The sequence below is a fragment of the Rhizobium sp. BK181 genome, assembly GCF_014193305.1.
Classification (GTDB): domain Bacteria; phylum Pseudomonadota; class Alphaproteobacteria; order Rhizobiales; family Rhizobiaceae; genus Rhizobium.
In genome coordinates, this window is record NZ_JACHZA010000016.1 from 57672 (window position 1) to 114142 (window position 56471).

At 58.0% G+C, this 56471-nt stretch carries 52 protein-coding genes, 1 tRNA gene and 7 pseudogenes (1 of these 60 only partly in view); 29 read left to right on the forward strand and 31 right to left on the reverse strand.

Features of this window, described 5'->3' with window-relative positions:
• Positions 1-794: the 5' portion of a hypothetical protein gene (locus FHT77_RS25240; protein ID WP_183757560.1), read on the reverse strand. 1696 nt of this gene lie to the left of the window's left edge; 794 of the gene's 2490 nt are visible here — the first part of the coding sequence; it begins with the start codon at positions 792-794; its stop codon lies off the left edge, out of view.
• 263 nt (positions 795-1057) lie between these two features.
• Here FHT77_RS25240 and FHT77_RS25245 point away from each other — a divergent pair, with 263 nt between their 5' ends.
• The 3 genes from FHT77_RS25245 to FHT77_RS25255 all read left to right on the forward strand — a co-directional run bounded on the left by FHT77_RS25245 (position 1058) and on the right by FHT77_RS25255 (position 2946).
• A complete protein-coding gene (locus FHT77_RS25245; protein ID WP_183757561.1) occupies positions 1058-1744 on the forward strand; it encodes a RibD family protein in 687 nt (228 codons plus the stop codon).
• A gap of 121 nt (positions 1745-1865) precedes the next feature.
• A complete protein-coding gene (locus FHT77_RS25250) occupies positions 1866-2021 on the forward strand; it encodes a hypothetical protein (protein WP_183757562.1) in 156 nt (51 codons plus the stop codon).
• 91 nt (positions 2022-2112) lie between these two features.
• Positions 2113-2946 carry a cyclopropane-fatty-acyl-phospholipid synthase family protein gene (locus tag FHT77_RS25255; RefSeq protein ID WP_183757563.1) on the forward strand — a complete coding sequence of 278 codons (834 nt, stop codon included), beginning with the start codon at positions 2113-2115 and terminating at the stop codon, positions 2944-2946.
• A 283-nt stretch (positions 2947-3229) separates the two neighbouring features.
• Here the strand turns inward: FHT77_RS25255 and doeB are convergent, their stop codons facing one another.
• The 10 genes from doeB to FHT77_RS25305 all read right to left on the reverse strand — a co-directional run bounded on the left by doeB (position 3230) and on the right by FHT77_RS25305 (position 12790).
• Positions 3230-4228 carry a N(2)-acetyl-L-2,4-diaminobutanoate deacetylase DoeB gene (gene doeB / locus FHT77_RS25260; protein ID WP_183757564.1) on the reverse strand — a complete coding sequence of 333 codons (999 nt, stop codon included), beginning with the start codon at positions 4226-4228 and terminating at the stop codon, positions 3230-3232.
• 6 nt (positions 4229-4234) lie between these two features.
• Positions 4235-5416, reverse strand: a complete 1182-nt coding sequence (doeA, locus tag FHT77_RS25265; RefSeq protein WP_183757565.1) for an ectoine hydrolase DoeA — start codon at positions 5414-5416, stop codon at positions 4235-4237.
• A gap of 32 nt (positions 5417-5448) precedes the next feature.
• Complete coding sequence (gene eutC, locus FHT77_RS25270; protein WP_183757566.1) at positions 5449-6441, reverse strand: ectoine utilization protein EutC; 993 nt, start codon at positions 6439-6441, stop codon at positions 5449-5451.
• Positions 6438-7439, reverse strand: coding sequence for a hydroxyectoine utilization dehydratase EutB (gene eutB, locus FHT77_RS25275; RefSeq protein WP_183757567.1), 1002 nt, complete (start codon positions 7437-7439; stop codon positions 6438-6440). Before eutB ends, eutC begins: the two co-directional genes overlap by 4 nt.
• 4 nt (positions 7440-7443) lie before the next feature.
• Entirely contained in the window at positions 7444-8223 is a 780-nt protein-coding gene (gene eutA / locus FHT77_RS25280) for an ectoine utilization protein EutA (RefSeq protein ID WP_183757568.1), read from the reverse strand.
• Position 8224: 1 nt separating this feature from the next.
• Positions 8225-8884, reverse strand: coding sequence for an ectoine/hydroxyectoine ABC transporter permease subunit EhuD (ehuD, locus tag FHT77_RS25285; protein ID WP_183757569.1), 660 nt, complete (start codon positions 8882-8884; stop codon positions 8225-8227).
• A gap of 2 nt (positions 8885-8886) precedes the next feature.
• Positions 8887-9546, reverse strand: a complete 660-nt coding sequence (gene ehuC, locus FHT77_RS25290; RefSeq protein WP_183757570.1) for an ectoine/hydroxyectoine ABC transporter permease subunit EhuC — start codon at positions 9544-9546, stop codon at positions 8887-8889.
• Between the two features lie 66 nt (positions 9547-9612).
• On the reverse strand, positions 9613-10452 hold the full coding sequence (ehuB, locus tag FHT77_RS25295; RefSeq protein WP_183757571.1) for an ectoine/hydroxyectoine ABC transporter substrate-binding protein EhuB: 840 nt from the start codon (positions 10450-10452) through the stop codon (positions 9613-9615).
• A gap of 45 nt (positions 10453-10497) precedes the next feature.
• On the reverse strand, positions 10498-11283 hold the full coding sequence (gene ehuA / locus FHT77_RS25300) for an ectoine/hydroxyectoine ABC transporter ATP-binding protein EhuA (RefSeq protein WP_183757572.1): 786 nt from the start codon (positions 11281-11283) through the stop codon (positions 10498-10500).
• A 121-nt stretch (positions 11284-11404) separates the two neighbouring features.
• Positions 11405-12790: a PLP-dependent aminotransferase family protein gene (locus tag FHT77_RS25305; protein ID WP_183757573.1), complete on the reverse strand. Its 1386-nt coding sequence runs from the start codon at positions 12788-12790 to the stop codon at positions 11405-11407.
• 100 nt (positions 12791-12890) lie between these two features.
• On the opposite strand from FHT77_RS25305, the gene FHT77_RS25310 reads away from it, so the two are divergent.
• The 14 genes and pseudogenes from FHT77_RS25310 to FHT77_RS25375 all read left to right on the forward strand — a co-directional run bounded on the left by FHT77_RS25310 (position 12891) and on the right by FHT77_RS25375 (position 23586).
• Positions 12891-13388: an Lrp/AsnC family transcriptional regulator gene (locus FHT77_RS25310; protein ID WP_183757574.1), complete on the forward strand. Its 498-nt coding sequence runs from the start codon at positions 12891-12893 to the stop codon at positions 13386-13388.
• A 120-nt stretch (positions 13389-13508) separates the two neighbouring features.
• Positions 13509-15005 (forward strand): NAD-dependent succinate-semialdehyde dehydrogenase, encoded by a 1497-nt coding sequence (locus tag FHT77_RS25315; RefSeq protein ID WP_183757575.1) that lies wholly within the window; start codon positions 13509-13511, stop codon positions 15003-15005.
• Positions 15006-15051: 46 nt separating this feature from the next.
• A complete protein-coding gene (locus FHT77_RS25320) occupies positions 15052-16431 on the forward strand; it encodes an aspartate aminotransferase family protein (protein ID WP_183757576.1) in 1380 nt (459 codons plus the stop codon).
• A 9-nt stretch (positions 16432-16440) separates the two neighbouring features.
• Positions 16441-17538 carry an alcohol dehydrogenase family protein gene (locus FHT77_RS25325; protein WP_183757577.1) on the forward strand — a complete coding sequence of 366 codons (1098 nt, stop codon included), beginning with the start codon at positions 16441-16443 and terminating at the stop codon, positions 17536-17538.
• Positions 17539-17545: 7 nt separating this feature from the next.
• A pseudogene (locus FHT77_RS32315) lies at positions 17546-18129 on the forward strand (STAS domain-containing protein); the annotation flags it as partial.
• 181 nt (positions 18130-18310) lie between these two features.
• A pseudogene (locus FHT77_RS25335) lies at positions 18311-18534 on the forward strand (hypothetical protein).
• 183 nt (positions 18535-18717) lie between these two features.
• Positions 18718-19224: a hypothetical protein gene (locus FHT77_RS25340; protein ID WP_183757578.1), complete on the forward strand. Its 507-nt coding sequence runs from the start codon at positions 18718-18720 to the stop codon at positions 19222-19224.
• Positions 19225-19323: 99 nt separating this feature from the next.
• Positions 19324-20238, forward strand: coding sequence for a DnaJ C-terminal domain-containing protein (locus tag FHT77_RS25345; RefSeq protein WP_183757579.1), 915 nt, complete (start codon positions 19324-19326; stop codon positions 20236-20238).
• Positions 20239-20240: 2 nt separating this feature from the next.
• A complete protein-coding gene (locus FHT77_RS25350; protein WP_183757580.1) occupies positions 20241-20573 on the forward strand; it encodes a chaperone modulator CbpM in 333 nt (110 codons plus the stop codon).
• A gap of 855 nt (positions 20574-21428) precedes the next feature.
• The gene (locus tag FHT77_RS25355) at positions 21429-21761 is read left to right on the forward strand and encodes a helix-turn-helix transcriptional regulator (protein WP_183757582.1); all 333 of its coding nucleotides are present in this window, start codon (positions 21429-21431) and stop codon (positions 21759-21761) included.
• A complete protein-coding gene (locus tag FHT77_RS25360; protein WP_183757583.1) occupies positions 21754-22233 on the forward strand; it encodes an SRPBCC domain-containing protein in 480 nt (159 codons plus the stop codon). The genes FHT77_RS25355 and FHT77_RS25360 overlap by 8 nt, the downstream gene beginning before the upstream one ends.
• Before the next feature lie 15 nt (positions 22234-22248).
• Positions 22249-22662 carry a GFA family protein gene (locus tag FHT77_RS25365; RefSeq protein WP_183757585.1) on the forward strand — a complete coding sequence of 138 codons (414 nt, stop codon included), beginning with the start codon at positions 22249-22251 and terminating at the stop codon, positions 22660-22662.
• Positions 22663-22988: 326 nt separating this feature from the next.
• Positions 22989-23064, forward strand: a tRNA-Val gene (locus FHT77_RS25370).
• Positions 23065-23358: 294 nt separating this feature from the next.
• Positions 23359-23586, forward strand: a complete 228-nt coding sequence (locus FHT77_RS25375) for a hypothetical protein (RefSeq protein WP_028828150.1) — start codon at positions 23359-23361, stop codon at positions 23584-23586.
• A gap of 513 nt (positions 23587-24099) precedes the next feature.
• Here the strand turns inward: FHT77_RS25375 and tkt are convergent.
• On the reverse strand, positions 24100-26130 hold the full coding sequence (tkt, locus tag FHT77_RS25380; RefSeq protein ID WP_183757587.1) for a transketolase: 2031 nt from the start codon (positions 26128-26130) through the stop codon (positions 24100-24102).
• A gap of 549 nt (positions 26131-26679) precedes the next feature.
• On the opposite strand from tkt, the gene FHT77_RS25385 reads away from it, so the two are divergent.
• Positions 26680-26880, forward strand: a complete 201-nt coding sequence (locus tag FHT77_RS25385; RefSeq protein ID WP_183757589.1) for a hypothetical protein — start codon at positions 26680-26682, stop codon at positions 26878-26880.
• Between the two features lie 307 nt (positions 26881-27187).
• On the opposite strand, the gene FHT77_RS25390 is transcribed toward FHT77_RS25385, so the two are convergent.
• Positions 27188-28042, reverse strand: a complete 855-nt coding sequence (locus tag FHT77_RS25390; protein WP_183757590.1) for an LssY C-terminal domain-containing protein — start codon at positions 28040-28042, stop codon at positions 27188-27190.
• Positions 28043-28441: 399 nt separating this feature from the next.
• On the opposite strand from FHT77_RS25390, the gene FHT77_RS25395 reads away from it, so the two are divergent.
• A complete protein-coding gene (locus tag FHT77_RS25395) occupies positions 28442-28669 on the forward strand; it encodes a hypothetical protein (protein WP_183757591.1) in 228 nt (75 codons plus the stop codon).
• Positions 28670-28768: 99 nt separating this feature from the next.
• Here FHT77_RS25395 and FHT77_RS25400 read toward each other — a convergent pair whose 3' ends face one another.
• Positions 28769-29614 carry a hypothetical protein gene (locus FHT77_RS25400; RefSeq protein ID WP_246720173.1) on the reverse strand — a complete coding sequence of 282 codons (846 nt, stop codon included), beginning with the start codon at positions 29612-29614 and terminating at the stop codon, positions 28769-28771.
• A gap of 92 nt (positions 29615-29706) precedes the next feature.
• On the opposite strand from FHT77_RS25400, the gene FHT77_RS32095 reads away from it, so the two are divergent.
• The gene (locus FHT77_RS32095; RefSeq protein WP_259186242.1) at positions 29707-30741 is read left to right on the forward strand and encodes a sigma-70 family RNA polymerase sigma factor; all 1035 of its coding nucleotides are present in this window, start codon (positions 29707-29709) and stop codon (positions 30739-30741) included.
• Between the two features lie 85 nt (positions 30742-30826).
• Positions 30827-31331 (forward strand): annotated as a pseudogene (gene folE / locus FHT77_RS25410) (GTP cyclohydrolase I).
• Positions 31332-32149: 818 nt separating this feature from the next.
• Here the strand turns inward: folE and FHT77_RS25415 are convergent.
• The 5 genes and pseudogenes from FHT77_RS25415 to FHT77_RS31975 form a co-directional block, all read right to left on the reverse strand.
• Positions 32150-32389 carry a hypothetical protein gene (locus FHT77_RS25415; RefSeq protein ID WP_183757593.1) on the reverse strand — a complete coding sequence of 80 codons (240 nt, stop codon included), beginning with the start codon at positions 32387-32389 and terminating at the stop codon, positions 32150-32152.
• A 424-nt stretch (positions 32390-32813) separates the two neighbouring features.
• A pseudogene (locus tag FHT77_RS25420) lies at positions 32814-33308 on the reverse strand (ATP-binding protein); the annotation flags it as partial.
• 204 nt (positions 33309-33512) lie between these two features.
• Positions 33513-33836: pseudogene (locus FHT77_RS25425) on the reverse strand (helix-turn-helix domain-containing protein); the annotation flags it as partial.
• A gap of 373 nt (positions 33837-34209) precedes the next feature.
• Positions 34210-36198, reverse strand: a complete 1989-nt coding sequence (locus tag FHT77_RS25430) for a peptidoglycan-binding domain-containing protein (protein ID WP_183757594.1) — start codon at positions 36196-36198, stop codon at positions 34210-34212.
• Between the two features lie 299 nt (positions 36199-36497).
• A complete protein-coding gene (locus tag FHT77_RS31975; RefSeq protein WP_183757595.1) occupies positions 36498-36989 on the reverse strand; it encodes a hypothetical protein in 492 nt (163 codons plus the stop codon).
• Between the two features lie 205 nt (positions 36990-37194).
• Between FHT77_RS31975 and FHT77_RS25440 the strand changes: the two genes are divergently transcribed.
• A complete protein-coding gene (locus FHT77_RS25440; RefSeq protein WP_183757596.1) occupies positions 37195-38847 on the forward strand; it encodes a hypothetical protein in 1653 nt (550 codons plus the stop codon).
• Positions 38848-39687: 840 nt separating this feature from the next.
• Here FHT77_RS25440 and FHT77_RS25445 read toward each other — a convergent pair.
• The gene (locus tag FHT77_RS25445; RefSeq protein WP_183757597.1) at positions 39688-39903 is read right to left on the reverse strand and encodes a hypothetical protein; all 216 of its coding nucleotides are present in this window, start codon (positions 39901-39903) and stop codon (positions 39688-39690) included.
• A gap of 291 nt (positions 39904-40194) precedes the next feature.
• Between FHT77_RS25445 and FHT77_RS25450 the strand changes: the two genes are divergently transcribed.
• The 3 genes and pseudogenes from FHT77_RS25450 (at position 40195) to FHT77_RS25460 (ending at position 45582) form a co-directional block, all read left to right on the forward strand.
• On the forward strand, positions 40195-41376 hold the full coding sequence (locus FHT77_RS25450; protein ID WP_183757598.1) for an alpha/beta hydrolase: 1182 nt from the start codon (positions 40195-40197) through the stop codon (positions 41374-41376).
• Between the two features lie 13 nt (positions 41377-41389).
• Positions 41390-43333 carry a mechanosensitive ion channel family protein gene (locus FHT77_RS25455; RefSeq protein WP_183757600.1) on the forward strand — a complete coding sequence of 648 codons (1944 nt, stop codon included), beginning with the start codon at positions 41390-41392 and terminating at the stop codon, positions 43331-43333.
• A 1093-nt stretch (positions 43334-44426) separates the two neighbouring features.
• Positions 44427-45582, forward strand: a pseudogene (locus FHT77_RS25460) (DUF3422 domain-containing protein).
• 186 nt (positions 45583-45768) lie between these two features.
• Here the strand turns inward: FHT77_RS25460 and FHT77_RS25465 are convergent.
• The 3 genes from FHT77_RS25465 to FHT77_RS31575 are packed head-to-tail and all read right to left on the reverse strand — an operon-like array spanning position 45769 to position 47258.
• Positions 45769-46815: a GlxA family transcriptional regulator gene (locus FHT77_RS25465; protein ID WP_183757602.1), complete on the reverse strand. Its 1047-nt coding sequence runs from the start codon at positions 46813-46815 to the stop codon at positions 45769-45771.
• Positions 46816-46852: 37 nt separating this feature from the next.
• Complete coding sequence (locus FHT77_RS25470; RefSeq protein WP_183757603.1) at positions 46853-47017, reverse strand: hypothetical protein; 165 nt, start codon at positions 47015-47017, stop codon at positions 46853-46855.
• Positions 47001-47258 carry a hypothetical protein gene (locus FHT77_RS31575; RefSeq protein ID WP_310503294.1) on the reverse strand — a complete coding sequence of 86 codons (258 nt, stop codon included), beginning with the start codon at positions 47256-47258 and terminating at the stop codon, positions 47001-47003. The genes FHT77_RS25470 and FHT77_RS31575 overlap by 17 nt, the downstream gene beginning before the upstream one ends.
• A gap of 232 nt (positions 47259-47490) precedes the next feature.
• On the opposite strand from FHT77_RS31575, the gene FHT77_RS25475 reads away from it, so the two are divergent.
• The 3 genes from FHT77_RS25475 to FHT77_RS25485 all read left to right on the forward strand — a co-directional run bounded on the left by FHT77_RS25475 (position 47491) and on the right by FHT77_RS25485 (position 49047).
• Positions 47491-48192, forward strand: a complete 702-nt coding sequence (locus FHT77_RS25475) for a GntR family transcriptional regulator (protein WP_183757605.1) — start codon at positions 47491-47493, stop codon at positions 48190-48192.
• Between the two features lie 147 nt (positions 48193-48339).
• Positions 48340-48723 (forward strand): flavin reductase family protein, encoded by a 384-nt coding sequence (locus FHT77_RS25480; RefSeq protein ID WP_246712666.1) that lies wholly within the window; start codon positions 48340-48342, stop codon positions 48721-48723.
• An 81-nt stretch (positions 48724-48804) separates the two neighbouring features.
• Positions 48805-49047, forward strand: a complete 243-nt coding sequence (locus FHT77_RS25485) for a hypothetical protein (RefSeq protein ID WP_183757607.1) — start codon at positions 48805-48807, stop codon at positions 49045-49047.
• A 262-nt stretch (positions 49048-49309) separates the two neighbouring features.
• Here FHT77_RS25485 and FHT77_RS25490 read toward each other — a convergent pair whose 3' ends face one another.
• The 8 genes and pseudogenes from FHT77_RS25490 to FHT77_RS25525 all read right to left on the reverse strand — a co-directional run bounded on the left by FHT77_RS25490 (position 49310) and on the right by FHT77_RS25525 (position 53938).
• Positions 49310-49603 carry a hypothetical protein gene (locus FHT77_RS25490; RefSeq protein WP_183757609.1) on the reverse strand — a complete coding sequence of 98 codons (294 nt, stop codon included), beginning with the start codon at positions 49601-49603 and terminating at the stop codon, positions 49310-49312.
• A 368-nt stretch (positions 49604-49971) separates the two neighbouring features.
• Positions 49972-50562, reverse strand: coding sequence for a BA14K family protein (locus tag FHT77_RS25495; RefSeq protein ID WP_183757610.1), 591 nt, complete (start codon positions 50560-50562; stop codon positions 49972-49974).
• 66 nt (positions 50563-50628) lie between these two features.
• Complete coding sequence (locus FHT77_RS25500) at positions 50629-51027, reverse strand: DUF1236 domain-containing protein (RefSeq protein ID WP_183757612.1); 399 nt, start codon at positions 51025-51027, stop codon at positions 50629-50631.
• Between the two features lie 445 nt (positions 51028-51472).
• A complete protein-coding gene (locus FHT77_RS25505) occupies positions 51473-51835 on the reverse strand; it encodes a PfkB family carbohydrate kinase (RefSeq protein WP_246712665.1) in 363 nt (120 codons plus the stop codon).
• Between the two features lie 330 nt (positions 51836-52165).
• A complete protein-coding gene (locus tag FHT77_RS32100; protein WP_183757616.1) occupies positions 52166-52504 on the reverse strand; it encodes a hypothetical protein in 339 nt (112 codons plus the stop codon).
• Between the two features lie 11 nt (positions 52505-52515).
• On the reverse strand, positions 52516-52977 hold the full coding sequence (locus tag FHT77_RS32105) for a hypothetical protein (RefSeq protein WP_183757617.1): 462 nt from the start codon (positions 52975-52977) through the stop codon (positions 52516-52518).
• A 200-nt stretch (positions 52978-53177) separates the two neighbouring features.
• A pseudogene (locus FHT77_RS25520) lies at positions 53178-53702 on the reverse strand (flavin reductase).
• A 5-nt stretch (positions 53703-53707) separates the two neighbouring features.
• Positions 53708-53938 carry a hypothetical protein gene (locus FHT77_RS25525; protein WP_183757619.1) on the reverse strand — a complete coding sequence of 77 codons (231 nt, stop codon included), beginning with the start codon at positions 53936-53938 and terminating at the stop codon, positions 53708-53710.
• Positions 53939-54463: 525 nt separating this feature from the next.
• On the opposite strand from FHT77_RS25525, the gene FHT77_RS25530 reads away from it, so the two are divergent.
• On the forward strand, positions 54464-56404 hold the full coding sequence (locus FHT77_RS25530; RefSeq protein WP_183757621.1) for a DNA/RNA non-specific endonuclease: 1941 nt from the start codon (positions 54464-54466) through the stop codon (positions 56402-56404).
• Positions 56405-56471 lie beyond the last annotated feature (67 nt).

The window sequence follows — 56471 nt, forward strand, 5'->3', positions numbered from 1 at the left end:
CACATGTACTGGGCACCAACCGTCGAGCTCAGGTCCGCCCATTGCGGATGTTCTGGATCTGCCGGAGGGTGAACCGGGCTTGGCCCGATATGGCAGAAGCCGCAGGACATGCCGACCCGATACGGACGCACGAGGTTCTTGTCGTTATAGTAGGTGGGGTCGTTGTAATAACGATTTCCGTCCCATCGCTCCGCTGCGGCCTTGTCGAATTCGGGATTGGGAAACAGTCGCAGGCCAACGATGCCGGACGGCTCTCCATAGAACGAACCAAGTGGGACGGTGTTTCCGCGCGCGCCGATCGCAACACCCGGATACTTCTCGGCGTTGGCGAACGGATCGGGCGGACAATCGGATCGGCGCACATCGAGCCGCAGCCCGTATTTCGGATCTGGCGCCGTGGCCTTGTCGAAACATGGTTCGTTCAGGAGGCCAAGAACCTTCCATCGCGTGTCGCGATCAGAGCTGACGATCTTGAGGAGATCGAAGCTTCCGAAGGTGGCCTTGGTCATGCCATCCCAGAAGCGGTCGTTGCCACCGGACCAGACGATCCAGGCATTACGCCCTTTGATCTCGTCTCCTGTCAGGGCAACGCCACGGTCCATGTCATGAAAATAATCCTCATCCGCAGCTGGGAACGAAGCCGCATTGCGACCGGCAGCCTTCGCCTCGTCGGCAACATTGCCGGAGCGAAACGGCGGATACCACCAGTCATGGATGACCGGATAGAAAATGAGCGCGACCGACAGGAGAACGATGACACCCACGCCAACAAGGATGCGAAAAAGCCACTTCACGTCACGCCCCCCGGTATCAGGCGCGTGGTGTAGGGTCTACCCCCTTAATGCGCCCGCGCTTTCATCTGCTTCATTCCGGTCCGCATTCGCATCGACTTCTCTCCAATGTAACGAAGTTCGCCATGAAGTAGAAGAAAATTTATCGCGACACTTGAAGAACCCCCCATGCCAGCGTGCGCCACCGCCCCAGGTCCCTCAGGCGACTGCCCTCGTCCCGCTCGTTCGACTGGCACTCGCTCCTGGCTTTCGCTCGTGCTTTGGGCATGTTGACCTCGCCGGACGGGAGCCTTCATCCAAGCCGCTGGACGAAGAGCCCCGATGGAAGCAAGGCTGATTGGTCGTCTCTCTATGAGAAGGTTCAGAAGGAACTCGGCGGAAACGCCTGGATGGTTGGGCGCGTAACGATGGCCGAAATCTCGAAAGCGACGGCTCATCCCCCAGCCGTCCCAGCAAGCGCCAGGCGGCCCACACATTTTGCCAGGCCGGATGCAGAAAGCTTCGCAATCGCGCTCGACCCTTCCGGAAAATTGCATTTTGCCGCCGGCGAACTCTACGGCGACCATGTCGTCGTGCTGCTCGGCTCCGACGTATCGGATAGTCACCTGGCGGAACTGGCCGCTTACGGTGTTTCCTATGTCGTTTCCGATGGACCTGATATTGATGTGGGCGAAATGCTCGATGTGCTCGGTGAAGAACTTGGTGTTGACCGCATCGTTCTTGAAGGCGGGGCGCGGATCAACGGTTCGCTGATGACGTCGGGTCTTGTCGATGAACTGAGCTTGATCGTCGCCCCGGCACTGGAATCAAGGCGGGGAAGCGACAGGGTCATCGAGTTTGGCGAGGAAGGTCTGGCGGGTAAGGTCGAGCTGTCGCTGATTGAATGCACTCCCCTCGGGAACGGTGCGCTTCATCTTCGCTATGCGGTTCTGAAGCAGAGCGGCGCAACCTAGTCGATCAGCGAGCCATTGGGTCAATTCAGGCAAGCGCCCCTGTTGCCTTGATAGAGGAAGCCTGACAATTGTCGGGCTCCCGTCGGTCCGGCATGATAGAGACAGCGAGATCCCCTCAACATTGGCAAGCCAGTTCCCGCATCGCGTCGCGCGCCACGTGAAAGCTGCCAGCAGCGTCAGCGATATCGTGAAGGCCTCCGTACCGGAAGAACTGGAATCCTACGGCGTGCGTGCAGCAACCGGTAGGGGACTGACCGCGACACGCGAACCGCGCTGAGGGACGCGACAATCGACCGGATTGACCTCACCCAGTCTGCCGGCTGTATATTAGCTGCATTGAATGTTGTCATGACGCATTCGGGGCTGCCATGAGCGAACAGGACGCCAGTCAGACAAGCGATGGAAGCGGATTCTATGGTCCGCAATATTCCCGTACAGACGGCCACCTTGCAGCGGAAATACGCCGGGAGGTCTTCGGCGACGACATCGGCCAGGAGAGTTGGCGGTCCAGCGCCGAGCAACACGAAATTGGCAATTTCCTGGCCCTTAATGGTGAAAGCCGTGTGCTCGATGTTGCATGTGGTGCCGGCGGTCCATCCTTGGCGCTTGTCGAGCATTTGACCTGCAGCCTGGTCGGACTCGACCTCGAAGCCGAAGGCGTCGCGCACGGCAACGCGCTTGCCCAGCAGCGTGGCCTCGCCGACCGGGTTACCTTTGCGGTATGTGATTGCAGCGCCAAGCTGCCGTTCGAAGACAGCAGCTTTGACGCTATTCTCTGCATCGACGCGCTCTGTCATCTGCCGAACCGTTTTGAGGCGATCTCCGATTGGGCCCGCCTGCTTTGCGCCGCCGGACGCCTTGTCTTTACCGACCCGTTCGTGGTTACCGGTGCGCTTTCCAAGGGTGATGTCGACGGGCGTTCGGCATTGGGGGCAAACCTTTTCTTCGTTCCGCCGGGGCTGAACGAGGAGGCGATAGCCGCAGCCGGATTAAACCTCCTCAACAGGCTCGATCGCGCCGATGCAGTCGCAGTGATCGGCTCCCGCTGGCATGACGCTCGACATCGCCGGGCCGATGTTCTCCGCCGCGAAGAAGGCGACGCGTTTTTCGAGCGACGCCAGTTGATGCTGGCGACAGCTGCAAGGCTCGCCAAGGACAAGCGCCTGTCGCGCTTCCTTTACGTCGCCGAAAAGCCGCTATGACGTTCCGGAAGGAACGCAAATTCCGGCGAATGACGACAGCAACAAAATGCACGCCGGCCGCCACCGATGCGCTAAAGCTTCATATTTGCGCCGGAGGCACCGCGCCAGCATATGGCTTGCAGTGCCAGGCAATGGCCTTCATGCGGTCGGCGATGCATGGCGCGTCTGCCGCCAGCATGTCATCATGGGCGCACTGGTCGTGTACCATTGCCAGATTGTCATCAGGCGTTCGCGGCCATTGCGACCGTGCCCGGTCAAGCCTCGCACGAGATCAGGCTCCGGCCTACTGCGCGATAACCGCCGCGCAGTCTCCCTGCTTGATCAAGCCTGGAAAATGGCGAGCGGCGAGAATGCCATCCATCTTTGCCACCAGCCCAACCGGCGGCTCGCCTGTCCTTCCGACAGGATGAATCTTGACGACGACGTCGCCTTTCCTGACGCGCTCACCGAGGTCAACGGAGAACTCGGCAAGGCCCGCGCTCTCGCTGAAAATGAAACAGTCGCTATCCGGCATATCGAGCCATTGTGTCGGTTTATGATCAATTTCGCCGCTCACGACGCCCGCCCGTTTGAGCACGTTCATGACGCCGCGCTTGGCGATCGCTGCGCTCAGCGCCGTTGCCGTACCGCCACCCCCGAGCTCGGTCGTAACGAAGATCTTGCCCATCTCCTCGGCCGCAGTGTCGTACATGCCGACCGCGTCGATCTCCAGCATCTTCATCGAGTATGGAGCGCCGAAAGCTTCCACGAATTCGAAGCCCTTCCTCTCCTGATCCTTGTCCTGAAGGATGTGGGCAGCGCAGAACGGCAGAAAGTCAAGCGTCTTCCCGCCGGAGTGAAAGTCAAGAACGATGTCGGCAAGCGGCAAGAGCGTGCGCTGGAAGTAATCGGCAATCTTTTGCGTAACCGTGCCGTCCGGTCTGCCCGGAAAGCTGCGGTTCATGTTGCCCTTGTCGATTGGAGATGTCCTCGTTTCGGCGGCAAACGCCGGATAGTTCATCGCCGGAACGATTATGACGCGACCGCTGACGACCTCAGCCTGCAAAGTCCTTGCGAGATCGAAGAGCGCAATCGGCCCTTCGTATTCATCACCGTGATTGCCGCCCGTCAGAAGAACCGTCGGCCCTTCCCCGTTCTTTATGACGGAAATCGGAATCATGACCGACCCCCATGCCGAGTCATCGCGACTGTAGGGCAGCCTGAGGAAGCCGTGCTGGATGCCCGCGGCATTGAAATCGACCGTCGCGCTGATCGACGACGGACGCAAATTCGTCTCACTCATCGCCGATCAATCCTTGACCATCAACTTGCGCGGAACATTGGCGAGGCACTCCACACCACTATCGGTGATCAGGATGCTTTCCGTCGTCTCGAAACCCATGTCCTCGAGCCACAGGCCGGTCATGAAATGGAACGTCATGCCGGGCTTCAGCTCGGTGCGGTCGCCGGGACGAAGGCTCATCGTGCGCTCGCCCCAATCCGGCGGATAGGACAGACCGATCGGGTAACCAGTGCGGTTATCCTTGACAATGCCGTACTTCTTCAGAACCGCGAAGAAAGCGTTGGCAATGTCCTCGCAGGTGTTACCAGGCCTGGCGACCGAAAGACCGGCTTCCATTCCCTCAAGCGTTGCCTTCTCGGCGTCGATGAAGGCCTGCGTTGGCTTGCCGAGGAAGACCGTGCGAGAGAGCGGCAGGTGGTAGCGATTGTAGCAGCCGGCAATCTCGAAGAAGGTGCCCTCGCCACTCTTCATGGGCCGGTCGTCCCAGGTGAGATGCGGGGCCGAGGCTTCGACGCCTGAGGGCAGCAGCGGCACGATCGCCGGATAGTCCCCGCCAATACCATCGACACCACGCGTGCCGGCATCGTAGATCTCGGCGACCAGATCGCACTTGCGCATCCCGACCTCGATCTTGTCGAAGATGCGCGCATGCATGGCTTCGACAATGCGGGCGGCATTGCGCATGTACTTGATCTCGGTCGGGCTCTTGACCGCTCGCTGCCAGTTGACGAGTGCCGTGGCATCCACAAAGCGGGCGTTTGGGAGATGCTTTTGCAATGAGGCAAATGCAGCTGCCGAGAACCAGTAGTTATCCATCTCGACGCCGATCGAAAGCTTTGCGAAGCCACGATCAGCGAGGATGCCCGAGAGGTAATCCATCGGATGTCGCTCGGTCGATTGCACGTAGTGGTCAGGATAACCGATGATGTTCTCATGGCTGAGATAGGCGGTCAGCTTGGCGCCGTTGGCATCTTGTCCGCGGCCGAACCAGATTGGCTCGCCTGACGGCGGAACAATCACGGCCTGATGGACGTAAAAGGACCACCCGTCGTAACCCGTCAGCCAGGCCATGTTCGAGGGGTCGCTGACAATCAGCAGCTCGACGCCCTTTGCTTCCATTGCCTTGCGGGTCTTTTCCAGCCGAAGGCTGTATTCGTCGCGCGAAAATTTAAGATTCGGTTCACTCATGCTCGTCCCTCCTTGTCCGGTGCAGCACCGGATCAGCTTTCGAATGTCATGCCGGCCCGGGCGGCTGCAGCCCGCGAAAAGGCGAGCGTGGCGATGGCGGTATCCTGGATCCCGGTCCCGGTCAGGTCTGCAATGGTGATGCCTGAAGCGTCGGTCCGACCGGCCACCCGACCGGCAATAATCTGTCCGAGCTCCGGGAATTCGGCATACTCGCCGACCAGACCGATCGAGATTGCGTGATGCAACTCTCCAAGCCGACGGGTCTGCTTCAGGCTGTCGGCAACATAGGGTGACGCCATCGCAATCGCCGCAGGTTCGACTTCGTTCTTATGTTCGGCATCCGACCCCATGGCCGTCAGATGCTGGCCCCGCTCTAGCCATTCAGACTGGATGATCGGCCGTTGCGCAGGAGTGGTCGTCACGATAATGTCGGCGCCGCGAACCGCGGTCCTCGCATCGACGATCGCCTCGACCCCAATTCCGAGCTTTGCCGAACACTCGGCCGCAACCGCCTGTGCCTTTTCGTGATCGCGCGCCCAGATGCGCGCATTGGTGATGGGGCGGACGAGCGTCAGCGCCTCGAGCTGCAGTTTTGCCTGCATGCCGGCACCAAAGATGGCCGCGACCGTTGAATCCTCGCGCGACAGATGTCGCGCCGCCACTGCGCCCGCAGCAGCCGTTCTCACATCCGTCAGATACCCATTATCGAGCAGCAGAGCTTGTACGAGCCCCGTCCGGCTCGAAAGCAACACCATCATTCCGTTCGTGCTCGCCAGGCCGATCTTTGGATTGTCAAAAAATCCCGGGCTGATCTTGATCGCGAAGCCGTCGACACCAGGGACATAAGCCGTCTTCACATCGACCTCGCCCCGATGCTCGGGAATATCGAGCCTCAGGATCGGTGGCATCGACACGGCCTTCGTGGCAAGCGCCCTGAACGCGTCCTCGACGCAACCGACGGCCTCCAGGTCCAGACTGATGATCTTTCTGAGATCAGCTTCGCTAAGAATCACCATCGAGCTCATGCGGCGCACCTCCCCGAAAGAGCCGTTGCACCGTTGATCACGCGGCGATGCAGGTCCATGTCAACGTTCCTGCCAGAGAGAATGACGACGATCGGCCCGGATGGAGTGATCTTGCCCGCCAGGAGAGCGGCGATCCCGACAGCGCCGGCGCCCTCCACTATCTCGCGCTCAGCATCGTAGGCGTGAAGCATGCCCTTTGCGATTTCGCTCTCGGACAGCAGAACGACATCGTCGAGCAGATCGCGGCACATGGCAAAGGTCAGCCGGTTCGTAAGGCCTATGCCGCCGCCAAGCGAGTCCGCAAAGCTCTCTTCCTCGATAACCTCGACGGGCCTGCCGGCATCGATGCTTGCCTTCATGGCAGCGCCGTGCTCCATCGAAATTCCGACAAGACGGATCGCCGAATTGATGGTCTTCAACGCAGCAGCCACTCCCGATGCAAGGCCGCCACCCGACAGCGGCACGAGAACGGTGTCCACATCCGGGCAGTCCTTGAAAATTTCCAGGCCGAGCGAGGCTTGACCGGCGATCACGCGCTCGTCGTCGAACGGAGGGATCCCGACGAGCCCCTCTTCGGCGACCAGTCGGTCGACCTCACATTGGGCGTCGTCCTGCGAGTTACCGACGATGCATATCGTCGCGCCGAGGCGGCGGATCTCCGTGATCTTGTTTTCCGGTACGAGCCGCGACATGCATATGGTCGTGGCAGTTCCTGCTGCTCTGGCGGCATGGGCAAGGGCTCGCCCGTGATTTCCCGTCGACGCGGCAACGATCCCACGCGCTCGTTCCTCTGCGGTCAGCGACAGGACGGCGTTGGTTGCCCCCCTGAGCTTGAAGCTACCGGTCGTCTGGTGGTGCTCGAGCTTCAACTTCACAGGGCAGCCGGTGATCTTGCTCAAGGCATTCGATGAGACGAGCGGCGTGTTGCGCACGTGCGGAGCGATACGTTCCGATGCGCGCATGATATCCTGAAAACTGACCGTGGACGCAGCGGGCATGGCATCAGTTTCCCGGAACCGGAAGCGTCATCAGACTGGCGAAGCCTCGATCGGCCCTCTTGTCGCCGCACAGACTGAGGCACGCCCATGCCGTTGCAAGATTACTGCTGACTACCGGCTTTCCGACTTTCTTCTCAATGCTGCCGGCGACCCCGGCGGCGCGAAGGGCCGTGCAGGAAATGAACAGGGCATCAGACCCCGGCGCCATCGCTTCAACAGCGAACGCTTCAATCTCGTCCGGTGCAATGCGTGCCATTTCCCTGTCGTCGGAGAAACCGAGGCACGTAAACCTGTCGATCTCGAAGCCGAGGCCTGTGAAATACTCCGCCATGGGAACGGCTGTCTCGGCGACGTAGGGCGTCAGGATCGAGATCCTTCGAGCACCGAATGCCTTCAACGCACGCACCGAGGCTGCCGTCGGCGTCACGACCGGAACGTCGGGCTTTGCGGCATTGATCGCCTTTTCGATCTCGCCGTCACCGATCACCACGGACGCGGACGTACAGGAATACATGATGGCGTCGAGCGGCTCTCCAGGCAGGATAAGGCCAGCACCTGCCGTCAGGGCCGGCTGCATCTTCAGGAGATTTTCTGGCGTCGTCGGATTGGCATAGTGGATACGGCTCACGTAAATGCCAATGCGATCACTGGCGACCATGCGCTGGAAGTCGACTTCCGTGGTATGGTCGGTTGCCAGGATGATGAGCCCGATCCGCTTTGCAAGCGGCCGATCGTCGAGACGCGGACGGCGGGTTGCCATGGTGATGTCGTTGTTCGTCGTCATATCAGTCGTCCATCCGGGCATAGCGTTCCTCGAGCCAGCGCAAGCCGATCACGGAAATGAGGCTGATCACGAGGAAGAAGACGCCGACGAGTGTCATCGGTTCGATATAGCGGTAGTTGCTATTGGCAATACTCTTTGCTTGGTTCATCAACTCGAGGACGGTAATGGCCGACAGCAACGGCGTTTCCTTGAACATTGCTATGAAATAGTTGGCGAGCGCCGGGATCATCGGAGGGATCGCCTGCGGCAGGATCACATGGATCCAGGTCTGGCGTTCGGTGAGATTGGCCGCCTTGGCAGCTTCCCACTGTCCCCGCGGCACATTCTCGATACCGGCGCGATAAACTTCCGCAGTATAGGTGGCATAGTGCAGCCCAATGCCGATCACGCCGGCAACCAGCGGCGCAAGGCGGATCCCTATGTCCGGAAGAACATAGAAGATGAAATAGAGCTGCACGAGCAGCGGTGTGCCCCGAATGAATTCCGAGAAGAAGCCCACACCGCGCGACAGAGCCGTGATCTTGGACCGGCGAGCAAGCGCGATTGCAAGGCCGAGGACCCCCGCCACGATTGCGCCGAGCACCGTCGCAAGAATTGTGATCCTGAAGCCTTCGAGGAGGGTCGGCATGATCTGCCAGACAAAGTCCCAATCCCATTCCATTGCTAGGCCCTCACGCCATCAAGACCGCGCGTCATGCGGTGTTCGAGCCACCGCATGACTGCTGAGATCGCGAGCGCCATGAGGAAGTAGAGAACCAGAATGGTTGCAAACGGGATCAGCGTGCTGCCGGTCTGGGCCCGTACGACCTGCGCCTGGAAGGTCATGTCGGTCAGCGAAATCAGCGAAACGACAGCAGTTCCCTTGAGAAGCTCGATGGCATTGTTACAAAATGTCGGTAGCATCAATGGCAGTGCCTGCGGCAGGATGATGTAGCGCATGCGCTGGAAACGGGAGAGGTTGAGCGCGATGCAGGCCTCTGTCTGCTCGCGTCCGATTGCCTTGACTGCACCGCGAACGACTTCGGCACCATATGCCCCGACATTGAGCCCAAGCGCCAGGACGCCCGCCTGCAGTGGCGTCAGTGTGACGCCGGCAAAGGGCAGGACGAAGTACACCCAGAAAAGCTGCACGAAGATCGACGTTCCACGGAAAAATTCGATGTAGGCCGTGGCTAGCGCCCGTACGGCAAAAAACCGTGACAGTCGCGCCAGTCCCGCGATGAACGCCACGACCAGGGCCAGCGCTGATCCCATGAAGGTGAGTTCGACCGTCACCACAGCGCCTTGAAGTATCAATGAGAGGTAGCCGGACCATACCGACATCAAGTCGCATTCCTTGTTGCTGTCCTTCGAAACCGGCTCCGCAATGCGGAGCCGGTGCGACCGAACTTACTTTGCTGCGCAGAGCTTATCGCGGGTCGTCGACATTGCGGCCGCAGCCGAGAAGCCATAGGGTTCGATGATCTTGGCGAACTCGCCGGATTCCTTCAGCTTCTTGAGCTCGACATCGTAGGCATCGCGTAAGGCGACATCCTGCTTGCGGAACGCGGCTCCGTCACAATAGACGGGAGCGCCGACAACAGGGGCAACCGTTTCGAGGTTCGCGTCATTGGCCTTGGCGATCAGATCATGGATCGACAATACCGGCAGCGAGTAGGCATCGATTCGACCGTCCTGCAACATCTTGATGCCGCTCTGGCCGTCCGGCACGACGATGACGCGATCGCGCGGAACACCTGCTTCGAGCGCCAGCTTTTCTTCGGTGCCACCACCTGGCGCGCCGATCTTCGCATCCGGATTGCTGGCAATGTCCTTGAAGCTCGAAAGCTTAAGCGGATTGCCTTTCTTCACCGCGAACGCCTCCGCGTCGCATAGCATCGGTTCGGAATAGGCAACTGCGGCACAGCGCTCGGGTTTCATGAAGAGACCCGCGGTGATGACATCGTGGCGGCCAGCCTGCAGGCCCGGGATCATCGCGCCATATTCCGAGATGGAGGCGACGACGTCCTTGACACCGAGACGCTCGAAGATAACCCGCGCGACATCGGGTGCAGCACCCGAAACCTTGCCGTCTGCGCCGACCGCCGTGAATGGCGGCTCGTTGGCGATGGCGATGCGGGCAAAGCCCTGTTCCTTGAGCGCCTCAAGGTCGGCCGCGTGGGCCGGTATTATGGCTGCACCAAACGCCGTGGAGAGCGCAACGGCACCTAGGATAATTGTTTTTCTCATGTTCCCTGCTCCTGGTTTCTTGAATTGTCGACCTTCGCATGGCGGTCAGATGCGGTGTCCGGCCGCTATGATCTTTCGCAGGAAGCTTTGCGTGCGCTCCTGCGTGGGATTTCGGAAGATGTCGTTGGGCTTACCCTCCTCGACGATCCTGCCTCGGTCGAAGAACAGGACCCGATCGGCAAAGTCGTGCGCAAAGCCCATCTCGTGGGTGACGAGCAGCATCGTCATGTCGGTTTCCGACGCAAGGCGCCTCATGACGTTCAAAACCTCCTCCACAAGCTCGGGGTCGAGTGCCGAGGTGATTTCGTCGAACAGCATGATCTTCGGAGAGAGGGCGAGCGCACGCGCAATCGCAACGCGTTGCTTCTGGCCGCCAGACAATTGGGCAGGAACGCTTCTGGCCTTGTCAGCCATTCCGACCATCTCGAGGAGTTCCATGGCGCGACGCTCCGCGTCTGTCCGCTTGATCCCCTTGGTAAGCATTGGAGCGAGCGTCACGTTGTCGAGGACGCATTTGTGGGGAAACAGGTTGAAGTGCTGAAAGACCATGCCGATACGTTCACGCATCTTGTGTAGGTGGCGTTCGTCGGCCGCCACCAGATCCTTGCCGCGCGGCATGTGATAAAGCTGTTCGCCGTCAACCTCGATATGACCGCCGCTGATCGATTCCAGTGTCATCAGGATACGCAGGATGGTTGTTTTTCCCGATCCTGAAGGACCGATCAGGGCCAATTTCTCCCCCGGCATGACCTCCATCGATAATCCGTCGAGCACGGTCAGCGGACCGTATCTCTTGACGATGTTGTCGATGCGAATGATCGGGGTCGGCATTCATGTCTCTCCCTGTTGAGACAGCAATGCGCTAACGATGGAGATGGTTCCAAATCATGTCAATTCGCAAAATAATATCATGACAATTATTCTGCAATCGCCCATTCGGAGGGCAAATAACTCAAATTGCGAGCAGCAGGGCCTCAGGACTTCCTTGTGCAAGGGACGCGACGATGCCAAGCCCCGTTCGCAGTTCGCTTTCGTTGGTCGACCCGAGGGAAATGCGCACGGCCGGCGTCCATCCCTGTTCGGCTGTGCGGAATGAAGTGCCGGGTGCAATCGCAACGCCGTGGAGGCGCGCCTGGGAAACGAAGGTTTCCTCCACGTGGCCGCCGATAAGTGGCAGCCAGACGTGAAGGCTCTGCGGATGGTCGCGATAGGACAGGCCCGACAGCATCTCCGAAGCGATTCTGTGCCGGCTCTTAAGTGCCTGACGCTGCCAGTTGACCAGGTCGAGTGCGGTTCCGTCGCTGACCCAGCGCGTTGCGATCTCGGCAATCGCCGGCGTCGCCATCCAGTTCGAGACGAGATGACGATTCGCAACGGCAGCCACGTAACGATCCGGAGCTGCGAGGTATCCGATCCGCAGTCCCGGCACTGTTATCTTTGTGAAGCTCGTGACATAGAGCGTCCGCTCCGGTGCAAAGGCCGCAATGGGGGGCGCTCGATCTTCCACCATCGGACCGAGAATGTCATTTTCTATGATGGCAATGTCATGCCGGGCAGCGACTTCTGCGAGCTTCCGGCGGCGCGTTTCGCTCATCAGCGCCGCCATCGGATTGATCACCGAAGGCTGCAGAAACACGGCACGGATCGGCCCCTTGCGGCATGCCTCGTCAAGAGCATCGGGAATCATGCCCTCTTCATCGATCGCAAGACCTTCGAGATGAAGGCCGAGATAGCTTGAGAGTGGCACCAGTGTGTGGTGACTGATCGCTTCGGTTGCGATCGTCGATCCCGGAGGCGCGACGCTCATCAGGGCAACGGTCATGCCTGACGTGGCGCCGTTCGTCAGGCTGATGTTCAGGGGCGATACCTCAAGCCCGCATCGGGCAAGCCATTCGGCGGCGACGACACGGTGGCGCGGAAAGATCATGTTCGGACGGAACGAAAGGGCCGAGCTCGATGGCAGGTTTTCGGACAGCCAGCCGAAGGCCTGGCGCATCTTTTCGAGATGGATCTGTTCGCAAACCGGCTTAAGGATCGAGAGATCGATCACCTCTCCGAGGCGTTCCGGCAGATAGGGAGGCTCTGGCTCGCGTGGTCGCGTCTGCACGAAGCTCCCCCGACCGATCTCTCCGGAAAGCAGTCCGCGCCGGATCAGTTCGTCATAGGCACGGCTGACGGTTTGAACCGAGAGCTTCAGGTCGTCGGCCATCTTCCGATGAGGGGGAAGCCGCGCGCCGTCGACCAGTTTGCCGTCCGTAATGGCGCTGGCAATCTGCTCTGCAAGCGAAAGATAAGCCGGCCTTCGAAGCTGGGACGGGTCGGGGCGCCAGTTTGTCATGATTTAGACAGTGATAAAAATCAGTTCAATTGACAATGGCAAAATGCACACCCATTGTCTTTTCCTCACCTTTGGAATGATTTAAGCGGCATGGGACAACATGAAACTGGACGCCGTCGACCTGCGTATTCTCGATGCAATCCAGCGTGATGGGCGCATCACCAAGCTTGCACTCGCTGAAAAGGCAGGACTTTCGCCGACACCTTGCTGGATGCGGTTGCGCAAGCTCGAGAAGGCGGGGATCGTCACCGGCTACCACGCACGCATCGCGCTTCGCCGGATTGCACCCGTGGCAAGCGTCATGGTGGAGGTAACGCTTAGCAATCACCGCCAAAGCGATTTCGAGCGTTTCGAACGCGTTATCGCCGGTATCCCGGAAATCGTTGGCTGCTGGTCGGTCGGCGGCGGGATCGACTATTTCCTGAAGATTGTGGCGCCCGATATCGACGCCTACCAGCGCCTGATCGACGGTCTCCTGGACCGGGAAGTCGGGATCGAACGCTATTTCACCTATATCGTCACCAAAACCGTCAAGGACGAGTCGGTTTTGCCCATTGTAACCCTCGTTCATCCAGGAGACTCCAGAGACGGGACATAGACAGATCATGCCGTCAGCGGCCTGGTCATAGACAGTCTCTCTCTTTGAACACCCGTCAAAGGACAAAATCTCGCTTCTTCTCGTGAAAGACTCCGGGCATCGGCAACGAGGAGACAGGTCATGACCGCGGTGTTTGCCCGCCCAGAATTCCACACTGCGCTTTCCCGGATCAAGGACAAGCATCTGCTGCGCGATCTCGCCTATGTTGGTGGCCGATGGTCTGCTGGCATCGATGGTCGGAGCTTCGATGTGACGGATCCGGCTACCGGGATGACAGTTGCATGGGTGGCGAGCCTTGGCGCCGAGGAGACCTCACTCGCCATAGATGCCGCCACGCGGGCCATGCCGGCCTGGCGTGCCTTGCTGCCCCAGGAACGCGGACGCATTCTGCGGACCTGGTATGAGCTGATGCTCGCAGCGAAAGATGACCTCGCACTCATCATGACCCTGGAGCAGGGCAAGCCTCTTTCCGAATCCCTTGGCGAAATCGACTACGCCGGATCCTTCATCGAATGGTACGCTGAGGAGGGAAAGCGGCTGAATGTGGAATCGGTGACCAGCCACCTGCCCGGTGCCGAGATGATCGTGCGAAGGGAAGCGCTCGGCGTCGTGGGCATTGTGACACCCTGGAATTTTCCATCAGCAATGGTCACCCGAAAGGCGGCCGCAGCGCTTGCCGCCGGATGCACCGTCGTCGCGCACCCCTCCTCCGAAACGCCCCTCTCCGCCCTCTCCCTTGCGGAGCTTGGCGAGCGCGCGGGCATTCCGAAGGGCGTTTTCAATGTCATCACCGGCGAGGCAGCCACCATTGTCGGCCGCATGTGCGCCGACGACCGGGTGCGCGCAATCAGCTTCACCGGATCGACCGAAATCGGCCGGCTGATTGCCGCAAAATGCGCGCCGACGATGAAAAGGCTGGTCATGGAACTTGGCGGTCACGCACCTCTTATAATCTTCGAGGACGCCGAGATCGAGCAGGCCGCGAAGATCGCCGTGGATGCGAAATTTGCAACATCAGGCCAGGATTGCCTCGCGGCCAACCGTGTCTTCGTCCACCGTTCCATCGCCTCCCGTTTCGAGGCGGCCTTTGCGCGACGCATCAGCGAGCTGAAAGTCGGCGACGGTCTGTCCGCCGGCGCAGAAATTGGTCCTCTCATGCATGAGCGAGCCATTGCGAAGGTCGAGCAACACGTGGCGGACGCCCTGAAGCGTGGCGCCAAGCTCGTGACTGGCGGCAAGCGGCACACGACCGGCAGGCTGTTCTTCGAACCGACGCTCCTGACCAATGTGTCGGACGATGCTCTGATAATGCGTGAAGAGACCTTCGGACCCGTCGCCGGTATCACCGTGTTCGATACCGAGGAAGAGGTGGTCGCTCGGGCCAACCATACCGAGTACGGCCTCGTCGCTTACGTTGTCACCGCCAATGGCGCCAGACAGATGCGCCTCGGCCGCGCGCTCGAATACGGCATGGTCGCGATCAATCGCGTAAAGATCACGGGCGGGCCGATCCCGTTCGGCGGCTGGAAACAGTCCGGCCTTGGCCGCGAAGGATCGCGCCACGGCGTCGAGGCCTTCACCGAACTCAAATATCTCTGCATCGACACCGCCGCCTGATGGCGCCGGTAAAAAATCTCTGACGACCGACATCGAGGACACTGCCATGCTGAACAGAAACAACGAGCTCAACGCCTGGGATCGCGACCACTTCTTCCATCCCTCCACGCATATGGGCATGCATGCCCGCGGCGAAACACCGACGCGCGTGATCACATCGGGCGAAGGCGCCTATATTACCGACGCCAACGGGCGCACGAGCCTGGACGCCTTTGCCGGTCTCTATTGCGTCAACGTCGGCTATGGGCGCCAGAAAATCGCCGACGCCATTGCCAGCCAGGCAAGCGATCTTGCCTATTATCACGCCTATGTCGGCCACGGGACCGAAGCCTCGATCACGCTGTCGAAGATGATCATCGATCGCGCTCCCAAGAACATGAGTCGCGTCTATTTCGGCTTGTCCGGCTCGGATGCCAACGAAACCAACATCAAGCTGATCTGGTACTACAACAACATCCTCGGCCGGCCGGAGAAGAAGAAGATCATTTCACGCTGGCGCGGTTATCACGGCTCCGGCGTCATGACAGGCTCGCTGACGGGTTTGGAGCTGTTTCACAAGTCCTTTGACCTGCCGCGTGCACCGATCCTTCACACCGAAGCACCCTATTATTTTCGCCGTCCGGATCGCTCGATGGACGAGCAGCAGTTTTCGCAATACTGCGCAGACAAGCTCGAAGAGATGATCCTGGCGGAAGGACCCGACACCATAGCCGCCTTTATCGGGGAACCAATCCTGGGCACGGGCGGCATCGTGCCGCCGCCGTCGGGATACTGGCAGAAGATCCAGCAGGTGCTCGACAAATACGACATCCTTCTTGTCGCCGACGAGGTGGTCACAGGTTTTGGTCGTCTTGGCACTATGTTCGGGTCGGACCACTACGATATGAGGCCCGACCTCATCACCATCGCGAAGGGCTTGACGTCGGCCTACGCTCCACTGTCGGGCACAATCGTGTCCGACAAGATGTGGCACGTGTTGGTGCAGGGGTCGGATCAGATGGGCGCGATCGGGCATGGATGGACCTATTCAGCGCATCCGATCTGTGCTGCGGCCGGGATCGCCAATCTCGAGCTCATCGACGAGATGGACCTCGTGAAGAACGCCGGTGCAACGGGTGCCTACTTCCGCGAGGAGCTTGCAAAGGCTGTCGGCTCGCACAGACACGTCGGCGAGGTTCGTGGCGACGGGCTGATGGCGGCGGTGGAATTCGTGGAAGACAGGGACGAGCGAAGGTTCTTCGACGCTTCCCGCAAGATCGGACCGCAAATCGCAGCAGCACTTCTAGCACGCGGGGTGATTGGCCGCGCCATGCCGCAGGGAGACATTCTTGGCTTCGCGCCACCGCTCTGCCTGACCCGCGAGGAAGCAGACATCGTCGTCAGGGCTGCGGCTGAAGCAATCGAAACCACGTTCAAAACGCTCTGAGGACCTCCGATGACAATCCTGCCTAAAACCATGGCGGCGGTTCAGCTTGTGGGTCATGGCGACCTGGACAAGCTCGTCTATCGCACCGATGTGGCCGTTCCGCAGCCCTCTGCCGGGGAAGTTCTGATCAAGGTATCGGCCTGCGGAATGAACAATACCGACGTCTGGGTCCGCCAGGGAGCCTACGGGACCGAAGACGATCCCGCGGCTGTCTCCACCTGGCGGCGACAAGGCAACACGTTGAGTTTCCCGCGCATCCAGGGCACCGACACGGTTGGCCACATCGTTGCCACAGGTAAAGGTGTCGCTGCAGCACGCATCGGCGAACGGGTAATGGTCGATTTCTCGATCTATAACCGGGAAGACGACAGCCTTGCCGATATCGACTACATCGGACATGGCAGAGATGGCGGCTATGCCGAGTACATGGTGCTGCCTGCCGAAAACGCCCATCTGATTGCGACGGATCTCAGCGACATCGAGCTTGCCACATTCTGCTGTGCCTATCTGACAGGCGAACGCATGCTGGAGCGGGCGCGGCTGGCGGCTGGAGAGCGGGTCCTCGTGACAGGTGCATCCGGTGGTGTTGGCTCAGCCATCATCCAGCTTGCGCGCGCCCGCGGTGCAATCCCGATTGCATTGACCGCAGCGGGCAAGGAACAGGCCCTGCTCGATGTCGGCGCCGAGGCAGTCGTCACGCGCGGCGGTGACCTGGTTGCCGACGTTCAGAGTGCAGCAGGAGGCAAGCCTATCGATGTTGTCGCGGACCTGGTTGGCGGCTCAATCTTCAATGACCTCCTCAAGCTTCTGAAGCCCGAGGGACGATACAGCACCGCGGGTGCCATTGCAGGGCCCGTCGTTCAACTCGACCTGCGCACCATGTATCTCAAGCAACTCGAACTGCATGGCTCGAGCCAGGGAAGTCGCGCCGATTTCCGGCGGCTGGTAGGCTATATCGAGGACAAGAAGATCCGGCCTATTGTCGCCGGCACCTATCCACTGTCGGAATTCCATCGGGCTCAGCGCGACTTCATGGCGAAGAACTTTGTGGGCAAATTGGTCGTTGTCCCTGACCGGAACGACACGAAGACCGTAGGGCCGTCATGATCCACTCGTTCAGCGGGGCGGGCATCTGCGCCGCGCGACATTGTTTGCGGGAGCCTTGCTGCTCGTCTTGATGGTCCTGCTCAAACCATGGGTTTCCCAGGTTGCTGTTGCGGCGCTCGTGGCCATCATGGTGATGGTCTCTATCGACACGTTTGACTGGTCTTCATTGAGGACGTTACTGGTTCACCCGAAACTTTCGAGCGTCGTCATGGTCGCGACCGTGCTCGTTACCGTGCTCCGTTCGAATCTGGCTCTGGGCGTGACGGTCGGCGTCCTCCTCAGCGGTGTGTTCTTCACGCTTAGGGGCCCGACTACTTGATGTCGAAGTCTAGAGGAATGTGGCCGGTGTCGTTTGACCACCGGGTCTCGGGCCAAGTATTCTTCGCCTCGGCAGCCATATTCGTGGACGCTTTCGATATTGAGGAGGCAGAAGGCATGGCCGTTCTGATTGACGTCTCACACGCTCACTTCTGGGACGTTACCGCTGTCGCTGCTCTCGACAAGGTCGTCGACCGGGTCAAGTCTCATTCGATTGCCGCCAAAGTCCTGGGCATGAATGAAGGAAGTGCAACGCTGATCAACGACCTCAATGGTTCGAGCGGTCCTGCAGGAAGCATAAGTCGTCAACCAGATCCGGGCGACGGGCGGAAAACTCGATCGCCTGGCGGCACCAGATCGACCGGCTTTCTCCCGCGCGCCTCGATCGGACCAAGGTCCGTTCTGCCGATGAGCATCCGTAGCTGACTGTTCAAATTTCAATGGTGCTGGGTGAATGGGTACGACGTACTGGCCGAAGATCCCTTGTTCGGGGACGACATGAATGTGCTGACCTCAATCTTGCGGCGGTGGTGTGGCAAACATCAGCGCGACTTCAGCGGCGAGGAAAGCCGGGCGAAGGCCCGCGAACTCGTGGAATGGTTTGGGTTTGGGGTGAAAGATCCTGTTGAGATTGCCGAACTGATCGAAGGCAGGCATTGGCAGCTCGAACGAATTTGACCCAGAAGCCTATCTCGGGCAATTCGTCGGCAAGCACGCGCTGATCTCCCGCATTTTCCCATGAGACGACCGCCGGCCCTTGCCGGGCCAGCATCGACGGACCTCCATACTCCCGGATCTGGTCGAACCCGGAACTTTGAGGCATCGTGGCGCATTCTTTGTTATCCCGAGGGAGAGAACGCCATGAAGTGCTGCCTCTACGCCATCGTCGCTTTGATTTATTACGGGATCACTGCAGCGGCATTCGCCGACGAAACACCCTTCCTCCAATCTCTAGCTGGAGATTGGATTGGTGGAGGGATGATGAAGCGATCTACGTCATCGTCGCCCATCAACCTGGACTGCAATTTCAAGACTCAGGCTAGTGGAGTTGCGCTTTCGATGAAAGGGACATGCCGGGGCATGATCGTCGTCACGCGCGCGGTCTCAGCAAACATCAAGGCCAATGGTACGCAATACGCCGGGACTTACATCGGGCCGTCCGGCGGCGTATCAGGTTTACAAGGCAGGCGAAACGGTGACGCGATCAACCTCGCCGTGCACTGGTCCCGCATAATCAACGGCGATCGAAGCGCAACCATGACCATCCAACGCGTTGACGACAACGCCATAAGAATCCGAACCGTCGATAAGGACCCGGCGTCCGGCCAGCAGGTGGTTACAAGCGAAATCAACCTTCGGCGCAACTGATGCAACTACAAGAATGTAACCACTCGTCGGAGCAGCAAAGCCAACCTATATATTGACGCAAAGCCCGACGATTTCCGCCGGCATAAACCGGAGATATAGATGAGCCGTGATCCATACGAGCTTCTCGGCGTAAAGAAGGACGCCTCGCAGAAAGAGATTCAGAGTGCATTTCGCAAGCTCGCAAAGAAGCTTCATCCCGATCTCAACCCGGGCGACAGGAAGTCGGAGGAACGGTTCAAGGAAATCTCGACCGCCTACGAGTTGCTCAGCGACGAAGAAAAGCGCGGTCGCTTTGACCGCGGTGAAATTGACATAACAGGTACCGAGCAGGCACCGCGCAACTACTACCGGGATTACGCCTCCCAGCCAGGTACGGGAAATCCCTACCAGAACAGCGCGGGTTTTGCCGATTTCGGCGACCACGACGATATCTTCTCCAGTTTCTTCTCCAACCGTGCCCGGTCCGGCGAATTCCGTGCGCATGGCCAGGACCGCAACTACTCGATGGAGGTCGATTTCCTCGACGCGATCAACGGAACGAAGACCCAGATCAGGCTCCCTGACGGGCCTGCGCTTGATCTTCGGATTCCCCCAGGCACGCGCGACGGTCAGACCCTTCGATTAAAGGGCAAGGGGGAGCCCGGGATCGGTGGCGGCCCCTCCGGCGACGCCTATGTGGAAATCAGGGTGCGGCCGCATCCATTCTACGTTCGAGATGGAGACGACATCCGTTTCGAACTGCCGATTTCGCTTCGGGAATCCGTGCTCGGTGGCAAGGTCCGGGCGCCTACTCCAACCGGGGCGGTCAACCTCACCTTGCCTCCGCATTCGAACACGGGGAAAGTTTTGCGCCTTAAAGGAAAGGGCGTTCCGAAAAAAGGCGGAGGTGCCGGTGACATCTATATCTCATTGAAGATCATGCTGCCGGATTCACCCGACCAGCAACTGACCGATTTCATGAAAAGCTGGACGGCGGGTGAAGCGCAGGATCCGAGAAAAGGCATGGGAGAATAGCCATGGATGATCTTGAATTCCGACGTTTCCTGAAGATCGACCTGACGGTACTTGAGGTCTGGGTCGAACAGGGATGGCTGCTGCCGCAGACCCGGGATGGTGCACGCAACTTTCGTGACACGGATGTCGCTCGTGGGCGCCTTATCCTCGACCTTACGCGGGATATGGGTGTCAACGAGGCGGGCGTCGACCTGATCATGGATCTCATCGACCAAATTCACGGACTGCGCGGGACACTGCGAGATGTGCTGGCTGTCATGGACGAACAAGACGAGGACGTAAAGCGGAGATTGCGCGGAAAGCTGGATGAGCTTTCCGGCACTGTCGGCCTTTGACAAGGCCCTCAAAACCCACCTGTCCAACCGAATAAAGGTGTTTATTCACATCTTTGCGCTGGTTATCTCATTTGCCTGATTAATACATCGCCCTCACCACAGGTTGGTTGTTGGCGGCAGTTCCTTTCCGTGAAAAGCACGTCGCTAGGCTGCAAAGAGACACAAGGTTGGCCGGGACACCCTGCCAAGAGCCATCGCCGTGCTCCTGGGGTGCCAGACCCACTCTTCTGATCGCAATCGACGCTTTTCCCTCAACGACTGCACCCTCGCGGCGGCAGTCGGTTCACGGACAACAGCAAATGACAGCACAGCAGAGCAAGCAGTAGGGTGAGCAGAACGGTGCGCGTTTCTTTCCCCACGGGCCGCGCCGCACGCACCGATTCAAGCCCGCAGCCCTAACGTTGGAGGCTTTTGTTGCCAGAAAGAGTTATCTCTGGAGGCGGTTCCTTCGCTCCATTAGAAGCTCATGCTCGACCAGTTGCTTACCTGCTGGGCTGAGACTAACGCCATCAACCACGTCCTCAGTGACATTCACTTCTTTGAATCTGCGGATCTGGTCGTTCGGGATGTCAGCGGTTTCGTGCCGATAGAGATGCAAGAGCCAGCTCCATTCTTCGTACGTGAAGTCCCTCCGAGCGATCATGCCAGTGTCCTCCGACCAGTGTTGACGAGACAGGAGCCGAAGCTCCCGACAAGCAAGCACTGTGCGCCGTCTTGGTCCCTCGCGTCAAATGGCATGCTAAGACCTGACCTGCGTCGATTGTCGTCCGTCCGTTTCCGTAGACGTTATCCTTCGCGGAAAAAACAAACTCAATAGCGTTGACTAATCAATTAGTATAAACTAATTGCTATGGAATGTCTGAACCTGAAAACATCACCGTTGTTCTGCGCGCCCTCGCCGACCCGACCAGGCGCGCCGTGTTCGAACGGATCGCCAACTCAGACGAGATCACCGTCGTCGAGTTGACCCGGGGAAGTAACGTTACACAAGGCGCCATCTCACAGCATCTCAAGTCCCTGAAGCAGGCCGGCCTCGTCAGTGAGCGACCGGAGGGACGTAACGTCTACTACCGTGCCCAGCGAGGTGGCCTTGAGCCACTGGCCGACTGGATGGACCATTACCGCGTTTTCTGGCGTGAACGTTTCACCGGCCTCAGAGATCTCCTAAAGGAAATTGACCATGAATGAAAAGCTGAGACCGCGAGCTCAAGCCATTGTTCTCGATGAGGTTTTCCCGCACGCCCCGGAGGTTATCTGGAAAGCTCTGACAACCGGGGACTTGATCGCCCGATGGCTAATGCCGCCAAAAGGCTTCGATCCTGTTATCGGCAACCGTTTCACGTTCCAAACGAACCCGTCCGGTGAATGGGACGGTGTCATCCGTTGCGAGGTTCTGGAAGTCCTGCCAAATGAACGGTTCTCCTTCGCCTGGAAGGGTGGCCACGAGAGTAATGAAGGCTATGGATCGACATTGGAGACGGTTGTCACTTTCAGTCTTTCCAAGGCTGGGGACGGCACTCGCCTCCACCTTGTTCATTCAGGTTTCATGCTTCCCAAGAACGACACAGCCTATCGCAACATGAGCGACGGCTGGAGGAAGGTGGTCACAAGGCTCGACACTGTGGTCGCCGAAGAGACGTCTTCGCAAACACTGCATTAGAACGAGGAAATCGGTATGAGCAAATCCTACACCGGTGGCTGCGCCTGTGGCGCGATCCGCTATGACGTCGCCGGCGAGCCGGCGATCATGGTTGACTGCCAGTGCCGTCAATGCCAGCGGGACAGCGGAACGGGCCACCAATCTCACCTGACATTCGTCGCCGCAGAGGTGAAACTCGAGGGAAATGCGTCGCACTGGCAGACAGTGGGTGACGGCGGCACCGTAAAAAGGCGTGGCTTCTGCCCGACGTGCGGTTCGCCTGTCTACCTTGCATTTCCTGACATGCCGGAAGTGTTCATCGTCACGCCGGCGAGCCTGGACGATCCAAGTCGCTTCAATCCACAATTTGTGTCTTGGACCAAAGCTGGACAAGCATGGGACTATCTCAATCCGGCCCTACCGAAATTCGACAGGATGCCGACGACATGACGTAAGCGGCCTTTTGCAAGGTATGACCGGACAACATCGGGGCATCCATCGGTTTTCCTCTCGTTAGGCTGCGACCGGTGAAGGTAATCCGTGATTGGTTCACATGGAGGTTGTCGATCACCTTTCTTGGGGCGCCGGGTGATTTCTCGCCCAGATCCGCACAAAGTGGTTTCCCAAGACGGTGCGGAGAAGAGCCGTTTAGTCGTGCTTCCTGTTAGCATCTCAGAAAAAATCGAAAATTCTTCACAAGCACCCTTCCGTTCCGTCCCCGATCCGCATAGATCACGGTCACAGACGTGGCGGACCGAACCGGACCGATCTCGCGAGGGCGATTAGCTCAGTTGGTAGAGCGCCTCGTTTACACCGAGGATGTCGGGAGTTCGAGTCTCTCATCGCCCACCATTCTTCTCGCAACCCTTTGCTTACAAACGGTTTTGCCATTAACCGCGCCATGCATTTCGTGCACCCGCGACGCTTAATGTGTCATGATCAGCTTTTTAATGCCCTTGGGGACGCGACCTTACACCGAACACACCTTTGACTGAGCGGCCGAACCCATCTGTCGAGCAATGTCTCAGGCTCCGCTCGAAGGATCCCAAATACGCGGGGTAACCAGATCAAGGGAATTTGGAGGAGTTGGCCATTGAAGATCGCCAATCCGGCCCTACTTCACTGTGTCGCGAAGGGAGGCGGCAAATGCAAGACACCGATCTTCTTATTCTCTCGAGGGCCGTGCAACAGTGGTACCGGTATTACGACGTAGATCCGGACGAGCAGGCCTCGACCTTTCTCAACCACGCAGCAATCAAGTTTTTCGATCAAGGCTATCGCTCGGTTGAGGGCATCGCCACGATGTTGATCGATAACTACGTCGGCGAATGGCCGATGAAAAGTAACGCGCCGGGCACGAATACGCTTCAGTAGCCCGTTCTCGAGCGGAAAATCCTATCGCTTCGGTCTCGGCCTCGCGCCGAACTGTGTCCCGGGGTCAGTCTGACCCCGGGACCATTCGCGGTGACATATATTGGACGACGAAGGCAGTTCGACATGGGCGACGCGCCGGCCAATGGCGCGGCGAAGGCTTCGATGGCAACGAACGCGTGCTTTCCGCGACCGCCGAACCCGTTGTGACTGATCTGGCGGTATGCCGCTCGCAACAGTCGCGATCTCGAGAAATCGACGCCGCGGGTTCGGTCGTGCCGCCACGAAGCGCCTGTCCTACAGGGGTCGACCGTTTTCGCCACTATTTTGGCGTTCACGAGACGACCGGCACGCGGTTCTGTTTCCGAACGGCTGGAACATTCCCGGTGACCTGAAGTTCGATGATCGCAGCATTAGCCCTCAACGCTGCGATGGCTGTTGCCCAATGGACAGCCGTGATGGCCCGGCCCTGTCCGACACAGTACCGGGCTTTCTCTTCCGAGCGAAGACATGCCATCAACGTGCATTGGCAGTCATGGCCTCCCTCGCAGCCCGCACAACGGCATCGGTTGTGATGCCGAACTTTTTGTAGACGTCGCCAATCTTGCCTGATGCACCAAAGCTGTGCATGCCGACGAACCTGCCTTGAAGTCCTAAATAGCGGTCCCAGCTGTCCTGAACGGCCGCCTCCACTGCGACACGCGCAGTGCCCTCCCTCAACACGTCGCGTTTGTATTCCTGCGACTGGGCCTCGAACAGTAGCCTGCATGGCATCGAAACGACCGCGGCCCGGACCCCCTCCGTTTGGAGTCTCTCCCGGGCCTCCACGGCAATATGCAATTCCGAACCCGTCGCCATAATGGTGAGCTGCCTATCCCCGCCCTCCGCCTCAATCAGGACATAACCACCCCTCGCCGAAAGGTTTGCCTGTCCGGGGATCCGACGTAACAACGGCATCGGCTGGCGAGACAATGCAATTAGAGCAGCCTGTTTGGGAGCAGCGAGGATGGCTTCCCAGCACTCTGCTGTTTCGATCGGATCGCCGGGGCGAAAGACAGCAAGGCCTGGAATGGCACGCAGCGCTGTCAAATGCTCCACTGGCTGGTGGGTTGGGCCATCCTCACCCAGCCCGATAGAGTCGTGGGTCATGACGAAGATGGATCTTACCTGCATCATCGCTGCAAGCCGAATGGCTGGCCGTGCATAGTCGGAAAATGTAAGGAATGTCCCACCATAAGGTATGAGGCCGCCATGGAGTGCGATGCCATTCATTGCCGCAGCCATTCCATGTTCGCGAACGCCATAATGAATATATGACCCATCGAACTTGCCCGGTGTGATTTCGATTTGTGATTTTGCCTTGGTATTGTTCGACGGGGTGAGATCAGCCGAGCCCCCAAGCAGCTCCGGCATCGCCAACGCCAAGTGGTTCAGGACGACGCCACTGGCTTGCCTTGTCGCCAGATCCTTCTCGCTGGCGAGCAGCTCAACCTTCGCTGCCTCGATCGCCTTCTTCCAGTCAGTCGGCAACTGCCCTTTCATCCGTCGTTCGAAATCGCCCCCAAGGTCGTCCTTTGCGGTTTGGACGCGGACAGCCCAGGCCATGCGTTCGTTGCGTCCGCGCGCGCCAATGTGGCGCCAGCTATCGAGCAGTTCTGAAGGGATCTCGAACGGTGGCGCCGTCCACTCGAGCAGCTTTCGAGCTCCCGCGATTTCCTCTTCCCCGGGAGCGTCACTATGAGCCTTCTGGGTTCCTGCCTTGGTCGGAAAGCCAAAACCGATGATTGTCTTGCAAGCTATCATCGAGGGGCGGTCGGTGGCCTTCTGCGCTTCAATGATGGCCGCCCTTATCGCGTCGGTGTCATGGCCATCAATTTCCTGAACATGCCAGTTGGCTGCGCGGAACCGGGCGGGCTGATCGTCGGATTCCGCAAGGCTCGTTGCACCGTCTATCGAGATGGAATTGTTGTCCCAGAACGCGATCAGCTTTCCGAGCTTCAAGTGACCGGCAAGCGTTATGGCCTCCTGGCTGATACCCTCCATGAGGCATCCGTCGCCGTTGAAGACATACGTGTAATGGCTCGACAAATTATCTCCGAACCTTGCATTCATGATGCGCTCAGCAAGAGCAAGACCCACCGCGTTGGCGAGACCCTGCCCGAGCGGGCCGGTCGTGGTCTCGATGCCGGTCGCGTGGCGGTACTCCGGGTGTCCGGCGGTTCTGCTGTCGATCTGGCGGAAGTTCTTGATCTCTTCGATTGTCATGTCCTTATAGCCGGTCAGATACAACAGGCTGTAAAGCAACATCGATCCATGGCCGTTCGAGATCACAAAGCGGTCGCGATCGAACCAATATGGATCGTCGGCGTCAAACTTCAGGAATTCGGAAAACAGAACGACGGCAATGTCGGCCATGCCCATTGGCATCCCGGGATGCCCACTATTGGCTTTCTGAACCGCATCCATGGACAAGAAGCGAATGCAGTTGGCTAGCTTTCGTAGATGCTCGTCCTTCGCGGCTGAAACTGGTACCTGGGAGTTTGTCATCTGTATCTCCGAAAAAATCGCTGAACGGCAAGGCCGTCAGCTGTGCTGGCAGGCACGAAAGCCCTTTCCAAATGAAGCTCCTGCTTCACCGGCCTGATAGCGCGCGAAAGGTCCCATCTTTTCTCGGTCTTCAAGCCATCGACGGGGCGCCGTTGGTTCCCATCGCACCTGCCAATAGGCCCGACAAAAGGTGACGGGCGTCACCGCTGCGCCGGTCTGCCTCGGGGAAGGGTTGCCTTTCTGAAACATCTCGAATCAGTCGGAAGGTAGCGCTGGCCCTCGAAAAGCAAGCCATAAACTCTACGAGGCATCGACGGTCCGACGACCTACGGACATTTCTCCTTTTAAATAAGCGTTTCCCAATATCCTGCTGTTAATCCATCCATTTTCCTGCGTGGTGCGGATTCTGCACTATTGCCGATCTGCAACGGTCGGGTTCTATATGTCAGCAAATAAGCATTTTCTCATATTCTCACGATTGCCAGTCCGATGTCGGATTTCATAGGCTCCGGCCTCGAAACGAGGGGCCTATGAAATGGATATTTGTCTATGACTGGTCTTAAATCGACGATTACAGAGCTAATTGATCGCATCCTCGGAGATTGGTGTGCCGAACACGGGCACAAGAGAGGAAGCATTGAGGCAAGCCGAAGGGCGAAAAGCCTGACGCAGTGGATCGAATTCGGCGTGACCGATGAAACCGAGCTTTCAGACCTCATTCGCGACGATATCGTGATCAGCGTTAGTTAGGTGCGGTCAGTCGACCGGACAGGGCGTCTTCAAGCGCCCGCCCAATGGTGCGGGTCACACATGCATCATTCTTGTTCGAGCATCGCTTCTTTTCACCCCAATCCTGCGGCGTGCCTGTCGCAACCTACGATACAAACGACCTGTCAGATTCAGCACCGAACCAATTTTGCATGTCGCCCGACAGGAGCAGGTTTCAGAACTCACGCCGCTAACGTTCTGAATTTATACTTACTGCCGTAAGCGTAAGTATTCTCCGCTCGATCCACGGTCGTCCTTATCGCGCGGCCCGTTCGGACCGACATTCCCTTCATCCGGCAATCGGAACGCTCGTGGTTGCGCCACTGGTTGTCAGGTTGGCAAATGCGATCTCACCGTCCGTAATGTAGTGGTTGACCTTTCCGGTCACCAAGCGCGAGCCTGACTGGTGCAATGCGACCTCCCCGATAACGCACCTTTCCTTCAACTCGTTGACGATGTAGTCGCGCTCGGCATTCGTATCGGAATCGGTTGCGTGCGTGATCTGGAAGGTTAGCCGGGTCAGAGAAAGCCCGGTGTCCCTCGTACCCGCCCCAACCCACAGGACTCGTTCGTCTGGCGATGGCCTGTCCGTGTTCAACCAAAAGCTCGGTTCGCCCATGTCGTCCTCGGAGTGAGTGAGACTGAGCGCCCAGAAACGGATGTGATGGCGCTTGCGCGGGCTACCGCCTATCGGCTCCTGAAATCCGATGTCCTGCCGCCTTCCAAACAGATAGAAAGTACTGAACGGAGCCGTCGGATAGGCAGAGTTCAACAGAAACGCTCGCGTCATTCGCAGGGAGCTTGCCATCCCCAAGCTGTCCGCCTCGTACCAACCCGCTGCTGCAAAGGCGTCCTTTAGTTGTTGGATGGTACCGATGAGGACGAAATTGATAGGGTCGCCGGGAAGCCCGTCAGCCGTTATCGTGTATCGCGGGATCAATCCACGATGAAGCACCTTCAGACCCACGCGGACGACGTTCGGCAAAATGACATAGGCTGCCAAACCATAGGTGAGGCAAACCGCGAAAAGCCAAGGGAGCCTGTGATCGGCGGTGTCGAAAACAACAAAGACGATCAGCCAAATGCTGAGCGCGCCCAAGCAGAAAACGAGAAATCTCTGGAAAAGGCGCGTCAGCAATCTCACAACACTCTCCCTCATCGAGCGTCAGATGAACTCGCCGTTCGTTCTCGCTATTTTTACACCGAAAAGCTCCAATTGGTAGCGCCGTCGCGCTTTCCGTTGATTTAACTTTTGCCGTGCCAACAGCGTGCCTGGCGCCACGCGTCGGCGACCTTTGCCAGAAGCTCCGGTTATACCCACGGCTTCCAAGGCGACGACATCTCCCTCTGCGACAGCTCGGTCTTGTCCTTTGCTGGCTTCGAACTGCAGTGCCCCTGTCGGATCAGGTGGTCACGCGTCCAAAGCGCGTTTCCACTCTCGATCCGGCGGCTCGAAAACGTCCGGTATCGTACGCATCGTCTGAGGTATATTCATTTTTAGGATTTCTGCTATCTTCCACGCCTGTTGTGGGAAGGAGACGTCATGTTTGTATCGAGTTTGGTGCCGGGCGCGTTTTATTGGGCAAGATCCACCGGAAACGCCGAGGGCAAACCGACTGTCGTGCAGGTCTCCACAGTGTTCGGCGAAGATCCGGAGTATTGGACTTTCGCGGTGGTCGGCTCCGAACAGCACCACATGATCGGCGATTTCGAGATAATTTCCCTCGTGGAACCTCCAAGCATGCATCAACTGCGCCAGGCGGCCGAGTAGTGACTCGCGGGCACACCACCCGTCGGTGGCAATTTCAAGGTGGAATCCAACCATCGGGCATGCCCGTCTGGGGCGCTCCGACTTGGCAACGAGAAGAACCTATGGTTTCATCCTATAAAGGGTGAACACAACTCGCCCACCGGCAGGTACCGACTTCAAAGGCTCCCCGGCCGCACTGCCCTTCAGGGAATAAATGCCCAGTTTCGAGTTGATGGCGACATATCCGTCGTATCGCCTGATGGTGTCTCCAGGGGCGAGACGAAATTCCGCTACTGATCCCAATTTGCCGTCGTTTGACAACATGATCCAGACCGTCGCCCCGTTCTCGTCACCAGCCAGTTGCCGGTGCCCGCCATCAGGCCCTGTGCACAAAAGGCCATAGCCGTTCGCGACCCAATCCTCGTCGCGGTCCCCGTCAAGATCCGCCCCTGTCACGAACCTGTTCGAAAGATCAACTTCAGAACCGTCGTTTCGGGCATTGCACGTGTCCTGCAGCCGGGCAAGAGTTTCGAGCATCCGCGCGGGGAACAGTCCTTCCCATTTTCGAACGTATTCCTGAGAGTTGATCCTTCTCGGCTTCCCCCCCTTCACCACCCTCGGCGCCGTCGAGGTCGGCCGGTTCTCATTGGTCTTTGTCAGGAAAGCCTGAAGCCTCGAGCGCAGTTCAACCTCGTCGCCCTCGGTGGGCTGCCTGAAAAAGAGGAGAAGCGAACGGGAAACAGCTTCAGGAAGGTAGATGGGACTGACCCTTTCGGGCTTTCTTTGGATCGCCACACAGCTGTCGCCGTCCTCGAGAAGATAGAGGACCTGAACTTCCAGTCGGTTTTCAGCATTTGTCTTGGTCCCGAACGCGGCCCATCCCCTACCGTCCCGGATCGTTTGCTCAACCAGGCCCCTCGCCACTTCCGGAACCCCGGCGAAAACTCCCTGCGTGTCGTCAGCCATCTGTCCGGCGAATACCGACCCATCAGAAGACATATGGAGTTGCGACGTAACCAGGTTCTCGAATGCCTCCGATCCCATTTGGAGACATTTTGGTGACGGTCGTTCCATCGAATGGGCGTCACCCGCCGCCACGAAGCAAATCGCAGCCACGCAGCACTGGTAGCGCGCTAGAGTCACGCGATCTCCCCTTCGCCTACAAACGGCTCTATCACCGCCAGACATCCTTGCAGAAGGTTTCACCGAACCAGATAGTTGCAATAAGATTATTGCAGAGATGGCCCATTGCAAAACCATGCATCGCATTCACCGAGCGATTGTCAAGTAGCGCTCATTTTGAAGGTACCTTCCCGCGCCGTTTGACGGCGCTCAAATTGGGCGCTGCAGCCGTTCCAACCGAAAAACATATAGCAGACGTTTCGCGTCGAATTGGTTTGGTGTCTTTCACCGGAACTTTTTCGCAGGACATCAAATGCGTATGGAGGAGCCGATGCCGGAACACAAGGAAGGACATAACCGCGCCTGAACTGACCCAATCCGTTCCGGAGCTTCTTGCATTGGCTCGCGCAGGACAGCCGGTTGCATTTCGCCTGATCATGCGTCGGTGTAACCGTCGGCTCTATCGTATTGCCCGCGGTATCGTCCGTGGCGATACGCTGGCGGAAGATGTGGTTCAGGAAGCCTATCTGCAGGCGTTTCGTCATCAAGACGACTTCAATGGAAGGAGTGCCTTCTCAACCTGGCTCACACGCATCCTCATGAACGAAGCGCTTGGACGTTTGCGCAAAGCAAGCCGGACACCCGAAGTCCATCTTGGCGCCAGCGTCTTGCCAGGGCACGTCCTCGACTTTCCAAGCGGTGCTGCTCTCGACAATCCGGAAATTACGATGGCCCAGAAGCAGATTTTGAAACTGGTGGAAGCTGCAACCGATGGCTTCCGGAGGAATTTCGCATGGTCTTCATTGCCTGTGTCATCGAGAAAATTTGTCGAGGAGACTGGAGAATTTCTCTCATTAAAACCCGAGACGGTTCGTGGTCGCCTCCATCGTGCACGCGCTTTGGCCAGGGGGAAGCTGGATCGGATAATCGGTCCGATTGCCGTCGACGCATTTCCCTTTGCCGGTTGGTAATGGGAACAGCTTGCCGAACGGGTCATGGAGCGGCTCTTCCCCCGTTAACTGCCCCCTTCCCTTCACCAGCTATGGATCGAAGAATTTGAACCAGATCTTCCGCAACCTCGACGCCACTCCCGTCGATCAGGCTGAAACATTGCCTGTGACACGCGAACAGGCTGAACAAGCCGTTCGCGTGTTCTTGCGGTGGGGAGGCGATAATCCCGACAGGGAGGGCCTTCGCGACACACCTGCTCGTGCGGCGCGAGCCTATAAGGAGATCTTCTCGGGATACCATATCGATCCCGCCACGGAGCTCGCGCGGACGTTCCGCGAGGTCAGCGGGTATCCCGAGATGGTCTTGATCAAGGCGATCCCGTTTCACTCTCATTGCGAGCACCATCTTGTTCCGATCATTGGCCAGGCATTCCATCATGGGCAGTCTCGCTCCGAAAGGAGCGGCCGTCCTTGTCGAAGCGGAGCATCTCTGCATGGCGATGAGAGGAATTCAGAAGCAAAGTGCGTTGGCGATCACCAATGCGTTCGAAGGCGATTTCAAGCTCGATGCGGGCAAGCACGCGCAATTCATGATGGTGGTACGGGCATAGTGCCAAAGCCGCGGTTGCTTCAGGTGCTTACCAGGGTGGGAAGACCAGGTGTTCCAGCACAACTGCCGACGGCAGTCTGGAACCGTGATCTTGCCGGACGAGATTTCAGGTGCGCGAGCAAGGTCGGATCATCATGAGTAGCCCGACCACCTCGAATTGCGGAATGAAAGAGACTCAAGACATCGAGCTTCAATCGGCAGCAATTGCCATTAGCCGGGCAACCGGGCTCTTTTGTACGGTATCGCACGGGACCTTAGTCCGGCTATCCCGGCATATGGCACAGGAGTTATCTTGAGAATGCCCAAGCGTTAACGGACAGTGGAGGCCCCGGGGGGAGATAGCGCCAATCAAGCCCCTCGGGACCTTCTACCTATCCATCAACCCTCGGCCAGACAGACAATCGACGCCCTCGGCGTTGGCTGGCTCTTCGATAACCCGTCTATCCGGCTATTCATGGCTTCCAATGCAACGCTATGAGATTCATGAAATTGAGAATGGCATGTGGGCCGTCGTCGATCACGATACCGGCAAACCGCTCGTGGACAGGAATGGCTTGAGCGAGAGAACCAGGCTGGAGGCTCAGGCGTTGGCTGATTTCCGTAACGGAAGGTGGCATCCGCCTCGGGAACGGGTTACATCGCCGCTTCACTGGATACGCGCAGCCTGGATGCTGCTCAGCGAATTAAGCCGGGGCGGCGGCAGGTCAGGCGGCTAGTGGTTCGCGCTTGACCACTTGGGCGAAACCGTAAGAAGCGATGTTGTGCTAAGCGCACGCGCGCGGAAACACTCAGCTCAGACCCGACGATTATTCATTATCACTATGGAAATTCCTGAACGGCAAGTGGATGCGCTTTCAGCAGCGCCTGTTTGGCCATTTCATCCAACTCTTCCTCCCGTTTGTTCAGAGCTTCCTTTTGATCCTTCCGTTCGCTATGAACCTGGTCGACTATTGGGGGCGGTTGCTCGACAGGCTGGCTGCTCACCATTTGTGCCAGTGAACAAGTGAATGCAATGGTGCAAAGCATCGTCTTCAGAGCAAGCTTCTTGCAGTCCGACATGCGCTCCCTCCATCGCCGTCGTTTTGTTAGTGCTATCACAGTATCAAATTTAAGTCGTCGCTAAAAAGGCTTCCCCTGTTTTTGAAGCATTCGTTGCCAACGCCGAAGCCAATCGCCAGGTTGAATGGAAGCGCATTAGGCCGCGAGGCGGGTGTTGACAAACGCCACCATAAGTCAATGGCTTGGCCACTCGGGGCTGAACGTAACGATGCGCTACGCGCGGGCGATATCGATATGATGCGCCAAGCGCTCGAACAAATCTTTCCCGACGTGATGTCATCGGCAGATCATCGCTTATGATGGCGGGATATTGGGCTGGCTGCGCCGCTTATAGACGCTCAGTTATGTGGAGTGGTATCACGGGAAGATTGCGAGTTGCAGGCTCTTGCGGTGCTGGCTTCACATCTCTTCGCAGTGCACATTAATCAAGGATCAGCAGATTGAGGCGAACCAGCGTCTCAGCGATCTGGCCTGCCTTCCCTTTGGCCTTCTCCTGCTCGAGGACGTTGGCCAATTCGATGGTCGAGAAGAAGCGGATCTTTCGGCGATGATGCTCGATCGCCTGAACGCCGAGGGCGGCGGCACGCGTTTTGCCTGTGCCCGGCCCGCCGATGAGGACAATGTTCTGTGCTCCCTCCACGAATTCGCATGGGGCAGTTGGCGCACCGTCGCCTCGTTGATCTCGCTAGCTCGAAGTCGTATCCGGAGATGTCCTTGTAGGCCGGGAAGCGGCCGCCTTCATGTATTAGGCAATCGAACGGGCCTCACACTCAGCCATCTCGGCTTTCAGCAACTGAAACAGGATCGGCACGGCCGCATCGAACGCTGGGGCTCCTTGCTCGATCAGGTCCGTGGCCGTTTGGGCCATGCCGCTACGCAGCATGATGACGACGGCGGCGCTGGCCGGATCATGACGCATGGCGACCTCCTACGATCCGGACCCGCAGACCGTCATAGCGTTCGACGTTGGCCCTGGGTTCACGCAGCAAGGTCAGCGCCTGTGGCGTGTCGATATCTCGGACCGTCGGTGGTCTTGCCGTGTCTCATCTTGGTTGTCGCGCTGCAGAACACCATAAAGTCCTCTCGCAGACGGGCGGGCCAAACGTTTTTAAACTCCATCCGCGCCTCGCAGCCAGGCACCAAGTGCACTCCGACTAGTGCTCACCTGCCGCTCCGCACACAGACGCTCGACCATTTCATCGAGCGGTCACGTCCTTGCGATAATCGATCATCTCGACGATGAAATCCTCTCGTGTGCATCCAAGCTTGAGGACCTTCGCCAACCCTGCGGCCGTGATGTCGGTTCACTACCGCTGGCTCTTGCGATCCAGCGGATTGCCGTCGAAATCCTAATCCCAAACCGGGCGGCAGGCTGGCGTGCCGACATGCCTGCCGCAGACGCCTTCAATACGCGTAACCGAAGATCATCGCTCAGTGCTCGTGCTATCATCCACCTTTTCGTTGTCGATGTTGAATAAGCTTCGCCGCGCCACGTCACCTCACACAATCGATTCATCGATCACAGGACCTGCTGTAGTCGACTTCCCGACCCTCGGATCGCAATCCTCTGTCATCTGCCAGGGACCCTTGCCAGGCGCAGGAGCCTCCCCGATTGTCCCGCTCATAAAGCGAACAACGTCTGAATGAGGGCTGCCGGAGAGTCTCGGCCGTCATCGATTGTGTTCCAGTGGCACCGTCTCAATCGAGGTGGGTGGGTTTCAGGATGGCACTATGTTTCGGCGCTGACGCCCGACCGGTGTTCACCTTTCACAAAAGCCGCATTGCAGTAGATCCTCCTGCCAATGACGGAGCGTATCGTGCTATCCCAACACTTCGTCGCCAGGCATGACGGCTGTAACGAACCGATAGGAGTGATTCGCAAGGTAACGAGGATCGGCCTTTATCATCTGCACGAATTTCCGGTGGCCATCCTTTGTACGCCCAACCAAGCAACCTGCGCTCGTCCGACCAAGGTCGTCTTTCGGAGCGTCGTAGCCCCAGTGCTGGTTGATGGCGAACAGTCCGGTATCCAGCTGATCTCCCGTTCGCTTGAAATCCTTGTTCAGGTCGCGACACACGGTAACCGGCTCAACCTGAACTAGGGCCTCGTGCGCAGAAGCCGAATTGGGACGATGCGTACCGACCACCCACGCCTTATATTGGTTGAAGGCAATCCGAGCGGCACCCATAGGGTTCATTGGGTTCACCGTCCAAAATTTGCCAGGCTCCGTGGTCCCGTCCCATATCGCATTCTGGAGGTTTAGCCGTCCGTCCTCTCCTACCGAGAAAACGATACGGATATCGTTGAATTTGTTGGGGGCGTCGTCGTTCAACGTACCGTCCGGGTTTACGCCTTCCAGATACACAATGTTCTTGCAGTCGGGATGCCGACATATGAAATATTTCTTGCCCCGCATATAGCCGATAACCTTGTCGAACCAGGTCCCGCTCGTAGCAATCTCGGGAAGCATATTTGATGGAGAGACCAGGCGATCCGCCACCGCTCGCGTGAACCCGTCCCTCAGTGACACATTGTTGCTTTGGCAGAACTCGGACAAAGCCCACGTTGATACCGGGCCGAAACTTCCGTCTGCGGGAGGATCGAGGTAGCCTAGCTCAGATAGCCGCCATTGGACCGCCTTTGCCAACGGGGTATAACGGCTCATCTCAGAAAGATCGATGGGCGTGCCATCGAATTGGGCGAGCGCCTTCGAGGCGTCACTTCCTATTAGAGGCGCCGCCGCAACGTCAGCTGGCTTCCTGTAGCGCTCCGGTTGGATGTGCTCCTGGATGTAACTGTTGAGCCAGTTCCGGTAAGCTTGAGTTGCGTTTCCCCCGGCCGCGTCGATAAACCGCTGCGCCTTGGCCGCCCCTACTTGCGTCGCTAGGTCGCTAAATGTGTACCCCGTGCTTCCGCGCAAAAATGAACAAGCACCTCCCAACCCTTCGTGGTGAGCAAGATATATGAACTGAGCTTTCTCGTCGTCACCTGTTTCCTCGTCGACAAGTCCGTTTGCAATTAGTGACTTCAGGTTCGCAGCGCCGTACTCCGCTGCAGCGACTATCGACATCTCGGGATCAAACCGTAGTCTCAGGAGATTGTCTTCATCGCCCGGGGAGACTGCGTTTCCGTTTGTGATAAGACCTTTGGCTCTCGCGCGTTCGTTCAAATAGGTCCCGTTCTTTTTGGCCTCGCCAAGCCATGTCGCGGCAAGGAATTGGGTCAACCCGGCTGCCGAGCTTGTCGACGCTTTGCTATTTCGGTCCCATTCACCATTTGACAGTTTGGCAGCCTCAGCGTTGATCACTGCCGCGAGGGCAGCTGCATCAATTTCGGTGCGTTCTTCTGCAAGAAGCAAGTGTGGCCGGTAAACGTCGTTCACTCCCAAGACAAGTTCCCCAACGGCTTCTGGCTTGGCTGGCGCTTCGATCTTGGGCCCCGTTGGCGCGACCACGGTACTGGTGTCCACCCAGCCCGATTGCACCGTTCCGTCGTCGACCAGAACGTCCACTTTTTGCCACGGTGTTAAGGTCAGCTTTACCCTTGAGATGGACCCATTGACAGTTTTCGATTGGCCCTCCGGCTCATCGAAAAGTACAATTGGTATCCCTTCCGACTTTTTCAGAATGTCGGAGTGAACCCATCCGAGAACCTGCCTTCCGTCACGAAGAAGAGCGATCTTCATCCACGGTCCTATTTCCCGGAGGCCTGAGACTTTCTCACCTTCGAGGAGCGAAGCGACATTAATCGACGCATCATCAGGATCTGGTCGCAAATTTGTTGCTTGGGAAAGTGTATAGTCAACCATAACCATCCCCCCGGGCGCCCATAAGGGGACCCAAGTCGTGTCTATTCACACTCGATATGGTACTTTTTACAACTTACTCGCACCGGTTATTATTGTCATCCAGAATTAGTTTCGATTACTTCATTATGTGCTTGCACAACCATGCGAAAAAGTAGGTTCTCGGCAGATCCGTTAATCGACAAGCTTATGATGATTTGCGCTAGTCGCTTAACCCCACTGTAAAGGCGGAATTGATACCAGGATCCGCGGCCTGGCATTCGTCGGATTAGGCCACGGACGAAACCAGCATTGCGTTGGCTTCACAATGTCAGTGTCAACTGCTGCATGGTACCTGCGGTCCAGGGCTCCAGCGAAGACATGGTCAGTCCTAGCAGTCGAACTCCTTTACGTGTCGGAAATGCGCTTTCCAGGAGCGCGGCAATAGTTTCTTCGATCGCCGCTGGCGATTGGAAGCCCTGTGCTATGCTCTTGGAGCGCGTGATCTGGTTGAAATCTGAATACTTCACCTTCAGTGTCAGGGTCTTTCCCGAGATGCTGTTCGCCTCGCAATAGCGCCAGACCTTGGCGATCAATGGCTTCACGCCTTCCAGTGCAAGCTCGTAGGAGTGGCTGGTCGCGTTATTCTTTTGGTTTTGAACGTGATAGTTGAAGACTTGCCAGGGAAAAATTCCGGGTGAGTAAGGACCTGAATTATGACCTGCCCTTTGCGAATGACGGATTGGGCTCTTGACGCAATTCGCGGCTGCAACCGAGCTCACGATTGAGCAAAGATAGGTCGTGATTGAGTTCATCGCACCAATCGGGCTCGGTCGAGAGCTGGCTCAGGAAACTTGGACAGCATGGATAAGTGGAATTTCTGACTGACTTCGGCTTAGATGCGGGAACAGGAGATACCATGACGAGACGACCGCGCCGCAACATAGCCCGGCCTTCAAGGTGGCGCTTGCGCCATCAGGGGTGAATAGACGCTGGTGGAATTATCTCTAGTAGTTCGACGTGCACGCCAATCAAATCAAGCAGTGGAAGGAGGAGCTCCTTGAGGGGCGACAGGCATTTTCGGCGATTCCCTTGCGAGAGCGAAATGTCTGCTGTCTTGCAGAATTCGGCGGGCGTAAGACTGAGATTGATAGCGAGGATGAAACTAGGGGCGGTCCAAAGATGCGTTGGCCATATCATTCGCCTACCAAAGGTTTTCCGCTAAGTAAGCCAAACGTTGAAATCGAAAAAAACGAAGATAAATGCTTAATTGGTGCCGATTTTCACAGGGTGAAGGCAATGCACCGCTCGCTGCTGTACCTAATTCTCATAAGTAAAATCCCTTTTGTCACCCTCCTGCCGGGACAAGTTGTCGCGGAGGATTCGTCTTCGAGCGTTTCCGATAAAATACTTTCGAATGAAACGCCGGTAGAAGAAATATCGGGCTTTCCCGACTACATCGAATTGCCAGAACTATGGGCGACACGTATGCGGGAATTGTTTGCGCTGACAAAAAGTGAAGGCCGGGAGTTTTCTTCCTGTATGGGTTTCGACGCGGCCAATGGCGTGTGGACAGCTGGTCCTGCGCTGGCGGGCTCCAAAACAACAAGCTCGTTCATTCAGGATTCCGTCAATTGTACCGGCAAACAAATCGCTGATGTCCATACTCACCCTGTTTCCAGCGCGCTACCATCGGAGATGGATTTTCGGCACGCACTTGGCTACGAGAGCTTAGTCTCAAGCTTTTCGGTATATCTGAACGAAACTTGTGGACTCATTAAATCCACGTCGGCAATTGGTATCCCCCCTGTTCAGGGCGTGATCGAGTATGGGATTGGCGAAGCCGCTTGGTCTATGGCGAATCCGCCCAAACGGGACGTTTCGGCTTCGGTAATTGCTGCCGCAGCTTCCAAAGTCGAGATGGCACTATATTGCGGGGATATAGGTGGTCGACTTAACCGGGTTGAGGCGATGCCGGGTCTCAAATTCGCGGACCCGTTATTTGTCATCCTGGCAAAGGGGGTTGTGCTATCGATGGGATACCATCTCAACCTTGAACAAACGCTCGACTACTCAACTGAGTTGGACGAAGGATTTAGGAAAAGCCTTTTCGATGCTAAATGGCTAAGTGCTTCCCAAGCCGAGGTAGCTTTACGAGCTTCTCCGAAAGTGATGTATGGGAATTTGCTGACAGCGGCCATGTACAGCGACGTGAAAATTGGGATTGGCGCGGGTACGACCATTCCAGATATTCGAGATGACACACCGAAAACCTCATACTTGTCGTCGTGCTATGTCGGCAAGCGTGGAAAGGAGTGCAGAGTTGTCGAGCTGTTTGGGACAGCACTAAAGTCCAAGTTACTTCGCAACTTGGCCTTTTACGATCCCGACACGGGCAATCACTTAACAGTGCTGAAGTCAGGTAGCGGCTGGATTCTTCGAAAGACAAGGGTGGGGGAGTTCACCTACCTGGGTGAGTGTAAATTTGTCGGTCGAGACTGCGAAATTGACGGCAAAGGTGTAATGGCTACAGACGAAGGCGTGCAGTTTGAGGGTGTTTTTGAAAATGGGCACGCGACTGGGATTGGTACAGCAACATACAGAGCGAGCGGCGAAGTTTGGAAAGTCAAAGCCAGCGAGAGCGGGTACTCGAAGCTGGAGCGCATTCACTGACCTGACGGACGACAGGCCTGCCACACGGGCATCACTTGGCGGTATTCTCGTTGACACGTCGTAGGGGGATCCATCTACAGGAGCGCGATGCCCCTCTCTCGGTCAAGCGGACAGAGAAACTAAAAGATGCAGAACGAAGCTGCTTTCGCGAAACTCGAGTAATGCCCGAGACCGCCGGGGTGAGGGTGATTTGCCGGACATCGACGTCGGAAGCATTTCCTTTACCCCTGTTGTCACATCGCTGAGCTGGTGTTTTCTCCCTATGCTTTGACTTGTGCTGGTCGATGTCGAGGGGACCTAATAATGACAAGTGCAAAGACAGGCGAGATGGTCGTTCCGACTCCATCTGGAAGTGCTGAACCAGTTGGACCGCATTCCCGAGGGCGCCTGGCGATTCCTCACCCATCGTGACAGACACGCTTGCGGGCCGTTCGCAGTATCTCAAGGCCTACACCATCGCTGAGGTCGTCTTTGGACGGACCAATTTCGATGCCCAGAACGGTTAGGCTGTCCGAATGGAGGCGGGCCGAATTCGCCGCGAACGCGAGCGATTTCACCTCATGGCGGGGCCTGGCGAACCTGTTGTCATCACGATCCCGAGGGCGGGAACGTCCCAACGTTCAAACTGGCTCGCGCCGGCTTGACGATGCGATCGAAGGCGCGCCGACGCTCTCCTCGCCCTCAAGTCTTGTCGGATCCTGCGCCGAACGAAGCGGCCGTTGTGGCCGAGCGCAAAGAAGGCGCGGTTCAAGCGCTGGGACGTCGCTGGGACGTCAACAGTGGCAGCGATGATGGCAACTGGCATTTTTGTTGAAGTCAGGCAGCCGGCAAAAGATACAGTCATCGATGGGACTGCCAATGATCGTTGTCGACCGCTTCCAGGATGTTGCCGGAACCTCCACGATCTCGGACGGCGTCACCGGGGAAGTGATTTCGAAGCTGGTAAAGTTCAAGGAAATCCTTGTCGTCGATGGAGGCGCCGCCCACGAGGAATCGGTTGCTGTCCGGAACGCCCGTTTTGCGCTTCAGGGAAGCGTTCGGCGAGACGGCGATCACGTTCCATCCCTGCGCTCATGCCATCGATCAAGCGCGAAGTTTCGATGCGTCTGGCACGTCCGGAAGACAGGGAGCGGATCCTCGCGGGACTGCGCGCTGCCGGCGCCGAATTGTCGGGGGGCTGGCCGACCATGACCAATTAGCCACCGCATGGGGTGACAGGCGTGGCAATTCCGCACATGGTGGCTGCCACGTCGACAGATACTACATGATGTTACACGCCTAGACATGCGCTAGCTGGTAGCCTCCAGCTGAAACGCCCCTCATCCGGGCGACAGCTGGAACACGTGCATGCCAAAGCGTCTCATTCCTCTCCTTCTCCTCCTCTCCGTGACGGGCTGTGGACATCCAGACGGCGTCATGACGCCGATTCCTCTCCCCGCCTCCTCGTCCCCGATCTCCAAGGTGGCAATGCTGGTCGCGACTACACGCGAGTCACCCGGCGATCCTGCCACGCTGTTTAACGGCTCGCTCCCGCCAAAGCGTGAGCCTGGTACGGTGCAGGGGCCTAGGCGCCTGCCACCGGACCCGGCAACGGATTTTGCCGTAACCGAAGTCCAGCAGATAGACACGATTGCGAAGGAACGAGCATGGTTGGCGCAGCATGTGGACGGGGGCCATGCGCTGGTGTTTATTCACGGCTTCGACAATACCTACGAGGATTCCGTCTTCCGGCCGGTCCAGATCGTGCACGACAGCAAGATGCAGGCGACACCCGTCCTGTTCACCTGGCCCACGCGTGGTGAGATCACGGCCTATCAGCATTACAAGGAAAGCACGAACTATTCGCGCACCGGGCTGGAGCAGGCGCACCGCACGCTCGCCGCTGACCCAAATGTCAAGGATATCACCATCATGGCCCCTTCGATGGGAACATGGCTCGCTATGAAGTCCCTGCGTCGGATGGGCATACGAGGCGGCCAGGTGAATACGAAGATCGACAAGGTGATCCTTGCCTCGCCGGATATTGATATCCAGGTGATTGCCAAACAGTTCATGGAAATGGGGGAGCCGCGTCCGAAGTTCACGATCTTCGTCTCGCAGGATGACAAAGCGCTTGCCGTCTCGAGTTTCATCACCGGCCACGTGTCTCGTCTCGGCGCGATAAATCCGGCAGAAGAGCCCTACCGGTTCGAGCTGGAAAAGGCCGACATAACCGCAATTGATCGAACAAAGGTAAAGACCGAGGACGGGCTCAATCACGCCAAGTTTGCCGAAAGCAGCCCGGAAATCGTCCAGCTCATCGGCCAACGCCTGATGACTGGCCAGACACTGACCGGTTCAAACGTCACCCTCGGACAGGGCATCACAGCCGTCGTTGGCGGGACCGTCTCGAGCGTTGGCACGGTCGCGGCCACCGCTGTCGCGGCTCCGGCGATGATCATCGAGCAACCGCTTGCAAAACGAAGAAAGCCAGTGCCTGCCGACGAGACGCTTGGGGGTGACCTGAAGCCGCAGACGCTTACGCAATAGGAAGGGTATCAGCATGAAATGGTTATTGTCTCTCATCGCCGGCCTTTCCATCGCGTTCAACGCAATGGCGCAATCGCCCGCCCCCGCCCCCGCCCCCGTCGCGGAACAGAAGATCGACGAGCTTGTGCGCCTGCTTCAGGATCCTGAGGTTCAGACCTGGCTGAAAAGCCGCAAAGGCGTCGGCACGGAAGGTGCAAGACCGACTTCCCCGCCACACACCTCCAGCCTGGCCCGCTGGGAGACAGCGGCGCGGACACGCGTTCATGAAATTGTCACGGCGATACCAGCCATTCCGTCAGAAATCGCTGCAGCGGCTCTCCGGACACGGCATGATGCAGCGAGCCGGGGCTATGCACCGGTGTTTTTCATTTTCGCCGGATTAATCCTTCTCGGGCTTCTCGCAGAGGGTCTTTACCGCAGATTTGTCGGGTCCCGCGACACGCTCGCCGGACGGCTGGCGCCAATCGGCATCTTCACCGGCGCTATGGCCATCGTGTTCTTCGCGGTGGAATGGCCACCGCTGGCCCGCATCACCCTGCTTGCCTATCTCTCGGCGTTCATCCTATTTCGCCTGGCGATCGCCTGTCTGTCAGCAGCCGATATCACACGCTCACTGCGCACAAGGTTGGCGGTCCTCATCGGGATCATCTGCCTGTCGGTTGCAACGGCGGCGGTCGGTGAGCCGCTTGGCGTCCCGCTCACCGTCACCGACGCGATCAGCTACTGCTTCTCCTCCATCATATTGCTCCTTGCGATCGAGGCGGTGTGGGCCACCTCGCAGCGGCCCCGCGCATGGAAAGCGGCCTTTGCAGCCTTCATCGTTACACTATGGCTTGTCTGGAGCCTCGACATGCGTGGTCTCTTCTGGATCGGGATCTACGCGCTCATTCTTCCAGGTGTCCTTAATACAGTCGGGCGTATCGCGGGCACCTTCGTAGCCGACCCGGCCAGTCTTCGCGGCATCCTGCTCGTACGAGGCGCAAGGGCAGCTGTCATCGCGCTCGCCGTCGCATGGCTGGCGCTGGTGTGGGAATTCAATCCCGATACGCTGGGTCAGCGTGATCCGGTCATCGTTGCCCTGTTCTACGGTGGCCTTAAAAGCGTCCTGATCCTCGTCTGCGCCGATCTTGTCTGGCAACTGGCCAAAGGCTGGATCGACCGGACACTACGCGTAGCAACGGATACGACCTTGCTTGTGCCGGCCGATGCGGCCCGCCGGGCCCGGTTTCGGACGCTGCTTCCGATCTTTCGCAATGCCCTGGCCGTCATTGTTGCCGTCATGGCGGCCCTGATTGTTCTGGCCGAGCTCGGCGTGCAGATCGGGCCACTAATCGCGGGAGCCGGCATCTTCGGTGTCGCGATCGGCTTTGGTTCGCAAACCCTTGTCAAGGATATCATCAGCGGCGTGTTCTACATGCTCGACGACGCCTTCCGGGTTGGCGAATACATCCAGGCCAAGGATTACAAGGGAACCGTCGAAGGCTTCAGCCTGCGCTCCGTCCGGCTGCGCCATCATCGCGGGCCAGTATTCACAGTGCCCTTCGGTGAACTCGGCGCTGTCGAGAACATGAGCCGCGATTGGGTCATCGACAAGTTCAGGATTACCGTCGGCTTCAACACCGATATCGAGAATGCGCGAAAGTTGACTAAGAAAGTCGGAGCCGAATTGAAGGACGATCCGGAACTCGGAAAACTCTTCATCGAGCCCCTGAAAATGAAGGGCGTCGAGGACTTTGCCGACTATGGCATCGTCCTTAGCTTCGCTATGACGACCGTTCCCGGCATGCAAACCTATATCCGCCGCAAGGCCTACGCCAAGATTCGGGAGGTCTTCCTGTCAAACGGGATCTCGTTCGCCCAGCCGACAGTGCAGGTCGGAGGCGACGACAAGGGCGGCGGCGCGGCGGCCGCCCAGGCAATCCGGGCCCAGCAGGCTGGCGATGCTCCAGTCGAGTGAGGAGCGCTGTGGAATGATCGCTGGCAACGATCGGCCAGAAAGCAGTCTGGCTACAGGTTGTGCGCCTTTCGCGTGACACGTCGACACATCGTCTGGATTGTCGTCCGGCTTGGCACAGTGACGCTAAGGGGTCGCGCCAGTGGTCGCTAGCGCGACCACTGCATCCGATCCTACACGTTTTCAGGACCTGCGATGAGTGCGGCAATCGAGATCGCCGGCTCTCGGTCCGCGTAGTCGTTAATATAGCCTTCTAGCAATAGCACCGGACCGAGCAATCTTTTCGGAATTATCAAGATCTGGATGGCAGACATTGCCGTGTCAATGGAAGCGACAGTCGAAGCAAAAGCCGAAATCGCGCCCTATGTTCGTGATCATTGAAGCTTTCAGGATCCAACATGAAGCCCTCCTTTAGGTGCCGCTGAGGAGGAGGAAACATCGAAGAGCCATCAAGTCCAGTCTGATGACCGCACATGCAGTGACCGTTCTCCGCTCCATCTGTGGGACACGCCTCGACGACAAAATCGGCGAACCTCAAGCCGAACCGACGATCATGCGATGTCTCCGTCATAAAGGCTGCGTGACCAACCGGCTTCTGACAGGCAATATCCGCCCTTCAGCACCTTGCAGGAGCTCGAAGCCTGGGGGCAACCTCCATCAGAAATCCTAATGGAGGATACCGTATTGGATGATCCCCTTCCCGATCTGATCGCATCTCTTCGTCTCGCCCGAGACCTGGCTGAAAACGAGATCGGGAGTGAGGTTCTTTGTTTTTTTGATCACGCAATCAATGAAGTGAGGTGGAGGTTGCGCGAAGGACCTCTGCCGCGGTTCAAAAGCAGGCCAGCGGCGCGATCGCGTATCAGGATTTTTCGTCGTCGCATGGCAGACACAGTAAGGTCAATTCATCCCCGCTGCACGACAACACTTTCCAACAGCCCTGGTTTTCCGTAGTCTACCTTTTTCTTTCACGCGAAAGCCACCATCGATGTCGGGGAGCCGAACGAGAGTGATTTCAAAGTCCCAGAAGGAGTTGGGCCTTGGTTCATCCAGCAAGGAAGATACCGACGAATCCTTAAGAAGCGACCGCGCACCCATCGACTTCAATGCAGAACTTCACGCGCGGCCTTCTCTATACTTTGCTGGCCCAGCGATCGTCGAGCATGTTGCCTTCATGCCTGCAGATGGGATAATCAAAGACTTTCACGACAGCGTCCAGGCAGATCTCTGTCCGGCTCGAGCATCACACCGAATTCGTCACGGTGACGCGTGCGGAAGCTTGCTGCCGAGGCGAAGACCTGGCCCGAATCTGATCTTGCAGAGACAGATTTCGCGGCCCTCGCCGGGCTAGCGTCTCCTCGCCTCGTTTGCCATGTCAGTATTCTCGTCATGCCGGAGGCTCCGGCCGATCTCGGGCCTATTCTTCGGACCTTTGACTTCGGAGACACCGCCGCCTCTTTGATCGGCGGCGGCTCTGCCCAGATTTGCTCCGATTTTAGAATTCGACCGGCTCATTTGAGCAGGATCCCTCTTTTCAACAAGGATCTCAATGCGCACCGGCTAGGGCGGATGTTACGGCGGATCTTTGAGATCGAGACCTACCGTGCCATGGCGCTACTCGGCCCTCCTGAAGCGCGGCGGCTCGCTCCCGTACTTGGTGGCTACGATACCAAGCTTGTGGAGCTCACGAAGCGCAACCTGATGACTCCGGCGGCCGACCACAAGCGGGTCCTTGAGGACATCACGATACTGTCCTCGCACATTATTTCGGCCACGGCAGAGACTCGCAACCGGTTCGGAGCAACCGGAGCATACGCCAAGATTGTAGAGGAACGGATCGCGCTGCTCCGGGAGACACATGTCCCGGGCTTTCAGTGCTTCGGCACGTTCGTCGAAAGGCGGCTCAAAAGCCTGCGGTCAGAACATGCGAGGCAACTGCCCTTCGGCTGGAACAGCTCTCACGCGCCACGATGCACCTGCTCGACCTGCTGCAGACACGCATCCAGGTCGAGATCGAGTATCAAAACGCCACTCAAATCCAGGCCATGGCGGATCACGCTGCCACGCAGGTCAAAATCCAGCGCACTGTGGAAGGGTTCTCGATCATAGCGATCAGCTACTATCTGAAGTTCGTGTTCGAGACCGCTGACCACGCAGGCTATCATTTCAGTCCGGTCATCATGCTGGTTTCGATCCCGATCGTCATGGCTGCCGTCGCCGTTACGATACTTCGCGTCAAGCATGCCCTGTAGGCAGAGGCGTAGGGCCGCGGCTACAATCGGAAACCTCGCAGCGATAAGGACGGCAATGGGGTTCGTCAATTGACAGACGAACCCCACAACCTATGTCTCGGCTTTCTCATCCTCGGACCAATTCAAACTAAAATTGTCTGGTAAAACTTGGTTGCGACACACCAGCAAGAGCCTGGCGCTACCCGATCACGTGCGGTTGATTTCAGCTGTCGTCCGTCGAAGCGCAGCAGCACCTATATTTTCTGCGCGAACAGTCTCCAGCCTGAGGTTTTTTCGAACTGTCGCGGGGGGATTTCCAAAGCATTCCCGGAACTTCCGAATGAAATGCGAAGAATTCTCAAATCCCGACATGACCGCTATCTCAGCCAATGGCAGGGTTGTTGTCTTCACCAGTCGCATCGCCGCGTCTAGCCGAACCCTTAGATAAGCCGAAGCGGGCGAGACTCCGAGTTTGGTTCTGAACGACCTTTCTAGTTGCCTGCGCGACAGCCCCGTCTGACTGGCGATATCCTCGATTTCCAGGAGGTCCTCCAGATGTTGCTCCATGATCAGCAACGCCATCTCGACGCGCTTGTCATCGGCTCTTTGGCCGAGCGGGTTGCGGGTTTGCATTTCTCTTGCGTCCCGGCGTCTGGCGATCTGGAGGATTTCCAGCGCATTCCGCTCGGCGAATTCCCCGACATGGCGGTTCAACAAAAATGCCGCGAGGTCTGCAGCGCTGCTGCCGCCTGCACAAGTAATGATATTGTCATCCTCCACGAAAAGTTCGTGCGATGTTACGGGAGTATCGGGGAATAATTCGCGAAACTCGTTATGATGCAGCCAGCTGACACAGGCCGTCCTTCCTTTCAGCAAGCCAGCATCGGCCAAGATAAAGCTGCCGGTGCAGAGCCCGATTACAGGAACTCCATCTTCGACAGCCCCACGTAAGTACCGAATGGTATCAACGTCCAACGCTTCCGCGTCGGTAAGTCGGCCCCCCACGACCACGATGTAGGTGAATTCCGTTGCGGGCCTCAACAGCGCCGTCGGCACCACCTGCACGCCAGAACTGGACGTTGCGAACCGCCGGTCGGAACTCATTACCAGCCAATCGCACGCCACCCGCCCGGACTTGTCCTTTTCGTCGCTCCCCAGTCGGAGAGTGTCGACAAACAACGAAAACGCGCTCAGCGTAAAGTTCCTTGCCAACAGAAATCCAATTTTCAATTTAGCCGATTTGCTGCCGTCCATACCACTCGACCGTCCTCATCTTGCGAGAGGCCAAATCTTATACCAGCAGGTGCAGTGTCACCATATATCCTGCGTTATTGGGCAGCAGGTTCATTGGCATTTGCTCATCAAGCGGTCCTGAAAGCCAGCTGCAGATCTTCAGTTGCATGCTCTTGCCTTCGGCCGCGCGGCGACTATCGGCGGGATTAGCAGCGGCGACCACGCAACAACCATTTCCCGCCCGCTCGCCGGATGCGGTTGCGGCACAATGTGGCCTCTCGGGGTCCGGCGAGCACAGCTGTGAAATCAGGCAGGTTTCGGCGTGAGAGCCGGTCCAGGCCAAGCGAAGCACGGATCCTTTGGATGGTCGTAGCATCGGCGTTGTCACCTGCTATGACGACGGTTGGATCGTCTGGGCTCAATCGCAAGAGCAGAAACACCACGATCGAGGCCACAGCTATCACCGGATGAAACCATCAAGCCTCTTCAGGATAAAACTTGCGCACCCAGCCATGAATACATTTATTGTATACGCTTTAGCTAGGTTCATGCATACGAGCAGCCGGGGTCGCGTAATGCGAGCGACGCAGGCAAAAGCGAGCGCCAGGAATGATGTTTGTGGATCAGGTACGCACTGGACAGAGGCCCATTTCGTATGCAATCCATCGCCTCAACCGATTTAAATGGAGACTTTCAATGACCAAGAAGGCAGGCTCGGCAGGCGGCCGCGCGCACGCGGTTCATCGTGCCCTGAAGCGAGCCATCCTTGATCAGGCGCTGACGCCGGGATCGAAACTGCCCGAGGACTCCATCGGGGAACGACTGGGCGTCAGCCGCACGCTGGTCCGCGAGGCGCTGGTGAGACTGAGCAGTGAAGGTCTGGTGGAACTCCGCCCCAACAAAGGCGCCGTTGTTGCTCGACCAACGCTTGAGGAGGGAAGAAATCTGTTCCTGACGCGCATGGCGCTCGAACGTCTGGTCGTCGAAACACTGTCGGGAAAACTGGCCGAGCCCCAGATCGCAAGATTGTCCGATCACATCGCGACAGAAGAAGCCACCACCAAGGATCATGCCGCATCCATTCGACTTGCGGGAGAGTTCCATACGCTGCTCGCGCAGATGACTGAGAACGAGAGCCTCATTCGCTATATCAACGAACTTGTTGCCAGAAGCTCGCTCATCCTTACGCTTTACGGCCGACCGCACTCGTCGGAATGCGCGGTCTCAGAGCATCGCGAATTGCTGGAGACACTGATGGCGGGCAAGACTGGGCGCGCCATTGAACTGATGGCGCACCATCTGGAGTCGATTACAACCCGTGCACTTCTGCCGAGCGAAGACCGGGTGAATATCCAGGATGTCCTGTTGACCTATGCAATGGCGGAAGGTCTGGGCTAACCTGCACATCGCGAGATGACAGGAGCCGGGCGACGTTTCCGATTGTGAACAAGATCCACGTCCAGCCGGTCGAAGTTCATAAGGCCTACCGTCTAGTTAACCATGGGCCAACCGTTCTCGTGTCCGCCCGGCATGACGGCGTCGACAATGTCATGGCGGTCATGGTGCTGGGGTCTCGACATTGATCCGCCCAAGCTGATGGTCGTGGCAGACAGCATTGCCAGGATACGCTCGCTGATGGAAGCAAGCGGGCGCTTCGTCGTCCAGGTGCCAACCGTGGCGCAACTTGACCTGACCCAACAGGTCGGAACGCGAAGCCTTCACCGGGATTCTCAGAAACTCCTGGCATCCGGCGTGTCACTCTTTGACATTCCAGAGCAGGACCTTCCGTTTGTTGAAGGCTGCTCGGCGTGGCTTGCTTGCCGGGTAATCGGGGAGCCCCACATCCAGTCCCCCTACGATCTCTTCATTGCGGAGGTGACCGCAGCTGGGCCGACGAACGGGTATTCAGGGACGGGCATGGCACTTTGAAACCGCCGGGCCCGAGTGGCGCAGCCTGCACCATGTCGCAAGTGGCCATTACTACGCGATCGGCGAGGCGCTGACGGCGCGGTGAAGGTATTCGGTATCGATTTAACCAGCAAGCCAAGTCGCCGGAAGCCGATCACCCGCGCCATCTGCGAGCTTAAAGGCGATGTGTCGACATTCATCGCGCTCGAGACCTTTGCCACCTTCGCATCCTTCGAGGATTTCCTTTCAACCGGAGGCCCGTGGATCGCCGGCCTCGATTTTCCTTTCGGCCAGGCGCAACGATTTGTCGAGACGATCGGATGGGCAGCCCGCCATGATCTGTGAAGTACCGGTTTCCCGCATGACCTGGGCTGAGGCCTGCGACTTTGTGGAGCTGATGAATTCCCTTGACGGATCGACAGGATGGCAGCTCGCTGCGCGAAGCCATTGGCCGGGGAGTGACACCCGTCAAGGCGGAGCGTCAAAGGCAAGCTGACGGTCGCGGGGACAGCCATTCGGCAGGATTGGTGGGAGAAGCCAACGGCAATCATCGGCAGCCCGTTCGCAACCGCATCCAGCGTCGTCCCGATCTCCCAACCTCGGCTTACTAGTGAAGCGTCGGCGACATCGAACGCCGGGACATGACCTGTCGCATCACGCTGATGAGCCTTGCGGCAGATCGGATGATTTCAAGAGCGACATCGTGGTCGCCATGCGCAATATCGTTGACCATTGCTTTGACAGACGCAGCGACGTCTTCGAGGATGGCACTCAGATCGCTTTCCTCGCCCGGGAGCTGTTGCCCGAATGCTGATAGCGTCTCGGCAAAGCCGAGCAGAATCGAGCTGGTCTGCTCTGCGGTAAGGGTTGGGGATTGGCTGAGGGACAGATGCTTTGACATATCGGTTCACTTGCGTGTGTTCATAGATGTCGCGACCGGATTGTATTTCAAGTTGCGCTGCACTTCGTTCAGCATTCCCTCGCCCTAATTATGGGCTGAACCTTGCGGTCCCGTACAGCGTTATCAGCAACCACAGCTTCGGCGTCTTCACTCACTCCTGGCGACTTCAAACGCCTCGCCCGCCAAACGCTTCGCAGTATCATCAGCAACACGCCGGCCGTCATCGTCGACATCAACCCGAGATAACCAACGAATATCCACCACAGCATGTCGTTATCCTTCCTCTGTGCCTGACCCGACGTTTAGCCCTTGGGCCTCGGGCCAACCCTGGTAAACACCCCCTTTCCCGCCATAACCGTCGTTGGTGTCTATCTGGTCGAGGCCATTTCCTGGTGATCAGGCGGAACGCAGGTCCGGCGCCGGCCGCTGTATGGCTGGTAACTATTGTCAGATGCCCGGTAAGACTGATAACGGGCCGCGCACCACGCCTCGGCAGCGTATACTGCCACACCAGATCCCGCCTGAGCGGTTTCGCTCTTGGTGGCCTCCAATGCTGCGTATGGCGACATGCATGTCTTCGTCTGCCCGCTGTAGGCCCGATAGCTGTTGGAGGCAGGGTCGTATGATCGATAGCGTGATCCACACCAACTGACGTGTTCGGCGGACAACGTCGGCTTCACTGACTCGAGTTCCTTAGTCGTGGCTTCCGGCTTGTTGACGGCGATCCTGACCTTTGCCGCGTCGGTGACGTAGCTTGAATATGATGCCGGGATGCGCTCGTACCCTTGCTTGGCCACGTCGACCCGGACCGGACTGCTCGTCCAGAGATCAGGCGAGGGCGAAGTATCGAACTCATGAGCCTGCGAACCTGCCATGATTGCCGAGGCCACCGAGCTCGCGGCGATACAGGCGCCGATAGAACTTGCGATACCAAACGCCAGCGATGCGACGGTCTTCATCCTGCGACTTCCTGCTTGATTATCCGACGTGTCTGGACGCGGCGGTGGCCGCGTCCATGGAACGGATCAGTTGATGACTTGGATAACCTTGCGGGAAGACGGCTCGACGATGACGCGCTCGTCGTTCACGACCGCATACGCGTATTTCGGATTTTCCGGAACCGGCGTCACGACGACGGTTTTTGGAAGGGGCTGACCGACCACCACCTTTTCCTTGACAACGATGCGCGTCGTCGGCGCCGGAGCTTCACGGACATAGGTGACGACCTTCTGCGGCGGCGGATCGATCGCTGCGCCAACGACGGCACCGGCGACACCGCCGACGGCTGCACCGACAGGACCACCGACGATCGCACCTGTCACGGCACCACCTGCAGCTCCATTCACCGTGGACGACTGGGCGAAAGCGACGCCAGACATGAGGGCCGCCGAGACGGCTGCGCTGACGATAACCTTATGAAACATCTTTTAGCTCCTTCTCCTTGATGCGGCCCTGACGACCGCGGCGAGAGAACGGATGGTCCAGGAACCTGTTCCGCTGCTAGGACCTTGGTCCGAGGGCGCCCGGACTTAAGTCCGTGCGTCGGAACAGCCGGGGCGCATTACCGTTTGTCAGAAGGCCCCGGCCACTGCCGGCCACATAAGGCACGACCGGACTGAAGTGATCGCGCTCCTCAGAGAGGATTAATGTGATCGATAGCGGACCTAGGAGGAATTGCACATGAACAACCTGATCTGGCTTGTAGGCGCCATCGTGATTATCCTTGCGGTTCTAAGCTTCTTCGGCTTCCGATAAGGCAGACGATAGAACTGGCGTAGGACCGACTTTTCTTGATCAGTCTCGCCCTTCGACGTGTTCGGAGCGGCTTTGCGAGACCTACCGCTGCCACGCGAAATCCCAATCGAACCATCAGCCGGCTGAAGGCGGACGTGGACCGAACATTCCAATTCGTCCCACCTCAAGGACCTCCCGCCTTGCGGGGATGGACGATTGCGCTCCAGCCTTCAGGCACGCCATGCTCGCCGCGGTTACCGCGCCGTTGACGGCCGCCTGAAGCGGATCTCCGAGATCCAAAGCTGCGGCGAGGTATCCGCAAAAGGTGTCGCCCGCACCGACGGTATCAACCGGCTGGATTGTCGGCGCACCAAGCTCGAAATAGTCCGAAGGCGAAGCAACCGAAACGCCCTCCGAGCCCTTTGTCACGACGAACGTCTGTTGGTGTCTGAGGCTCCATTCTGCGGCGTCGAAGCGCCGCCGGCCAGCCGAGACCATTCATGCTGATTGGCGATGACAATATCCGCTAGCCGCGAAAGATCCTCAGAGCTGCGATGAAAGGGAGATACATTCAAAATCCTCGTAACGCCACTCGAGCGAGCCATCTCAAGTGCTCCCCGCGTCGTGGCGTTGGAGATTTCCTGCTGGAGAACCAGATAGCCCCCCTCGCCCGGCAAACGGCCGCCGATGATCCAACCGCGATCATGCCCTTGGGCGGGTACATGCCGAAAAGCTTGACATGGTTTGTCGACGTCAACGCAACGAAGCGCTGAAGGGAGATCCGCCCCTTGCTGACGCCCTCCGAAAACAGGATCGGCATGCGCGCCGCTACCCCGGGAATGCCGTTCGGACCCCAGCAAAGGATGTGCGTGCCCGTGAGCCGGATTTTCCAAGCGTATTCTCATGCGGAACGGGCAGTGATCCGAAGAAAAGGTCTGGAACGTGTCGTTGGCGATGCCACGCCAGATCGCCTCTTGCGAGGCGGTCGCGCGGCGGAGGCGAACAGACATATTTCGCGCCGGAATGGTCCATGTTGAGACCAGCCAGATGTTCCGCCGTCAGGACAATGTATTGCGGACAGGTCTCCGCATAGACCTTGATGCCCCTCATCCTCGCCCATTCGATCTGCTCCATCGCTTCCTCGCCAGAAACATGGACGATCATCACGGGAACTCCGATCAGTTCGGCATGGGCGATCGCGCGATGTGTCGCTTCCCTTTCCACCAAGTGTGATAATAGGGCGCTGTCTTGCCGGCCTGCTCAAGCTTGTCGGTCAGGAACTTGATCTGGTCGTATCCTGCGTGGATCATGACCATTGCCCCGTACTCGCGCGCGATGCTCAGGACCTCGAGGATCTCGCGATCCCTCAGCACAAGATCGTCATAGGTCATGAAGATCTTCACGGAGGTATAGCCACCGGCTATCAGCGCCGGCAGTTCCTGGCCAAGAACGGTCGGTGTCGCATCGCTGATGATCAGGTGGAATCCGTAGTCGACGAGCGAATTTCCATCAGCCTTGCCGTGATAGTCGGCGACGGCTTCGCGCAACGACTGACCGCGGCGCTGAAGGACATAGGGTACGATGCACGTATTGCCTCCGGCCGCAGCACTTCGACTGCTGGTTTCGAATCCGTCGGCCATGACAATTCCCTAGCCCTGATATTGGTCGAGATGGACATGGCTGTCGATTCCACTCGGCAGGACAAGTCGTCCTTTCGCGTCCATCTCCGACGCACCTTTCGACAGGTTTTGGGCCACCGGCAATCCCAATGTCGCAGGAAAAGTCTGCTGCAGTCGCAATCCGGCCGCCGCGAATGACGAGATCAAACCCGGAAACCATGTCAGCCCCTCCCCACTGGATGATACGTTCGATCGAAATAGATCAGGCTGCTGACCGTCGGATGTTCCTGGATCGCCAGAACCTCGCAGATCATGAGACTGTGCGTGTTCACCTCCAGGACCGTGACGATCCCGCAATCGAAAGCGACGCAGGCATCTGCCAGGACCGGCGAACCGGTCGCCAGCGTCGACCATTCTGCACGTCAGAACCGCTCATTCATCGCGATCTTGTCGGCACCTGAAAATACCTGCGACAGGGCCTGCTGCTTCGCCGACAAGACATTGACGCAAAGGACGCTATTTTTCTTCAGAGGCGCATTCTGCAGGCTGCTTCTGTTCATGCAGACGAGCAACGAGGGGGGCGTATCGCTCACGCTGCACACGGCCGTTGCCGTGAAACCAAGTCGGCCAGAAGCACCGTTGGATGTAATGATGTTCACGCCGCTGCCGAGACGCGACATGCCATCGCGAAAAGCACCCGTCGAAACAATCGGCTCTTCGCTTGGCACGGTTTCAATCTCCACCATGGCGCTCAGTTTCCGGGTTGCCTGATGTCATAGCGCGCAGCGAACGCTTGCGCGACATTGATGTCAGTGAGTGCGGGGACGATGCTCTCAGGATGGGGAAACCCATAGTAGTAGGCGTCGGCAGCCCTCTCGTCCGCCCTCGCCGCGTCCAGCACCATTTGAGTGGCCGGTGATGGCGGTTCGAGGAAAATGCGGGTCAGGTCGCATCCCCCGCGTCCGTACTTGACGCAGGCCACTTCCTAGTACCCTCGGCGTTATAACTGTCTTTGCTGCCGGGACGACGGGATCGTATTCTTAATATCAAGCTGGGCCACGTTTTTGGAAATCCGCGCTCGTATTGCTTGGAACGTTCGTCACTTACGCTCGGCGCTTGGCCTCACGCAGGAGAACCTTGCCGCGACGCTGACGTCGATAGGACAGTTGTGAGTGATCTTGGGCGAGGAAAGCATAATGCCTCTATTGACCTGCTGGATCGTCTTGCGTCGGCACTCGCGTAGATGTCACCGCCCTTCTTGCCGCACCGGACCCGTCTCATCCAAGGCCAGCGCCTTTGAGACCCGGTCGAAAGGCAGCTAAATGATGCGTAGAAGATGAGCCAAAAGAGCGGACTAGTTCGAAGGGATGCGGATTTCACCACAACTGTCGGCTTGCCACGAACACCATACAGTTTAAAGTAGTGCGAGATGATGGCCCGATCCGGGCACCATTGCTGCAGGCATGAGTTGCATTTCGAAATGTTCCCCAAGCATATCGAGGAAGCAATGTCTGACCTAACAGATCTCGCAGGTGTCCGTCGCGACCTGGTCACAACGACCGACCGGAAACTCGCGAAAGCAATGGCAGAAATGAAAGGCGCTCCACGCCACGTCGCGGCTAGCCGGGATACTGTGCAACCTGCCGAGTCGCTGGAGAGGCTTGCCATCCGACAGGATCTCCTGGAGCCGCGACAGTCAGATCCCACCGGCTTCGAGCGTGTCATCGGAGAGAGCGATCTGACATCAATCAACTACCTGGAACGCGGAAGGCGGGCTGCTGCAGCCGTATGCCGGATCCGCGTGCCCTCTCCGGGTGGCGAGTGGTATGGGACGGGCTTCCTTATCGGGCCGCGTCTTCTCCTGACGAATGCGCACGTTCTCGGCAACAGAAACGAGGCTGGCCAGGCTGAAGCTGAGTTTGCATACGAGCACGACATCGACGGTGTCCTTGGATCGCCCATCCAGTTCAACCTGATGCCGCAGGAGATATTCTTCTCCGATCCGCAGGCCGACGTCACGTTCGTCTCGGTTGCTCCAGTATCGGACAAAGGAATTCCGCTTGAGCGCTTTGGATGGCTGAGCCTCCTGCCCTTGTCAGGAAAGGCGGTCGATGGCGAATGGGTCACGATCATCCAGCATCCAGGGGGCGGCCCGAAGCAGATCAGCATTCGTGCAAACCAGATCGTCAACCTCGATCTGAAGGATCTTCACCTCGAATCGTTCATTCACTACCTGACCGACACCGAACCAGGTTCATCGGGCTCGCCGGTGTTGAACGATCAATGGCAGGTCGTTGCCCTTCATCACAAAGCCGTCGCTGCACCCTATGATCCGGCCAAGCCCAATGAGCCTGTCAAGTGGCTGGGAAACGAAGGTGTCAGGGTGAGCGCGATCTTCAAGCTCCTCGAGGAGCACCGGCTGGAAAACGATGACGCCTTGCGCACTCTTGATCGCCTAGAAGGGGCCCTCGGGTTTACACCCATGGTGCCGGAGATAGCGATCGCTGCGAACAGTGTTCTTGAAGCCGACGGGAAGCCCTACAAGCCAACACGCTGGTCGAAGCAAAACACGGTCTACGGCTACGATCCCAATTTTCTTTCCGAAGCGTTGCCACTCGATGAGATTATTGAGCCGATGAAAGACCAGGCCGCCCCTCTTCTTGGCGGCAACGGCCATGAACTCGCCTACAACAAGTTTTCGGTGGTCATGCACAAGGATCGCAAGTTTGCGATAATCACCGCCGTCAACATCAATGGATCTAAGCTCAGATATCCCGGCGATCGTCCCGGGAGCTTTCGACGCGACGCTCGAATTGCTGCGGAGTATCAACCAGACGGCGAGTTTTACGAAAAAGCCAAGGGAACCGACAAGATCCAGTTCAGCCGCGGACATCTCGTAAGGCGTTTCGATGCAGCGTGGGGCGCAAGCGATGAAGAGGCACGGGAAGGAGACGAGGATTCGTTTCACTACACCAACGCCGCTCCGCAGTTCCAAACCTACAACAACGTCGATTGGGGCAATCTCGAAGACTACGTTCTCAACCAGACGCAGTTGACCGAGCGCAAGGTGACTGTCTTACAGGGTCCGATCTATCGCCCCGACGACCCTCCTTATGGAAAGGATCGAAAGGGTGGCCCTTGGAAGATACCTCTCTCGTTTTGGAAGATTGCGGTCGTTCAGAAAACGCCGAGCACGGTTTCCGCGGCGGCCTTCATTGTCGGCCAAACGCAGTACGTGGCCGCGCTATACGAAGCCAAAGTCTTCAAGGCACTGGCTCCGTATCGCTTCGAGGAGCTCCGGACCCGCAAGATTCAGACGACGATTGCGACAGTTGAGCAGGAGACTGGTTTGAACTTCGATCGTATCCGGCAGTTTGATTCCCACAACAGCCTGGAGTCAACGCGCCGAACTCGCTGGATAACCTCGGTGAACGACATTCTCATCTAGCGCTACTGCCGGGAACTCGGGTGCGTTGTTGGCATGCTGCGCTTGCGGCAGGCAATGTGCTGGGTAT

What these genes read in the sequence shown, in the direction of transcription:
- eutA (WP_183757568.1), bottom strand. Translation starts at nt 8,223, where the DNA reads ATGACGACGAACAACGACATCACCATGGCAACCCGCCGTCCGCGTCTC.
- FHT77_RS25400 (WP_246720173.1), bottom strand. Translation starts at nt 29,614, where the DNA reads ATGGCTGACGACACGCAGGGAGTTTTCGCCGGGGTTCCGGAAGTGGCG.
- eutC (WP_183757566.1), bottom strand. Translation starts at nt 6,441, where the DNA reads ATGAGCTCGATGGTGATTCTTAGCGAAGCTGATCTCAGAAAGATCATC.
- FHT77_RS25365 (WP_183757585.1), top strand. Translation starts at nt 22,249, where the DNA reads ATGAGCAAATCCTACACCGGTGGCTGCGCCTGTGGCGCGATCCGCTAT.
- FHT77_RS25505 (WP_246712665.1), bottom strand. Translation starts at nt 51,835, where the DNA reads ATGGTCTCGGCTGGCCGGCGGCGCTTCGACGCCGCAGAATGGAGCCTC.
- FHT77_RS25245 (WP_183757561.1), top strand. Translation starts at nt 1,058, where the DNA reads ATGTTGACCTCGCCGGACGGGAGCCTTCATCCAAGCCGCTGGACGAAG.
- FHT77_RS25355 (WP_183757582.1), top strand. Translation starts at nt 21,429, where the DNA reads ATGTCTGAACCTGAAAACATCACCGTTGTTCTGCGCGCCCTCGCCGAC.
- FHT77_RS25475 (WP_183757605.1), top strand. Translation starts at nt 47,491, where the DNA reads ATGACCAAGAAGGCAGGCTCGGCAGGCGGCCGCGCGCACGCGGTTCAT.
- FHT77_RS25305 (WP_183757573.1), bottom strand. Translation starts at nt 12,790, where the DNA reads ATGACAAACTGGCGCCCCGACCCGTCCCAGCTTCGAAGGCCGGCTTAT.
- FHT77_RS25450 (WP_183757598.1), top strand. Translation starts at nt 40,195, where the DNA reads ATGCCAAAGCGTCTCATTCCTCTCCTTCTCCTCCTCTCCGTGACGGGC.
- FHT77_RS25255 (WP_183757563.1), top strand. Translation starts at nt 2,113, where the DNA reads ATGAGCGAACAGGACGCCAGTCAGACAAGCGATGGAAGCGGATTCTAT.
- FHT77_RS25500 (WP_183757612.1), bottom strand. Translation starts at nt 51,027, where the DNA reads ATGTTTCATAAGGTTATCGTCAGCGCAGCCGTCTCGGCGGCCCTCATG.
- FHT77_RS25465 (WP_183757602.1), bottom strand. Translation starts at nt 46,815, where the DNA reads ATGGACGGCAGCAAATCGGCTAAATTGAAAATTGGATTTCTGTTGGCA.
- ehuD (WP_183757569.1), bottom strand. Translation starts at nt 8,884, where the DNA reads ATGGAATGGGATTGGGACTTTGTCTGGCAGATCATGCCGACCCTCCTC.
- ehuB (WP_183757571.1), bottom strand. Translation starts at nt 10,452, where the DNA reads ATGAGAAAAACAATTATCCTAGGTGCCGTTGCGCTCTCCACGGCGTTT.
- FHT77_RS25375 (WP_028828150.1), top strand. Translation starts at nt 23,359, where the DNA reads ATGCAAGACACCGATCTTCTTATTCTCTCGAGGGCCGTGCAACAGTGG.
- FHT77_RS25340 (WP_183757578.1), top strand. Translation starts at nt 18,718, where the DNA reads ATGAAGTGCTGCCTCTACGCCATCGTCGCTTTGATTTATTACGGGATC.
- FHT77_RS25480 (WP_246712666.1), top strand. Translation starts at nt 48,340, where the DNA reads ATGTCATGGCGGTCATGGTGCTGGGGTCTCGACATTGATCCGCCCAAG.
- FHT77_RS25395 (WP_183757591.1), top strand. Translation starts at nt 28,442, where the DNA reads ATGTTTGTATCGAGTTTGGTGCCGGGCGCGTTTTATTGGGCAAGATCC.
- FHT77_RS32105 (WP_183757617.1), bottom strand. Translation starts at nt 52,977, where the DNA reads ATGGCCGACGGATTCGAAACCAGCAGTCGAAGTGCTGCGGCCGGAGGC.
- doeA (WP_183757565.1), bottom strand. Translation starts at nt 5,416, where the DNA reads ATGAGTGAACCGAATCTTAAATTTTCGCGCGACGAATACAGCCTTCGG.
- FHT77_RS25495 (WP_183757610.1), bottom strand. Translation starts at nt 50,562, where the DNA reads ATGAAGACCGTCGCATCGCTGGCGTTTGGTATCGCAAGTTCTATCGGC.
- FHT77_RS25325 (WP_183757577.1), top strand. Translation starts at nt 16,441, where the DNA reads ATGACAATCCTGCCTAAAACCATGGCGGCGGTTCAGCTTGTGGGTCAT.
- doeB (WP_183757564.1), bottom strand. Translation starts at nt 4,228, where the DNA reads ATGAGTGAGACGAATTTGCGTCCGTCGTCGATCAGCGCGACGGTCGAT.
- FHT77_RS31975 (WP_183757595.1), bottom strand. Translation starts at nt 36,989, where the DNA reads ATGAACTCAATCACGACCTATCTTTGCTCAATCGTGAGCTCGGTTGCA.
- FHT77_RS25385 (WP_183757589.1), top strand. Translation starts at nt 26,680, where the DNA reads ATGACTGGTCTTAAATCGACGATTACAGAGCTAATTGATCGCATCCTC.
- FHT77_RS25415 (WP_183757593.1), bottom strand. Translation starts at nt 32,389, where the DNA reads ATGTCGGACTGCAAGAAGCTTGCTCTGAAGACGATGCTTTGCACCATT.
- ehuA (WP_183757572.1), bottom strand. Translation starts at nt 11,283, where the DNA reads ATGCCGACCCCGATCATTCGCATCGACAACATCGTCAAGAGATACGGT.
- FHT77_RS25315 (WP_183757575.1), top strand. Translation starts at nt 13,509, where the DNA reads ATGACCGCGGTGTTTGCCCGCCCAGAATTCCACACTGCGCTTTCCCGG.
- FHT77_RS25345 (WP_183757579.1), top strand. Translation starts at nt 19,324, where the DNA reads ATGAGCCGTGATCCATACGAGCTTCTCGGCGTAAAGAAGGACGCCTCG.
- FHT77_RS25320 (WP_183757576.1), top strand. Translation starts at nt 15,052, where the DNA reads ATGCTGAACAGAAACAACGAGCTCAACGCCTGGGATCGCGACCACTTC.
- FHT77_RS25350 (WP_183757580.1), top strand. Translation starts at nt 20,241, where the DNA reads ATGGATGATCTTGAATTCCGACGTTTCCTGAAGATCGACCTGACGGTA.
- FHT77_RS25530 (WP_183757621.1), top strand. Translation starts at nt 54,464, where the DNA reads ATGTCTGACCTAACAGATCTCGCAGGTGTCCGTCGCGACCTGGTCACA.
- FHT77_RS25455 (WP_183757600.1), top strand. Translation starts at nt 41,390, where the DNA reads ATGAAATGGTTATTGTCTCTCATCGCCGGCCTTTCCATCGCGTTCAAC.
- ehuC (WP_183757570.1), bottom strand. Translation starts at nt 9,546, where the DNA reads ATGTCGGTATGGTCCGGCTACCTCTCATTGATACTTCAAGGCGCTGTG.
- FHT77_RS25490 (WP_183757609.1), bottom strand. Translation starts at nt 49,603, where the DNA reads ATGTCAAAGCATCTGTCCCTCAGCCAATCCCCAACCCTTACCGCAGAG.
- FHT77_RS25360 (WP_183757583.1), top strand. Translation starts at nt 21,754, where the DNA reads ATGAATGAAAAGCTGAGACCGCGAGCTCAAGCCATTGTTCTCGATGAG.
- eutB (WP_183757567.1), bottom strand. Translation starts at nt 7,439, where the DNA reads ATGCCCGCTGCGTCCACGGTCAGTTTTCAGGATATCATGCGCGCATCG.
- FHT77_RS25430 (WP_183757594.1), bottom strand. Translation starts at nt 36,198, where the DNA reads ATGGTTGACTATACACTTTCCCAAGCAACAAATTTGCGACCAGATCCT.
- tkt (WP_183757587.1), bottom strand. Translation starts at nt 26,130, where the DNA reads ATGACAAACTCCCAGGTACCAGTTTCAGCCGCGAAGGACGAGCATCTA.
- FHT77_RS25310 (WP_183757574.1), top strand. Translation starts at nt 12,891, where the DNA reads ATGAAACTGGACGCCGTCGACCTGCGTATTCTCGATGCAATCCAGCGT.